This window comes from Brevundimonas sp. (assembly GCF_013912005.1).
Lineage (GTDB): Bacteria > Pseudomonadota > Alphaproteobacteria > Caulobacterales > Caulobacteraceae > Brevundimonas.
The window spans coordinates 111,213-167,499 of the sequence record NZ_JACESB010000003.1 but is presented as its reverse complement, the minus strand read 5'-3'; the positions used below and the strand labels follow the sequence as shown (position 1 = coordinate 167,499).

The 56,287-nt window shown below is 71.1% G+C and carries 51 protein-coding genes (2 of these 51 only partly in view); 28 read left to right on the top strand and 23 right to left on the bottom strand.

Annotated elements, in window-relative coordinates; all coding sequences use genetic code 11:
• Positions 1-511, bottom strand: partial view of a M13-type metalloendopeptidase gene (locus H2038_RS03905; RefSeq protein WP_292109355.1) — the 5' portion only. Its footprint begins 1,616 nt before the window's first position; only the first 511 of its 2,127 coding nucleotides appear in the window; its start codon is at positions 509-511; the stop codon falls past the left edge of the window.
• Positions 512-686: 175 nt separating this feature from the next.
• On the opposite strand from H2038_RS03905, the gene H2038_RS03900 reads away from it, so the two are divergent.
• Positions 687-2,513, top strand: coding sequence for a cation:proton antiporter (locus tag H2038_RS03900; RefSeq protein ID WP_292109353.1), 1,827 nt, complete (start codon positions 687-689; stop codon positions 2,511-2,513).
• 255 nt (positions 2,514-2,768) lie between these two features.
• Positions 2,769-3,401: a TetR/AcrR family transcriptional regulator gene (locus H2038_RS03895; RefSeq protein ID WP_292109351.1), complete on the top strand. Its 633-nt coding sequence runs from the start codon at positions 2,769-2,771 to the stop codon at positions 3,399-3,401.
• Between the two features lie 48 nt (positions 3,402-3,449).
• On the opposite strand, the gene H2038_RS03890 is transcribed toward H2038_RS03895, so the two are convergent.
• Positions 3,450-4,565 carry an aromatic ring-hydroxylating dioxygenase subunit alpha gene (locus H2038_RS03890; protein WP_292109349.1) on the bottom strand — a complete coding sequence of 372 codons (1,116 nt, stop codon included), beginning with the start codon at positions 4,563-4,565 and terminating at the stop codon, positions 3,450-3,452.
• Positions 4,566-4,688: 123 nt separating this feature from the next.
• Here H2038_RS03890 and H2038_RS03885 point away from each other — a divergent pair, with 123 nt between their 5' ends.
• Positions 4,689-5,633, top strand: coding sequence for an alpha/beta hydrolase (locus H2038_RS03885; RefSeq protein ID WP_292109347.1), 945 nt, complete (start codon positions 4,689-4,691; stop codon positions 5,631-5,633).
• Positions 5,634-5,751: 118 nt separating this feature from the next.
• On the top strand, positions 5,752-7,863 hold the full coding sequence (locus H2038_RS03880) for a transglycosylase domain-containing protein (protein WP_292109345.1): 2,112 nt from the start codon (positions 5,752-5,754) through the stop codon (positions 7,861-7,863).
• Here H2038_RS03880 and H2038_RS03875 read toward each other — a convergent pair.
• The 3 genes from H2038_RS03875 to H2038_RS03865 form a co-directional block, all read right to left on the bottom strand.
• Positions 7,860-8,573 carry a SprT family zinc-dependent metalloprotease gene (locus tag H2038_RS03875; protein ID WP_292109343.1) on the bottom strand — a complete coding sequence of 238 codons (714 nt, stop codon included), beginning with the start codon at positions 8,571-8,573 and terminating at the stop codon, positions 7,860-7,862. The genes H2038_RS03880 and H2038_RS03875 overlap by 4 nt on opposite strands.
• Positions 8,542-9,819 (bottom strand): polyhydroxyalkanoate depolymerase, encoded by a 1,278-nt coding sequence (gene phaZ / locus H2038_RS03870; protein WP_292109341.1) that lies wholly within the window; start codon positions 9,817-9,819, stop codon positions 8,542-8,544. The genes H2038_RS03875 and phaZ overlap by 32 nt, the downstream gene beginning before the upstream one ends.
• A gap of 94 nt (positions 9,820-9,913) precedes the next feature.
• Entirely contained in the window at positions 9,914-10,549 is a 636-nt protein-coding gene (locus tag H2038_RS03865; RefSeq protein WP_292109339.1) for an SCO family protein, read from the bottom strand.
• A gap of 53 nt (positions 10,550-10,602) precedes the next feature.
• Between H2038_RS03865 and H2038_RS03860 the strand changes: the two genes are divergently transcribed.
• The 4 genes from H2038_RS03860 to H2038_RS03845 all read left to right on the top strand — a co-directional run bounded on the left by H2038_RS03860 (position 10,603) and on the right by H2038_RS03845 (position 14,754).
• Positions 10,603-12,102: an ActS/PrrB/RegB family redox-sensitive histidine kinase gene (locus tag H2038_RS03860; protein WP_292109337.1), complete on the top strand. Its 1,500-nt coding sequence runs from the start codon at positions 10,603-10,605 to the stop codon at positions 12,100-12,102.
• A 43-nt stretch (positions 12,103-12,145) separates the two neighbouring features.
• Positions 12,146-12,700 (top strand): ActR/PrrA/RegA family redox response regulator transcription factor, encoded by a 555-nt coding sequence (locus tag H2038_RS03855; RefSeq protein WP_292109335.1) that lies wholly within the window; start codon positions 12,146-12,148, stop codon positions 12,698-12,700.
• A 153-nt stretch (positions 12,701-12,853) separates the two neighbouring features.
• A complete protein-coding gene (locus H2038_RS03850; RefSeq protein WP_292109333.1) occupies positions 12,854-13,276 on the top strand; it encodes a DUF2141 domain-containing protein in 423 nt (140 codons plus the stop codon).
• Between the two features lie 11 nt (positions 13,277-13,287).
• A complete protein-coding gene (locus H2038_RS03845; RefSeq protein WP_292109331.1) occupies positions 13,288-14,754 on the top strand; it encodes a carotenoid oxygenase family protein in 1,467 nt (488 codons plus the stop codon).
• Here the strand turns inward: H2038_RS03845 and H2038_RS03840 are convergent.
• Both H2038_RS03840 and H2038_RS03835 read right to left on the bottom strand, forming a co-directional pair.
• Positions 14,751-15,530 (bottom strand): LytTR family DNA-binding domain-containing protein, encoded by a 780-nt coding sequence (locus H2038_RS03840; RefSeq protein ID WP_292109329.1) that lies wholly within the window; start codon positions 15,528-15,530, stop codon positions 14,751-14,753. The two genes, H2038_RS03845 and H2038_RS03840, sit on opposite strands and share 4 nt — an antisense overlap.
• On the bottom strand, positions 15,527-16,261 hold the full coding sequence (locus tag H2038_RS03835) for a TetR/AcrR family transcriptional regulator (protein ID WP_292109327.1): 735 nt from the start codon (positions 16,259-16,261) through the stop codon (positions 15,527-15,529). The genes H2038_RS03840 and H2038_RS03835 overlap by 4 nt, the downstream gene beginning before the upstream one ends.
• Positions 16,262-16,434: 173 nt before the next feature.
• Between H2038_RS03835 and H2038_RS03830 the strand changes: the two genes are divergently transcribed.
• From H2038_RS03830 to H2038_RS03795, 7 genes are all read left to right on the top strand, one after another.
• Positions 16,435-18,666: a TonB-dependent receptor gene (locus H2038_RS03830; RefSeq protein ID WP_292109325.1), complete on the top strand. Its 2,232-nt coding sequence runs from the start codon at positions 16,435-16,437 to the stop codon at positions 18,664-18,666.
• Positions 18,667-18,785: 119 nt separating this feature from the next.
• The gene (locus H2038_RS03825) at positions 18,786-20,291 is read left to right on the top strand and encodes an MFS transporter (RefSeq protein WP_292109323.1); all 1,506 of its coding nucleotides are present in this window, start codon (positions 18,786-18,788) and stop codon (positions 20,289-20,291) included.
• Positions 20,292-20,364: 73 nt separating this feature from the next.
• Positions 20,365-21,555, top strand: coding sequence for an ADP-forming succinate--CoA ligase subunit beta (gene sucC / locus H2038_RS03820; RefSeq protein WP_292109321.1), 1,191 nt, complete (start codon positions 20,365-20,367; stop codon positions 21,553-21,555).
• A 53-nt stretch (positions 21,556-21,608) separates the two neighbouring features.
• Entirely contained in the window at positions 21,609-22,511 is a 903-nt protein-coding gene (gene sucD, locus H2038_RS03815) for a succinate--CoA ligase subunit alpha (protein WP_292109319.1), read from the top strand.
• A 220-nt stretch (positions 22,512-22,731) separates the two neighbouring features.
• Positions 22,732-25,719: a 2-oxoglutarate dehydrogenase E1 component gene (locus H2038_RS03810; protein WP_292109317.1), complete on the top strand. Its 2,988-nt coding sequence runs from the start codon at positions 22,732-22,734 to the stop codon at positions 25,717-25,719.
• Positions 25,720-25,757: 38 nt separating this feature from the next.
• On the top strand, positions 25,758-27,251 hold the full coding sequence (gene odhB / locus H2038_RS03800) for a 2-oxoglutarate dehydrogenase complex dihydrolipoyllysine-residue succinyltransferase (RefSeq protein ID WP_366926481.1): 1,494 nt from the start codon (positions 25,758-25,760) through the stop codon (positions 27,249-27,251).
• Between the two features lie 12 nt (positions 27,252-27,263).
• Positions 27,264-27,695 carry a DUF2007 domain-containing protein gene (locus H2038_RS03795; protein WP_292109316.1) on the top strand — a complete coding sequence of 144 codons (432 nt, stop codon included), beginning with the start codon at positions 27,264-27,266 and terminating at the stop codon, positions 27,693-27,695.
• Here H2038_RS03795 and H2038_RS03790 read toward each other — a convergent pair.
• Together H2038_RS03790 and H2038_RS03785 are read right to left on the bottom strand one after the other, a co-directional pair.
• A complete protein-coding gene (locus H2038_RS03790) occupies positions 27,679-28,866 on the bottom strand; it encodes a CaiB/BaiF CoA-transferase family protein (RefSeq protein ID WP_292109315.1) in 1,188 nt (395 codons plus the stop codon). The two genes, H2038_RS03795 and H2038_RS03790, sit on opposite strands and share 17 nt — an antisense overlap.
• A gap of 37 nt (positions 28,867-28,903) precedes the next feature.
• Entirely contained in the window at positions 28,904-29,170 is a 267-nt protein-coding gene (locus H2038_RS03785) for a DUF6356 family protein (RefSeq protein ID WP_292109314.1), read from the bottom strand.
• Between the two features lie 143 nt (positions 29,171-29,313).
• Here H2038_RS03785 and H2038_RS03780 point away from each other — a divergent pair, with 143 nt between their 5' ends.
• Entirely contained in the window at positions 29,314-30,504 is a 1,191-nt protein-coding gene (locus H2038_RS03780) for an acyl-CoA dehydrogenase (protein ID WP_292109313.1), read from the top strand.
• 1 nt (position 30,505) lies between these two features.
• Here H2038_RS03780 and H2038_RS03775 read toward each other — a convergent pair whose 3' ends face one another.
• On the bottom strand, positions 30,506-31,288 hold the full coding sequence (locus H2038_RS03775; protein ID WP_292109312.1) for a DUF3313 family protein: 783 nt from the start codon (positions 31,286-31,288) through the stop codon (positions 30,506-30,508).
• Between the two features lie 122 nt (positions 31,289-31,410).
• Between H2038_RS03775 and H2038_RS03770 the strand changes: the two genes are divergently transcribed.
• The 4 genes from H2038_RS03770 (at position 31,411) to H2038_RS03755 (ending at position 35,672) form a co-directional block, all read left to right on the top strand.
• A complete protein-coding gene (locus H2038_RS03770) occupies positions 31,411-32,226 on the top strand; it encodes a response regulator transcription factor (protein ID WP_292109310.1) in 816 nt (271 codons plus the stop codon).
• 3 nt (positions 32,227-32,229) lie between these two features.
• Positions 32,230-33,666, top strand: coding sequence for a HAMP domain-containing sensor histidine kinase (locus H2038_RS03765; RefSeq protein WP_292109308.1), 1,437 nt, complete (start codon positions 32,230-32,232; stop codon positions 33,664-33,666).
• 10 nt (positions 33,667-33,676) lie between these two features.
• On the top strand, positions 33,677-35,029 hold the full coding sequence (locus H2038_RS03760) for a trypsin-like peptidase domain-containing protein (RefSeq protein ID WP_292109307.1): 1,353 nt from the start codon (positions 33,677-33,679) through the stop codon (positions 35,027-35,029).
• Between the two features lie 310 nt (positions 35,030-35,339).
• A complete protein-coding gene (locus H2038_RS03755; RefSeq protein WP_292109305.1) occupies positions 35,340-35,672 on the top strand; it encodes a DUF2794 domain-containing protein in 333 nt (110 codons plus the stop codon).
• Positions 35,673-35,722: 50 nt separating this feature from the next.
• On the opposite strand, the gene H2038_RS03750 is transcribed toward H2038_RS03755, so the two are convergent.
• On the bottom strand, positions 35,723-36,463 hold the full coding sequence (locus H2038_RS03750; protein WP_292109303.1) for a Bax inhibitor-1/YccA family protein: 741 nt from the start codon (positions 36,461-36,463) through the stop codon (positions 35,723-35,725).
• A 127-nt stretch (positions 36,464-36,590) separates the two neighbouring features.
• On the opposite strand from H2038_RS03750, the gene thpR reads away from it, so the two are divergent.
• From thpR to H2038_RS03730, 4 genes are all read left to right on the top strand, one after another.
• A complete protein-coding gene (thpR, locus tag H2038_RS03745; RefSeq protein WP_292109301.1) occupies positions 36,591-37,130 on the top strand; it encodes an RNA 2',3'-cyclic phosphodiesterase in 540 nt (179 codons plus the stop codon).
• Positions 37,127-37,675 carry a GNAT family N-acetyltransferase gene (locus H2038_RS03740; protein WP_292109299.1) on the top strand — a complete coding sequence of 183 codons (549 nt, stop codon included), beginning with the start codon at positions 37,127-37,129 and terminating at the stop codon, positions 37,673-37,675. Before thpR ends, H2038_RS03740 begins: the two co-directional genes overlap by 4 nt.
• Positions 37,676-37,739: 64 nt before the next feature.
• A complete protein-coding gene (locus tag H2038_RS03735) occupies positions 37,740-38,975 on the top strand; it encodes an NAD-dependent epimerase/dehydratase family protein (RefSeq protein ID WP_292109297.1) in 1,236 nt (411 codons plus the stop codon).
• 6 nt (positions 38,976-38,981) lie between these two features.
• Positions 38,982-39,881: an NAD-dependent epimerase/dehydratase family protein gene (locus H2038_RS03730; RefSeq protein ID WP_292109295.1), complete on the top strand. Its 900-nt coding sequence runs from the start codon at positions 38,982-38,984 to the stop codon at positions 39,879-39,881.
• A gap of 187 nt (positions 39,882-40,068) precedes the next feature.
• Here H2038_RS03730 and H2038_RS03725 read toward each other — a convergent pair whose 3' ends face one another.
• From H2038_RS03725 to H2038_RS03685, 9 genes are all read right to left on the bottom strand, one after another.
• Positions 40,069-40,680, bottom strand: a complete 612-nt coding sequence (locus H2038_RS03725; protein WP_292109292.1) for a DUF1134 domain-containing protein — start codon at positions 40,678-40,680, stop codon at positions 40,069-40,071.
• Between the two features lie 122 nt (positions 40,681-40,802).
• On the bottom strand, positions 40,803-43,226 hold the full coding sequence (gene pheT / locus H2038_RS03720) for a phenylalanine--tRNA ligase subunit beta (protein WP_292109290.1): 2,424 nt from the start codon (positions 43,224-43,226) through the stop codon (positions 40,803-40,805).
• Positions 43,223-43,615, bottom strand: a complete 393-nt coding sequence (locus tag H2038_RS03715; protein ID WP_292109288.1) for a hypothetical protein — start codon at positions 43,613-43,615, stop codon at positions 43,223-43,225. Before H2038_RS03715 ends, pheT begins: the two co-directional genes overlap by 4 nt.
• A gap of 2 nt (positions 43,616-43,617) precedes the next feature.
• Positions 43,618-44,694 carry a phenylalanine--tRNA ligase subunit alpha gene (pheS, locus tag H2038_RS03710; protein ID WP_292109286.1) on the bottom strand — a complete coding sequence of 359 codons (1,077 nt, stop codon included), beginning with the start codon at positions 44,692-44,694 and terminating at the stop codon, positions 43,618-43,620.
• 89 nt (positions 44,695-44,783) lie between these two features.
• Positions 44,784-45,137 (bottom strand): 50S ribosomal protein L20, encoded by a 354-nt coding sequence (rplT, locus tag H2038_RS03705; protein WP_092306375.1) that lies wholly within the window; start codon positions 45,135-45,137, stop codon positions 44,784-44,786.
• Positions 45,138-45,183: 46 nt separating this feature from the next.
• Entirely contained in the window at positions 45,184-45,381 is a 198-nt protein-coding gene (gene rpmI / locus H2038_RS03700) for a 50S ribosomal protein L35 (RefSeq protein WP_092306373.1), read from the bottom strand.
• 124 nt (positions 45,382-45,505) lie between these two features.
• A complete protein-coding gene (locus H2038_RS03695) occupies positions 45,506-46,807 on the bottom strand; it encodes an MFS transporter (RefSeq protein ID WP_292109281.1) in 1,302 nt (433 codons plus the stop codon).
• Between the two features lie 93 nt (positions 46,808-46,900).
• Positions 46,901-47,422, bottom strand: coding sequence for a translation initiation factor IF-3 (infC, locus tag H2038_RS03690; RefSeq protein WP_292109279.1), 522 nt, complete (start codon positions 47,420-47,422; stop codon positions 46,901-46,903).
• 121 nt (positions 47,423-47,543) lie between these two features.
• Positions 47,544-48,509: a glycosyltransferase family 9 protein gene (locus H2038_RS03685; protein ID WP_292109277.1), complete on the bottom strand. Its 966-nt coding sequence runs from the start codon at positions 48,507-48,509 to the stop codon at positions 47,544-47,546.
• Positions 48,510-48,579: 70 nt separating this feature from the next.
• Between H2038_RS03685 and H2038_RS03680 the strand changes: the two genes are divergently transcribed.
• Together H2038_RS03680 and H2038_RS03675 are read left to right on the top strand one after the other, a co-directional pair.
• A complete protein-coding gene (locus H2038_RS03680) occupies positions 48,580-49,365 on the top strand; it encodes an alpha/beta hydrolase (RefSeq protein ID WP_292109275.1) in 786 nt (261 codons plus the stop codon).
• A complete protein-coding gene (locus H2038_RS03675) occupies positions 49,358-49,591 on the top strand; it encodes a hypothetical protein (protein ID WP_292109273.1) in 234 nt (77 codons plus the stop codon). Before H2038_RS03680 ends, H2038_RS03675 begins: the two co-directional genes overlap by 8 nt.
• Positions 49,592-49,867: 276 nt before the next feature.
• Here the strand turns inward: H2038_RS03675 and galU are convergent, their stop codons facing one another.
• Together galU and glmS are read right to left on the bottom strand one after the other, a co-directional pair.
• Positions 49,868-50,746: a UTP--glucose-1-phosphate uridylyltransferase GalU gene (galU, locus tag H2038_RS03670; RefSeq protein ID WP_292109272.1), complete on the bottom strand. Its 879-nt coding sequence runs from the start codon at positions 50,744-50,746 to the stop codon at positions 49,868-49,870.
• A 56-nt stretch (positions 50,747-50,802) separates the two neighbouring features.
• Positions 50,803-52,617 carry a glutamine--fructose-6-phosphate transaminase (isomerizing) gene (gene glmS, locus H2038_RS03665; protein ID WP_292109270.1) on the bottom strand — a complete coding sequence of 605 codons (1,815 nt, stop codon included), beginning with the start codon at positions 52,615-52,617 and terminating at the stop codon, positions 50,803-50,805.
• Between the two features lie 159 nt (positions 52,618-52,776).
• Here glmS and glmM point away from each other — a divergent pair, with 159 nt between their 5' ends.
• Both glmM and H2038_RS03655 read left to right on the top strand, forming a co-directional pair.
• Positions 52,777-54,126, top strand: a complete 1,350-nt coding sequence (gene glmM / locus H2038_RS03660; protein WP_292109268.1) for a phosphoglucosamine mutase — start codon at positions 52,777-52,779, stop codon at positions 54,124-54,126.
• A 41-nt stretch (positions 54,127-54,167) separates the two neighbouring features.
• Positions 54,168-55,241: a putative sulfate exporter family transporter gene (locus H2038_RS03655; protein ID WP_292109266.1), complete on the top strand. Its 1,074-nt coding sequence runs from the start codon at positions 54,168-54,170 to the stop codon at positions 55,239-55,241.
• Positions 55,242-55,247: 6 nt separating this feature from the next.
• Here H2038_RS03655 and H2038_RS03650 read toward each other — a convergent pair whose 3' ends face one another.
• Positions 55,248-56,287: the 3' portion of a phosphomannomutase/phosphoglucomutase gene (locus tag H2038_RS03650; RefSeq protein WP_292109265.1), read on the bottom strand. 460 nt of this gene lie beyond the right edge of the window; the window shows 1,040 of its 1,500 coding nt (coding positions 461-1,500); its start codon lies off the right edge, out of view; the stop codon is at positions 55,248-55,250.

Sequence of the window (56,287 nt, the reverse complement as noted above, 5' to 3'; positions counted from 1 at the left end):
GCGTATCGGCCGCGCGGATGGCGGCGAGGTAGGGCTGCAGCGGCTGCGCGTCGAGCGCCTCGATGCGCGCCTCGTCCATGTAGGAGCGATAGGCGTCGGCGATCTTCTGCTCGTCCGAGCCGGGGGCGAGGTCGGTGCGGGCCACGAGCGCCTCGATCATCGCCTTCAGGCGGTTGTCGGACAGCTCGCGCAGCAGGGCGAAGGAGCCGTAGGAGGTGCGGTCCGACGGAATCTCCAGCCGGTCCAGGGCGGCGCCGTTGGCGTGGCGGAAGAAGCTGTCGCCCGGCGCGACCGACATGTCGCGCCCGGCGAGGTCGAAGCCCCAGGTTCCGTAGCGGGGAGCCTCGACGCCCTGCCAGCCGGTGACGGCGGCGCCCGGTTCGCTGCTCTGGAAGAGCTCGAAGACGGTGCAGGCCTCGTCGATGCAGGCGTGGTCGTGATCCTGGGCCAGGGCGCCCGAGGCGGGCAGCAGGAGCGCGCCGACCGCGGCGCCGATGAGCAATTTCTTCATGGGGTTCCTCGACTTCGCGCCCCTCTCGGGAGAGCTTCGGCCCGGACCCTACGCCCGGGCCGTCCCCTGTCGTCTGAATTTTTTGTCATGAACCGGAGAAGTCCGCCTCCGACCCGGATCAGGCCTTGGCGCGGCGGCCGGCGGACGGGATAGTGGCCGCGAAGCAGGGGAACGCATGAACGGGCACGGCGGCGGCGACTACAGCGATCTGGTGGTCTTCCTGGCCGCGGCCGGGGTCATGGTGCCGTTGTTCAGCCGCTTCCGCATCAGCCCGGTGCTCGGCTTCCTCGCGGCTGGCGTCCTGCTGGGGCCGGACGGTCTGGCGCGCTTCTCGGACGTGGTCCCGTGGCTCGCGTGGATCACCATTTCGGACGCCGCACAGCTGCGGGCGCTGTCCGAGCTCGGCGTCGCCTTTCTGCTGTTCATGATCGGGCTGGAGCTCTCCTGGGAGCGCCTCAAGGCCATGCGCCGGCTGGTCTTCGGCCTCGGCGTCACCCAGGTGGCGGTGTGCGCCGGCGGACTGGCCGCCGTGTTCATGCTGATGGGGCAGCCGCTGGTGTCCGCCGCGGTGCTGGGCATGGGGCTGGCGTTGTCGTCGACGGCGGTGGTCATGCCGGTCATGGCCGAGCGCGGCCGGCTCACGGCTCCCGCCGGCCGCACGACCTTCGCCGTGCTGCTCGCCCAGGACCTGGCGGTGGCGCCGATCCTCATCACCGTGACGGTCCTCGCCGCCCTGGCGCGGGCCATGGCCGGCGGGGGCGACTTCGACCCGTCGGTGCTTCGCCCGGCCCTTCTGACCCTGATCCCGGCCGCGGTGGGGCTGGCGCTGCTGGTGGTGCTCGGCCGGCTCGTGCTCCGACCGATGTTCCGCTCGGTCGCCCGCTCCCGGAGCCGGGGCCAGGGCGCCGAGCTGTTCGTGGCCGCCAGCCTGCTGGTGGTGGTCGGGGCCGGCGTCGCGGCCCAGGCCGCCGGTCTGTCGATGGGGCTGGGCGCGCTGGTCGCCGGCCTGCTGCTGGCCGAGACCGAGTTCCGCCGCGAGGTCGAGCTGGCCATCGACCCGTTCAAGGGCCTCCTGCTCGGCGTCTTCTTCGTCGGCGTCGGCCTGGGCCTCGACCTGGATGCGGTCGCCGCGGATCCGGCGGCGGTGTTCGGTCTGGCGGCCCTGCTGACCCTGCTCAAGGCGGTGCTGATCTTCGGGGCGGCGCGACTGTGGGGCCTGAAGAACCGGACCGCGCTCGAGACGGCCCTGATGCTGGGACCGGCGGGGGAGTTCGCCTTCGTCATCCTGGGGGCCGGTCTGGTCGAGGGCATCGCCTCGCCCGCCTTCACCCGCACGGTCATGCTCGCCGCGACGATCAGCATCTTCACTATCCCGCTCATGGCGGTCATCGCGCGGCGTCTGGTGCAGGAGCCGGCGGCGGCGCCCGACCTGCCGGCCGAAGCCCTGAGCCCGACCGCGGCCCCGGGACAGGTCCTCATCGTCGGATTCGGGCGCGTCGGCCGTCTCGTGGGGGAGATGCTGGCGGAGCACGGCCAGGCCTTCACGGCCGTCGATTCCAACGCCGCCACCGTGGCCAAGGGTCGCCGGGAGGGCGCCAACGTATTCTACGGAGACGCGGGGCGACCCGAGTTTCTCGCCCTGTGCGGGATCGACGCCGCGCGGGTGCTGGTGGTCACCATGGATGCGCCGGCCAAGGTGGACGAGGTGGTCGCGACGGCGCGCTCGCTGAGGCCGGACCTCATCATCATCGCCCGGGCCCGCGACTCCCGCCACGCCCAGCGACTGTACCAGCTGGGCGTCACCGACGCGGTTCCCGAGACCACCGAGGCCAGCCTTCAGCTGGCGGAGAACACCCTCGTCGATCTCGGCGTGCCGATGGGACTGGTCCTGGCGTCGATCCACGAACGCCGCGACCGGTTCCGCAAGATGTTCCAGGACGCGATGCCCAAGAGCGACGCGCCGCGCGCGCCGCGAGCGCTTCGCGCCACCCTGCGACGCTGAGCCGCGCCGGCGTCCTTCAGGCCTCGGGCCGTTAACCCCGGAAGGTCGGGAGGCGTTAACCCGGGGACCCCATTTTGGTCATCGTTGCGTGATGAGTGCCGGGCTTCGCCGGGCCGTCGGCGCCGTCTGACGGCGCTTCCCGGAAACATCCAGCCCCTTATCAGTTCTTCCGGCGTTTCCTCCCTGCCGGCGGCGCCGGCCGCCTAGTCGAGTACCCTTTTCATGCGAGACATCGCCCAAAGCTCCCCCCCAGAGTTGTCCGACGCCGAGGTGGAAGCGCCGCGGCTGAACCGCCGCCAGGCCGCCAAGGTCCGCACCCGCCAGAAGGTGCTGGACGCCGCCCGCGCCCTGTTCGCGGAGCGTGGCTACGAGCCCGCCACCATCCGCGACATCGCCCGGGGCGCCGGCATGTCGACGGGCGCCGTGTTCGCCAACTTCCAGGACAAGGCCGAGCTGTTCGAGGCGGTCCTGACCGAGGATCTGGCCAGGCTCGCCGAGTCGCTGCGCTCGGCTTCCGCGGCCGAGACGACCGCTCGCGGCCGGGTCGTGGCCGCCCTGACCGCCGCCTACCACGGCTCGCTCGACCAGCTGCCGCTGGTGCAGGCGGTGGTCGCCCGCTCGTGGTTCCAGCCGGTGGCCGCCGAGATGCGCACCCGGGAGGCCGTCAAGCCGGTGGTCTCGGTCGTCACCGACGCGCTGCAGGGGGGCGTCCGCGGGGGCGAACTGCGCCAGGACGCCGACGTGCACCTGCTGTCGGAGCTGATCTACGGGGCCTTCCTGTCGAACTACCGCCGCGCCGCCTATGACGGCTGGAGCATGGAGCAGATGGTCGAGCAGCTCGGCCGACAGGTCGATGTGATCCTCGCCGGAGCCCTCGCCCGCCAGTAGGCGCGACGCCTTCAGGAACCTGCGAGGGCCGCGGCGATGCCGCGGCCCTCAGCTTTTCCAGCGCAGCACCGCCGGCTGCACCGGGTTGGCGAAGGGACGCCCCTCGCCGCGGCTTCGCTCCCATTCGCGCTTGAGCTGCTGGTACCACTTGGCCTGCCGGTCGGCGTCGTCGATCCAGATCAGCGCCGGATCGTAACGCAGCCCTTCGTTCTGCAGGTTCACCATGCCGCCGTCCTGCTTCAGGAAGGCGACCACGCCCAGCCGCAGGAAGGGCCTGGCCAGGGCGAACACCCAGTGATCGGACCAGAAGATCTGGGTGATGCGGGTCTTCGTTTCGGTGATCGGCGTGAGGCAGGTCAGGGCCAGCACCTGCCGTTCCCCGACCTGGATGTGCTCCCAGCGATAGCCGGGCAGGCGGAAGGTGATTTCCGTCGCCGGCGCCCCGCCGAGAATCCGGTACAGCCGGCTGTTGGACGAGGGGGCGTGGCGGACCATGGCGAAGCCGTGCTCGCGCGGCTCGAAGGCCTTGGCCTTCTCGTGCATCGAATGCTCCGAGCGCCACCACCACTGTTGATGCACGAACGGACCGTGGGCCGGATCCATCAGACCGATCACGGCGTGATCGATATGGCTGTCGAACTCCATCCACTCGACCAGCTTCGCGCCCCCGCCGACCACGCCGGGAAACTGCGGCGGCTCGTGGTCGGGCTCGCCGTCTCCGCGAGGGTCCGAGCCCATCCAGACGAAGACCAGTCCCTGGCTCTCCTGAACCGGATAGCGGCGGACGCGGATCCGGTCTGTCTCGAAGGCCTGGGACTCGACGAGCGACGGGATGGCGGCGCAGCCGCCGTCGGTGCGGAAGCGCCAGCCGTGATAGGGGCACTCGACCGTTTCGCCCTCGCCCTTGTCCACGATGCGTCCGGCGGACAGGGGGGCCGCCCGGTGCGGACAGATGTCGCGCAGGGCGAAGACCTCGCCGGCCCGGGTGCGGCCGAGCAGCACCGGTTCGCCCAGCAGCTCCTGACGCCGCAGGGAACCGGGCGCGACGTCGCGCGCCAGGGCGACGAAGTACCAGGCGTCGCGGAGGAAGCCCTTGCCGAAGGCGGCGGGCGGGGTGCGCGGCTCGCGGGGGGTGGCTACGGAGGCTGTGGCTGGCGGCGTCATGACTGCTATTCTACGCTCGCTCTCCGCGCCGCGACCAGCCGCCGGCTACGCTTGCGCGGAAAGAACTTTGTGATACAAAGTGCAGATCGCGCCGGCGACCGGCGCTCTACGGAGACCGTCCCGATGAACCTCCCCCTGCCGGCCGTTCTCGCCGCCGCCGTCCTCGCCGTCGCCGCGCCCGCGGCCGCCCAGGACCATGGCGCGCACGGCTCCGCCGCGACGCCCGCGGATCACGGCCACGCCCACGCCGCTTTCCGGTCCGGCCGCTTCCACGTCCGCGTCGACGGGCCGGAGCACCCGGTCGGCGACGTCATCCTGGTGCCCGGACTGACCTCCTCGCCGGAGATCTGGCAGGCCCTGACCGACACGCTGAAGGACCGGTACCGGGTCCACCGGGTGCATGTGCAGGGCTTCGCCGGCGCGCCGGCCATGGACAACGCCAGCGGCCCGGTCTCCGCGCCCGTCGCCGAGGACCTCGCCCGCTACATCGCCGAACAGGGACTGGAGAAGCCGGCCGTGATCGGCCACTCGATGGGCGGCACCATCGCCATGATGCTGGCGGCGCGCCACCCCGACAGCGTCGGCAAGCTGATGGTCGTCGACATGGTCCCCTTCATGGGCGCGATGTTCGGCGCGCCGGGCGCGACGGCGGAGAGCGTCACCCCGGTGGCGGACCAGATCTACGCCGGCATGTCGGGCGGCTCGCGCGAGGCCTACAACGCCCAGGCGACCGCCTCGATCAACAGCATGATCAACACCGAGAGCCTGCGGGCCGGGCCGATCCGCGACATGGAGGCCAGCGACCAGCAGGTGGCGGCCTCGGCCTTCCGCGAGCTGATCGTCACCGACCTCCGTCCGGAGCTGGCGCGCATCACCGCCCCGACCACCGTGCTGTACGTGAAGTTCAACGACCCCCGGATGACGCCGGAGATCACCGACGGCGTCTACCGCGCCTCCTTCGCGACCCTCCCGGGCGCCGAACTGAAGCGCATCGACGACAGCGCCCACTTCATCATGCTGGACCAGCCGGCCGTCTTCGCCGCCGAGGTGAACGCGTTTTTAGAATAGCGCCGCTTCGGGCCATCGTTTCGGCGGAAACGTCGCTCACGCTCCCGTGAGAGACGCGGGGGCGTTTCCGTCCGCAGCTTGACCGGCTAAGACCGCCGGACGGCTTGAAGAGGTTTCGATGGCGGGTTCCGGCTTCAACTTCGGTCGCGGCGCGGGCGGCGACGGGAAGGCGGCGCGCACGCCGCTCCAGCGCGTGCTCTACTGGGGCGCCGTGCTGGCGGTGTGGGGCCTGATCTTCCTCGTCGTCTTCTTTGCGGTGTTCGCGCGCGACCTGCCCGACACCTCGACCCTCTACAACGTCGACCGACAGCCCTCGATCACCTACCTGGACCGCAACGGGGCCCTGATCGCCGTGCGCGGCTCGCAGCAGGCCCCGCCGGCGGATCTCGAGGCGCTGCCCGACTATGTGCCGGCGGCCTTCATCGCCATCGAGGACCGGCGCTTCTACTACCATCCGGGCTTCGATCCGATCGGGATGAGCCGGGCCATCGCCGCCAACATGCGGGCGGGGCGGGTGGTGCAGGGCGGCTCGACCCTGACCCAGCAGCTGGCCAAGAACCTGTTCCTCAGCCCGGACCAGAACCTGAAGCGCAAGGTCCAGGAGCTGATGCTGGCCGTGTGGCTGGAGATGAAATTCTCCAAGGAGGAGATCCTCGCCCTCTATCTGAACCGGGTCTATTTCGGCGCCGGCGCCTACGGCATCGAGGCGGCGTCGCAGCGCTATTTCGACAAGGGCGCCAAGGACCTGACGGTGGGGGAGGCGGCCCTGCTGGCCGGCCTGCTCAAGGCGCCGTCCCGCTATTCCCCGGTGTCGGAGAGCGAGCGGGCCGCGGCCCGCGCCACCGTGGTGCTGGACGAAATGGTCGAGGCCGGGGTCATCACCCCGGAGCAGCGCGCCGAGGCGGTGACCGCGCCCGTGCGCGTCTCCCGCACCCTCGCCACCCAGCACGCCCAGTACTTCGTCGACTGGCTGGACAAGCAGATCCGCGAACTGGTCGGCGAGCCGACCGAGGACATGATCGTCGAGACGACGCTGGACCTCACCCTGCAGACCCAGGCCGAGCGGGCGGTGCGCCGCATCCTCGATCGCGACGAGTCGCGCGGGGTGCAGCAGGCGGCGCTGGTGGCGCTGGACGGCGAGGGCCGGGTGCGGGCGATGATCGGCGGCGCCTCCTATGCGGACAGCCAGTTCAACCGGGCGGTCGACGCCCGCCGGCAGGCCGGCTCGGCGTTCAAGCCGTTCGTCTACCTGACCGCCCTGGAGAGCGGCTACACGCCCGAGACGCGGGTCAACGACGCCCCGATCCGGATCGGCAACTGGTCGCCGCGCAACTACACCAACGACTTCCGCGGCGAGATGCCCCTGTCCCAGGCGGTGGCGCAGTCGATCAACACCGTCGCCGCCGGGCTGGCGGACCAGGTGGGACGCGACAACGTCGCCCGCACCGCGCGGCGGCTGGGCGTCACCAGTCGCATCGGCCTCGAGCCGGCCATGGCGCTGGGGGCGGTGGAGGTCTCTCCGCTGGAGATGGCGCAGGCCTATGACGCCTTCGCCAACGGCGGGAAGCGGGTGCAGGCGCACGGCATCACCCGCATCCGCACGCCCCAGGGGCGGGTGATCTACCAGCGCTCCAGCCGCGCCGGCTCCCCCGTGCAGGCGATCACCAACCCCTTCCTGTACTACCAGAACCAGATGCTGCGCGGCGTGATGACCTCGGGCACCGGCCGGTCTGCGGCCATCGCCGGGCGCGATCTCGCGGGCAAGACCGGCACCACCTCCGACTACAAGGACGCCTGGTTCGTCGGCTACACGGGCGGCTTCGTGACGGCGGTCTGGGTCGGCAAGGACGACAATACGCCGATGCGGGGCGTCACCGGCGGCTCGTCGCCGGCGGCGATCTGGAAGGCCTTCATGCAGGCCGCCCTGCCTCGCCTCGACGCGCCCGACATCCCGGCCGGCCCGCCGATGCCCGAGGGCTGGCGGCCGCCCGACCCGGTCGAGAACCTGCTCGGCCAGATCGGCGACCTGTTCGGCGACAGCCCGCCGGCCGAAGACGACTTCCCGCCGGCTGCGGGCGAGGCCCCCGATCGCGAGCCGGCGCCGCGGCGCGACGACACGCCGGTCGTGCGCCCCACCCAGCCGCAGCCGGAACAGCCGCGGCGCGACGAGCCCGGGCCTCGGCCGGAGCCGGCGCCGCCGGAAAGGAAGCCGGAGCCGCTGTTCTTCTAGCGGCCGACGGCGTGCAGGGCCGCGCCGTGCTCGCGCAGCCACTTCCGGAACGGCCGGTGGTCGCCGACGAGACCCTGCACCACCGACCAGTAGGCGGGGCTGTGGTCGGCATGGACGAGATGGGCGACCTCGTGCGCGGCCAGGTAGTCGGCCACCGCGGGCGGGGCCATGATCACCCGCCAGCTGTAGCGGATGGTGCGGTTGTGCGGGCTGCACGAGCCCCAGCGCGACCGGGCGTCGGTGATCGAGACCCGCACCGGCCGCTGGCCGAGGGCGCGCAGGTGGTGCTCCGTCCGCTCGACCAGCACCTGCCGCGCCAGCCGCTTCAGCAGGTTCTCGACACGCCGGGCGAAGGCCTCGCCCTCGCCGCCGGACAGGATCGCCGGTCCGTCCGCCGCCTCGACCAGCCGCGCCGCCCCCGCGCCGCCGGTGGCTTCAAGGCGTGTGCGGCGCCCGAACAGCAGCAGTTCGCCGCCGGGGGCGAGCGGGGTCCCGTCGGGCCGCGCCGCGAGCCGGTCGCGCATCCAGCCGGTCTTGCCGCGGGCGAAGGCCACGACCTCGCCCAGCTTGCGTTCGCTGGGGGCCACCAGCACGGCTTCTCCCGCCCGGCCGTCGATGCGGATCGACAGCCGCCGGGCGCGGGGATTGACCGACAGCCGGGCCGGGACGCCCAGCGTCTCAGGCGGCAGCCGCTGGCCGTTCCGGTACACTGAGCGCCTCGTTGCGGGCGATGAAGTCGCGGGTCCGCGGATAGATCTCGTCCCGGAAGCGGCGGCCGTTGAACACCCCGTAGTGGCCGACGTCGGGCTGGACCCAGAGGACCCGGCGATCGTCGGGGATGTTCGGGCACAGGGCGTGCGCCGCCTGGGTCTGGCCGACGCCGGAGATGTCGTCCTTCTCGCCCTCGACCGTCATCAGCCCGATGTCGGTGACCTTCGTCAGGTCCACCCTGCGGCCGCGGTGCTCCAGCAGGCCGCGCGGCAGCAGGTGCTGCTGGAACACGATGTCGATGGTCTGGAGGTAGAATTCCTCGGTCAGGTCCAGCACCGAAAGGTACTCGTTGTAGAAGGCCTCGTGCTTCTCGACCCCGTCGCCGTCGCCGTTGACGAGGTGCTGGAAGTACTCGCGGTGCGCGTCGACGTGGCGCTCCTCGTTCATCGACATGAAGCTGTAGAGCTGCACGAAGCCCGGGTAGACCCGCCGGCCGAAGCCCGGATAGGGCCAGGGCACGGTGTGGATCATGTTCGACCGGAACCAGGTGAACGGCTTCTCCTCGGCCAGGCCGTTGATCTCCGTCGGCGACAGGCAGGCGTCGATCGGCGAGCCCATGAAGGTCATCGAGGCGGGGCGGTTCGGGTCGCCGTCCTCGGCCATCAGGGCGCAGGCGGCCAGCACCGGCGGCCCCGGCTGGCAGACCCCGACGACGTGGGCGCGCGGCCCGATCTGGGCCAGCATCGTGCGCACGTGGTCGATGTAGTCGAAGAAGTCGAAGCGGCCCTCCAGCATGGGCACCTGCCGGGCGTTGGCCCAGTCGGTGACGTACACGTCGTGGTCCTGCAGGAAGGTCTCGACCGTGCCGCGCAGCAGGGTGGCGTAGTGGCCCGACAGCGGCGCGACGATCAGCACCGCCGGGGCCACGGTCGGCTTGCCCGCCCGCTTCAGGTCGCCGAGGTGGCGGGCGAAACGCACCAGACGGCACCAGGGCGAGGACCAGATGACCTGTTCGCTGGTGCGCACCTTGCGGCCGTCGATCTCCACCGTCTCAAGCCCCCACGCCGGCTTGCCGTAGCGGCGGGTGACGCTCTCGAACAGCTCGGCCGAGGCGAAGGCGGTGCGGCCCAGCGCGGTCTCGGCGGCCGGATTGAACGGATGGGTCCAGAAGTCGCGGGCCCACTGGGCCCCGATCCGGAAGGGAGCCGCCGAGGCGTAGGCGAGCTCGTGAAGGGTATAAAGCATGCGTGTCCTGGAACGGCCCCCGCCGTATGCGGCAGGGCAGCATACAACGCGCCGCGCTGCAAAAAGATTATCAGCGCGGGCGGACCGCGGCGGGTCAGCCGCGCGCCATCACCCGCTCGATCACCTGCGCCGCCCGCTCAGGCCCGAGATCATGGGCCAGCGGCGTCCGGAACTCGCCGTCGGGCCCCATCAGGTAGATCGTCAGCCCGTGGTTCATCGTATAGTTCTCGCCCTCGCCGACCTTGCGGTAGGGCGCCTTGTAGCGGCGGGCGACGTCGGCGATCTGCTGCGGCGTGCCGGTCAGGCCGATCACGCCCTCCGGAAAGCCCTCCGAGGACAGGTAGTCCTTCAGCGCCTGCGGCGAGTCCCGCTCCGGATCCACGGTGATGAAGACGATCTGCACGTCGTCGGCGCGGTCGCCCAGCCGCTGCAGGGTGGCGTCGAGCATGGTCAGGGTGGTGGGGCAGTAGTCCGGGCAGTAGGTGAAGCCGAAGAAGACCAGCGACCACCGGCCCTCGAGCAGGGACTGGTCGACGGTCCGGCCGTCCTGGTCGACGAGCCGGAACGGCCCGCCGACCTGCGGTTGGCCCGTAGCCGCGACGTCGCGGCTGGCGCCCAGGGGGTCGGGGGCGGGCCCGGCGCGCTGAACGACCACGATGGTGACGATGGCCAGCGCCGCCGCGATGGCGATGCAGGCGCCGGCGAACAGCAGGATGGAGCGACGCGGCATCATGAACCTCTGGCAGGAGTCCCCCGGCGGACGAAGCCGTCTATAGAAGAGCCGTGAACCCTGCTGAAGATCATCCGTCGCCGCAGGCCGCAGGCGCCTCCGAAGCCGGGCGTTTCGCCGGTTGGCGGAATCTGCCGCGCCGCAGCCGCGGCCTCTCTCTGCGGACCCTGGTCATCCTGCGCTGGATGGCGATCGTCGGGCAGAGCGCCACCGTTCTGGTCGCCACGGCCTTGTTCCACTTCGACCTGCCGCTGTGGGGCTGCCTCGCCGTCATCGCCGCCAGCGTGGCGATGAACCTGAACGCCACCGCGCGGCTGCGGCGCACGGAGGGGGCCAACGCCGACGGCACGCTCACCGCCGCCCACCTCGGCTTTGACATCCTGCAGCTGTCGATGCTGCTGGCCCTCACGGGCGGTCTGCAGAACCCGTTCTGCCTGCTGCTCGTGGCGCCCGTCACCGTGGCGGCGGCCTCGCTGCCGGCCCGGCAGGCGGTGCTGATGGGGCTGATGGTCCTGGCGGCCACCGTGTGCCTGTTCTTCTTCGCCCTGCCCCTGCCCTGGCAGGCGGGCACCGAGATCGACCTGCCGCCGCTGTACCGGTTCGGCGTCGGACTGGCGCTGACCACCGGGGTGGTCTTCACCGCCGCCTACGCCTGGCGGGTCGCCGCCGACGCCGAAAAGCTGGAGCTGGCGCTCGCCACGACCCAGGACGTGCTGCAGCGCGAGCAGAGGATGGCGGCGCTGGGCGGCCTCGCGGCGGCGGCGGCGCACGAACTGGGCACGCCCCTGGCCACGATCCAGGTGGTGGCCCGCGAACTGCTGCGCGAGTCCGCCGGCAACGCGGCGGCGGCCGAGGACGCCGGCCTGATCCTGCAGCAGGCCGAACGCTGCCGCGACATCCTCAAGCGGCTGTCGCAGCGGCCGGATGAAGGCGGGATCGCCTTCGCCGAGGTGGGACTGAAGGCCCTGCTGGAGGAGGTCGTCGAGCCGCATCGCGGCTTCGACCTGTCATTCGAGGTGTCGGTCCGCACCGCCTCCGGCGAGCCGGAGCCGCGCGTGCGCCGCCTGCCCGAGGTGATCCACGGCCTCTCCACCCTGGTGGAGAACGCCGCCGACTTCGCCACCAGCCGGGTGCGCGTGCGCGGGCTGGTCGACGCCGGCTTCATCGACGTGGAGGTGGTCGACGACGGGCCGGGGTTCCCCGCCGACATCCTGCCGCGGCTGGGCGAGCCCTATGTGACCAGCCGGCCGCAGGGGAAGGCGCGACGGGCGCTGGCGGCCCAGATCGCCGCCTCCGTCGCCGCGGCGGCTCCGGGGCGCAAGGGCCGCAAGCCGCCGGCCCCCGAGCCCGAGGCGATCGCCCCCAGCCAGGGCGGCATGGGGCTCGGCTTCTTCATCGCCCGCACGCTTCTGGAGCGGACCGGCGGCCGCGTCAGCGTCGGGTCCGGCGAGGGCCGGCGCGGCCAGCCGAAGGGCGCGAAGGTCTCGGTGCGGTGGGCCCGGCCGGCGCTGGAGGCCCCGGCCGCGACGCCGGACCGCACGGCCGAGGCTTGACGCCGGCGGGCGGGACCCCGACTTGAGCGAACGGAGGAACGTGATGACCGATACCGAAGCCCAGATCGCCGCGCTCGAGGACAGGTCCCTGTTGTTGCTCGACGACGACAACGCCCTGCGCACCCGCATGGGACGCGCGCTGGAGAGTCGCGGGTTCCAGGTCACCACCGCCGCCTCTGTGGCGGAGGCGAACGAGGCCCTCAGGACCTCGGCCCCCGCCTTCGCCGTTCTGGACATGCGTCTGGAGGACGGCAACGGCCTCAAGGTCGTCGAGGCGATCCGCGACCGCCGCGAGGACGCCCGCATCGTCATGCTCACCGGCTACGGCGCCATCGCCACGGCGGTGGCCGCGGTGAAGGCCGGGGCCGTGGACTACCTGCAGAAGCCGGCCGACGCCGACGACGTGGTCAAGGCCCTGCTGGCCACGGGCGAGGCCCCCGAGCCGCCCGCCAATCCGATGAGCGCCGACCGGGTGCGCTGGGAGCACATCCAGCGGGTCTACGAGCTGTGCGACCACAACGTCTCCGAGACGGCGCGCCGCCTGGGCATGCACCGCCGGACCCTGCAGCGCATCCTCGCCAAGCGCGCGCCGCGCTGACGCTCGCGCTCGTTCGCGAAGCGCGAACGGACAGGGCGCTCCGTTCGCGCACGCGGCGCGTCGGTTCCTGAAAGCCGGGTGGCGGCGCCGCGCCGGGCTCGCCAGCGTCCGGTCGTCGGAGGCCCGCGGTCGGGCCTCGCCGGAGGAACCGAGATGATCCGCATCGTCTGCGCCGCCGCGGCGGCCCTGACCCTTTTCGCCCCGCCCGCCGTCGCCCGGAACGGCGGACATGCCGCCACCCTGACCTTCGAGACCGGCGCTTCGAGCGGGCGGGTGCTGGTCGCCCTTTACGACTCCGAGGCGGCCTGGCGGGCCGGGCGGCCGGTCGCCCGCGCGGCGCTCGACGCCACCGCGCCGGTCGTGGCCGTGTTTCGCGATCTGCCGGCCGGCGACTATGCGGTGAAGGCCTTCCACGACATCGACGGCGACGGGGAGATGGACGTCAACCCGTTCGGCATGCCGGTCGAGCCGTACGCCTTCTCCAACAATGCGGTGGGGAATATGGGCCCCGCGGGCTGGGACCAGGCCCGCTTCGCCGTCTCGGGCGACGTCGCCCAGACCATCCGCATCCGCTGAGGGAGGGGACGATGCAGGCCTCCCGCCGCGCCTTCCTGACCGGCGCCGCCGCCCTCTCGGCCGCGGTGCTGACTCCCGAGACCGTCCGGGCCATGGCCGCCATGCAGGCCGCTGCCGACTGGTCGCTCGCCACCGCCGACCTCGAGGCCGACGCGCCGCGGCGGGCGATGCGCCTCGTCCACGGCCGGGCGCCGGTCGGGTTCGAGGGGACGCTGTTCCGCAACGGGCCGGGCAAGTTCCGGCGTCCGGGCGGAAGCGCCACCCACTGGTTCGATGGCGACGGACTGATGCGCGCCTTCCGCGTCCGCGACGGCGCCGCGACCCTTGAGGCCCGGTTCGCCGACACGCCGAAGCGTCGTCTCGAGACAGAGCTCGACGCGGTGGTCACGCCCGGCTTCGGCACGCCGGGCGACCCCCGCGCCCGGATCGGTTCGAACGACGACGCCAGTTCGGCCAACACCGCCGTGATGGTCGCCGGCGACGCGGTCTGGGCGCTGTGGGAGGGCGGGTCGCCGCTCGCCATGGACGCCGCCGACCTGTCGACCCGCGGCTTCGTCGCCCTGCGCGCCGACCTGAAGGGCATGCCGTTCCAGGCCCACCCCCGCTTCGATCCGGACGGCGCGATCTGGAACATCGGCCTGTGGGGAGACCGGATGGTCGTCTGGCGGCTGAACCCGGATCGCAGCCTGCACACGGCGGAGGTCGTCGGGCTGCCGCGGGCCAGCTACATGCACGACTTCACCGCCACCGCGCGCCATCTGGTGATCGTGCTGCAGCCGTGGGTGTTCGAGCGCCGCACCCTGCCGTTCGCGGCGCAGTTCGGGTGGAAACCCGAGCTGGGCACGCAGGTGCTGGTTCTCGACAAGACGGACCTGTCGCGGACCCGCCTCTTCGAGCTGCCGGCGTTCAGCTACTTCCACCTCGGCGACGCCTGGGAGGAGGCGGACGGGACGATCCGCTTCGACGTGGCGGCCGGTCGGGACGTCGCCTTCGCAGTCGAGGGGGCCAGGGTGCTGGTGGAGGGCCGCGGCAGCGTGCCGGGCGAGCCGCAGCAGCTGAGTCTCGTCACCCTGCACGCCGACGGCCGCGCCGACATGATCTCGTCCGGGGTCACGGGAGAATTCCCGAAGAGCGATCCGCGTCGGGCGGGCGTGCGGCGCCGCTACACCTCCCATGTCGCGGGCGAAACGGGCGGGCGCCCCCTGCCCTCCGGACTGGCCGTGCACGACTGGGAGACGGGACGGTCGAGCGGCTTCGACTTCGGCGAGGCCATGATCGTCGAGGAGCCGGTGTGGGTTCCCCGGCCCGGCCGCAGCGGCGAGGCGGAGGCCTGGCTGGTGGCGCCTTCGATCAACCTCGCGCGCGGGGTGACCGAGCTGCACGTCTTCGATGTCGGCGACGTCGCGAGCGGGCCGCTGTGCAGCTGGCGGGCGGACTTCGCCCTTCCGGCGGGATTCCACGGAGCCTGGGCCGGCTAGTACCAGCCGGCCGCGCGGAGGGCGCGGGCGTAGCGGCGGCTGACCGGCGCTTCCAGCCCGCCCTCAAGCGTGAGGGTCGCCCGGCCTTCGCGCCGGCGCACGTCGCGAACGGCGTCACGGGCGACCCACCAGCTGCGGTGGGTCTGCGCCCCTTCCAGACCTTCGAGCTCGGCCAGGGCGTCGGACAGCCGCATCAGGATCAGGTCCGAGCCGCGATCCGTGTGGATGCGCAGGTAGTGGTCCTCCGACTGGACGGCGCGGATCGCGGCGCCGCGCAGACGCGGGGGCAGGCGGTCGGGGAACCGCGACGGAGCGGCTCCCGCCGGGGCGGCGTGGGTCTGCACGGGCGCCCGACCCAGGAAGATGTTGAGGGTGGAGAGCACCCCTGTGACCAGCGTCACCGGCCCCAGGAAGTCCGGCAGGCGCGACCAGTCGAGCGCACGATCATCGTCGAAGAAGCGGCCGGTCGCCGCCCAGACCATGACCGACAGCGGACCGGAGATGACCGCCGTCAGCGCCAGGGCCGACAGCCACGGTCGCCGGTCGAAGTCCACGAAGCGTTCCACCAGGCGGGAGCAGGCGTGCCCCCAGAGGGCGCCGATCGCCATCATCGAGGCCCAGTAGGTCAGGCGGACGCCGAGCGGGACCTCGTCCATGCCGAAGGCGCCCGTCAGCGCCAGCACCGCCCCTCCCGCCAGCGAGATCATCAGACCGCGGGCATGGGCGCGGTCCACGGTCAGCCGGATGGGCTCTGCCCGGGTCGCCGCCTCGCTCATCCGGCCGCCGGCTCCGTCGCGCCGCCGCATACGGCGCGGAAGCCCGCCGAGGCGAACCGCACCATGTAGTCGCAGGCGCTTTCGAGATCGCCCGAGCGGCACAGGCCGCCGGAGAGGCGGTCCAGCCGTCCGGTCTCGCCCAGCGTCAGGGTGAGCGCGCCTGAAAGATTGTGCCAGGCCCAGTAGAGGTCGACCTCCCGCGCCTCCGGCAGGATCTGCCGGATCAGCTCGATCAGCCTCCGGATCGCCGGGTCGAAATACCGGGCCATGGTTTCGCCGCCGAACGCCGGGTTGGCGTTGGTCTGGGCGACCAGGGCGGCGTAGTGCTTCCAGCCCGGCCCGCCCTTCAGCGACCATTGGAACGGCGGCCGCAGGAAGGCCTCCAGCAGCCCCTCCAGGGTCATGCCGCCCGGGCCCGCCTCGCGGGCGTAGCGGTTGATGGCCTCCACCCGTTCGTTGTTCCAGACCTCCGCCCGCCGCAGGAAGACGGCGTCGAACAGGTCGCGCTTGGCCCCGAAGTAGTAGTGCACCAGGGCCGTATCGACGCCGGCCTCCCGGGCGACCTCGCGGATCGTCACGCCGTAGAAGCCGTGCTTGGAGAACAGGTCCTCGGCGGCGTCGAGGATCGACTCGCGGGTGTCCGAGGCCCCCGCCGCGGCGGCCTTCGGCGGTCGGCCGCGGCGGGCGGACCGCGGGGCGAGGGGGGAAGGCGGCGCGTCCAGTCGGGTCATGGGCGAACGCTAGGCCGGTCCGCCCCGCCTGTGCAACGGCGCCACAGATCGCCGCTCGACGTGAAGCCCGCAAGCGCGGCCGTTTGACAGCCGCCCGAAAACGATTACCGTCGGCGAAAATCATTGAACGCTGAATAAAAGCGTCTCACGGAAACATCAGGATTGGGGCTGCAATGAACCGTATCGTGAAATCCGCCTTGCTCGCCGGCGCCGCCTGGGGCGCGCTGTCCAGCTACGCCGTCGCGCAGGACGCCGGGGCCTCGCCGGGCCAGACGGACCCGCAGGCCAGCCAGCTGGGCGAGATCGTCGTCACCGCCCGCCGCCGCGAGGAAGCGCTGCAGGACGTGCCGATCGCCGTGACCGCCGTCTCGGGCGAAGCCCTCGAGAGCCGGGGCGCGGTGGACATCACCGAGCTGGCGCGCTCCACCCCCAGCCTGACGCTGAACTCGGCGCGGGGGTCCAACTCCACCCTGATCTCGTTCATCCGCGGCGTCGGTCAGCAGGATCCGCTCTGGGGCTTCGACCCGGGCGTGGGCCTCTATATCGACGACGTCTACGTCGCCCGTCCGCAGGCGGCTGTGCTGGACATCTTCGACGTCGAGCGGATCGAGGTGCTGCGCGGGCCGCAGGGCACCCTGTACGGCCGCAACACCATCGGCGGGGCGATCAAGTACGTCACGCGCCGGATCGGGGACGAGCCGGAGCTGGAGCTGCGTTCGGCCTACGGCAGCTACAACCAGTTCGACGCCATGGCCAGCCTCTCGGTGCCGGTCAACGACCGTTTCGGGGTCTCCGCCGCCGCGGCGCGCTATCTGCGCGACGGCTTCGGCGAGAACCTCAACACCGGCACCCAGCACTACAACAAGGACGTTTCCGCCGCTCGCCTGAGCGCCGAATGGACGCCGACCGACAGCCTCTTCTTCCGCCTCGCCGGGGACTGGGTGCAGGACAATTCGAACGCCCGCCACGGCCACCGCGAGGCGGCGCCGGTGCTCGAGGACGAGTACGACACCCGCGCCGGGGCGGGCGACCGCAACCGGGTGGAGACGCGCGGTCTGTCGCTGACCGGCGAATGGACGGTCAACGACTGGCTCACCCTGAAGTCGATCACCGCCTATCGTGACGGCTCGACGCGCGGCAACATCGACTTCGACAACCTCCCGGGGCCGATCCTCGACATCCCGGCGCAGTACGACGACGACCAGTTCAGTCAGGAGTTCCAGGCGCTGTTCGAGGGCGACCGCTGGTCGGGCGTCGCCGGGCTGTTCTATCTCGACGCCACGGCCTCGGGCGCGTTCGACACGGTCGTGGGCAACTTCAACCTGACCACCCTGACCTCGGGCAGCGTCGACACCAAGAGCTGGTCGGCGTTCGCGGACGTCACCTACGACCTCACCGACGCCCTGTCCGTGTCGGCCGGCGGCCGCTTCACGCACGACGAGAAGACCGGCACGGTGTTCCGCCAGCAGTACCTCGGCATCCGCAGCCCGCTCTTCGGCAACCCTTCGGCCGTTCCCCTCGGCGCGCCGCGGACCAACTACACCGACACCCGTGAGTTCGAGGAATTCACGCCCCGCGTCAGCGTCTCCTACGAGCTGAGCCCCGACTTCACGACCTATGCTTCGTGGAGCCGCGGCTTCAAGTCGGGCGGCTTCGACATGCGCGGCGATGCGGTGCTCTATCCCGACACCGTGCTGGGCTACGATCCGGAGACGGTCGAGACGATCGAGATCGGGCTGAAGGGAACGGTGTTCGACCGCCTGAACTTCGCCACGGCGATCTTCGACTCCTCCTATGAGGACCAGCAGATCACCACCCAGTACCCCGCCGGCGCGACGGTGGCCTCGGTGGTCGACAACGTCGGCTCCTCGTCGATCCGCGGCTGGGAGTTCGAGGGTTCGCTGCGGGTCAGCGACAATCTCGTGATCAACGGGATGCTGAGCTACATCGACGCCCAGTTCGACGAATTCCTCGCCTACATCCCGACCGGGCCGCTGAACACGACCTGCCCGACCCTGCCGGGCTGCTTCGTCGACGTGTCCGACCAGCGCGACTTCCAGAACACGCCGGAGTGGACGGGCGCGATCAGCGCCACCTGGACCCACTGGTTCGCCAACGGCTCCCAGATCGCCTTCACCCCGTCGGCCGCCTACCGCGGCGACTACCAGCAGTTCGAAACGCCGGCGCCGCTGCTCGACCAGGAGGCCTACTGGCTCTACGACGCGAGCCTGGTCTGGACCTCGGCCAACGATCGCTGGACCCTCGGCCTGCACGGCAAGAACCTGTCGGACGAGCGCTACAAGACCGGCGGCTACAACTTCCCGGGCGCGGCGACCGGCGACTCCGTGTCGGCGTTCTACGGCGCTCCCCGGACCCTGACGGCCCGCGTCGGCCTCAAGTTCTGATCTCCTGAAGCCTGATCGCTTCTGATCCGGGCGGCGGTTCTGACGAGCCGCCGCCCATTTTTTCTTCTGGCGCGCCGGTGCGGCGCCGCTAGGGTTCGAACCTTGTCGGAGGGAAAGCCATGACCACGGACGCCGTCGCCCCGGCCCGCCCGGGATACCGCTTCTACGTGCTGGCGGTGCTGATCCTCGTCTACATGCTGAACTTCCTGGACCGGCAGATCATCGGCATCCTCGCGGCGCCGCTGAAGGCCGAGTTCGGGCTCTCCGACAGCCAGTTCGGCCTGCTGGGCGGCATCGCCTTCGCCTCGGTCTATTCGACGCTGGCCATTCCCCTGGCCTGGCTGGCGGACCGGTTCAGCCGGGTGTGGATCATGACCGGCGCGCTGGCGGTGTGGTCCGGCTTCACCGCCCTGTGCGGGGTGGCCGGGTCCTTCGGGCAGCTGTTCCTGTTCCGGATGGGCGTCGGCGTCGGCGAAGCCGGCGGCGTGGCTCCGGCCTACTCCCTGATCTCGGACTATTTCCCGCCGCACCAGCGCGCGCGGGCGCTGGCGGGCTTCGCCTTCGGCATTCCGCTGGGGACGGCGGCCGGCACCCTCGTCGGCGGCCTGCTCGCCGCCGAGTACGGGTGGCGCACCGCGTTCATCGTCGTCGGCCTGATCGGCCTGGTGCTCGCGCCGCTGCTGCGCCTGACGGTGCGCGATCCGCAGCGGGGCGGGACGGACGCCGCCCGCACGGAGGCGCAGATCGCCGCCGCCGCGGCCCCGCCGGTCGCCGGCGCAGACCGGATCGGCCGCACGGCCGCCCTCGTCATGCTGGGGCTGGGCGCCGGCGCCCTCGCGCTCGCCGCCCTGGGGCGGTTCGCCGGTCTCGAGCTGGGCAACCCGCTGGTCTGGGCCTTCGGCGGCCTGCTCGCGGGCGTGATCGGGGTCTCGCTGATGATCGCCCGCCGCACCGCCTCGGCGGTGATCCCCAAGCCGAGCTTCTGGCTGCTGGCGCTCGGGGCGGCCTCCTCCTCGGTCTGCGGCTATGGCGTCGCCGGCTGGCTGCCGCTGTTCTTCATGCGCAGCTTCGACCTGACCCTGAAGCAGGTCAGCTGGTACTACGCCGGCATCGCCCTGATCGGCGGCCTGCTCGGCATCTGGCTGGGCGGCGCGATCGCCGACCGGCTGTCCCGCCGGGGGAAGGGCGCCTATCCGCTGACCCCGGCGATCGCCTTCCTGATCTCGGCGCCCCTGTTCATCGCGGCGATGAACGCGCCCTGGATCATCGGACTGGTGCTGCCGGGCGGCGGCACCAACGCGCAGCAGCTGATCCTCGCCTTCCTGATCTTCCTGATCCCGACCGGGCTGAATCTGGCCTGGCTGGGACCGGTGACCGCGGCGGTCCAGCACCTCGTGCCGGCGCCGATGCGCTCCACCGCCTCGGCCCTGTTCCTGCTGATCAACAACCTGCTCGGCATCGCGGTCGGCTTCTACTACTTCGGCTGGATGAGCGACCTGCTGGCCCCGCGCTTCGGCGACGAGAGCCTGCGCTGGGCCATCTACACGGGCATGGGCTTCTATGTGCTGGCCTCCGTCCTGCTGATCGGCGCCTCGCGCACCCTGAAGCGGGACTGGGTCGACTGAGGGGGCGGTTGCGCCTGCGAAGCCGCACCCCCTATAAGGCCGCCCAACTCCTCCCAGCGTTCGGCGGCTTTCCATGAACATCCACGAGTACCAGGCCAAGCAGGTCCTGAAGGGCTTCGGCGCTCCGGTCGCGGCCGGCGTCGCCATCACCTCGGCGGACGAGGCCGAGGCCGCGGCGAAGTCGCTGCCCGGCCCGCTCTATGTGGTGAAGTCGCAGATCCACGCCGGCGGCCGCGGCAAGGGCAAGTTCAAGGAGCTCGGCCCCGACGCCAAGGGCGGCGTGCGCCTGGCGAAGTCGGTCGAGGAGGCCGTCGCCCACGCCCGCGAGATGCTGGGCAACACCCTGGTGACCGCCCAGACCGGCCCGGCCGGCAAGCAGGTCAACCGGCTGTACATCGAGGACGGCGCCGACATCGCCCGCGAGCTGTACTGCTCGCTGCTGGTCGACCGCGCCACCGGCCGCGTCTCCTTCTTGGTCTCGACCGAGGGCGGCATGGATATCGAGGCGGTCGCCCACGACACGCCCGAGAAGATCGTCACCGTGGCCATCGACCCGGAGGCCGGCGTCACCGCCGCCGACGTGGCGAAGATCAACGCGGCGCTGAAGCTGGACGGTCCGGCCGCCCAGGACGGCGAGACCCTGTTCCCGACGCTGTACCGGGCCTTCGTCGAGAAGGACATGAGCCTGCTCGAGGTCAATCCGCTGATCGTCATGGAGAACGGCCGTCTGCGCGTGCTGGACGCCAAGGTCAGCTTCGACGGCAACGCCCTGTTCCGCCACCCGGACATGCTGGCGCTGCGGGACGAGACCGAGGAGGATCCGAAGGAGATCGAGGCCTCGAAGTGGGACCTCGCCTACGTCGCCCTGGACGGCAACATCGGCTGCATGGTCAACGGCGCCGGCCTGGCCATGGCGACGATGGACATCATCAAGCTGTACGGCAAGGAGCCGGCCAACTTCTGCGACGTCGGCGGCGGCGCCTCCAAGGAGAAGGTGGCGGCGGCCTTCAAGATCATCACCGCCGACCCGGCCGTGCAGGGCATCCTGGTCAACATCTTCGGCGGCATCATGCGCTGCGACGTCATCGCCGAGGGCGTGGTCGCCGCGGTGAAGGAAGTCGGTCTGAAGGTGCCGCTGGTGGTCCGCCTCGAAGGCACCAACGTCGACGAGGGCAAGCGCATCCTCAATGAGTCGGGCCTGGCCATCACCGCCGCGGACGACCTCGACGACGCCGCCCAGAAGATCGTCGCGGCGGTCGGCTGAGCCTGCGGGCCCGCCACCGACCGTCCCGCTGACCGAATAATCAGAGCAGATCCATGTCCATCCTCGTCGACAAGAACACCAAGGTCATCGTCCAGGGCCTGACCGGCAAGACCGGGACCTTCCACACCGAACAGGCGCTTCGCTACTACGGGACGAAGATGGTCGGCGGCGTGCACCCGAAGAAGGGCGGCGAGCTGTGGCACGGGTCGGAGGGCGAGACCCTGCCGATCTTCGCCAGCGTGGCGGAAGCGAAGGAAGCGACCGGCGCCGACGCCTCGGTCATCTATGTGCCGCCGGCGGGCGCCGCGGACGCCATCATCGAGGCCATCGACGCCGAGATCCCCTTCATCACCTGCATCACCGAGGGCATTCCGGTGCTGGACATGGTGCGGGTCAAGGCGCGGCTGGAGAAGTCGAAGTCGCGGCTGCTGGGCCCGAACTGCCCGGGCATCCTGACCCCGGAAGAGTGCAAGATCGGCATCATGCCGGGCTCGATCTTCAAGAAGGGCTCGGTCGGCGTGGTGTCGCGCTCGGGCACCCTGACCTATGAGGCGGTGTTCCAGACCACCAACGAGGGGCTCGGCCAGACCACCGCGGTCGGCATCGGCGGCGACCCGGTCAAGGGCACCGAGTTCATCGACGTGCTGGAGCTGTTCCTCGCCGACCCGGCCACCGAGTCGATCATCATGATCGGCGAGATCGGCGGCGCGGCCGAGGAGGAGGCCGCCCAGTTCCTGATCGACGAGGCGAAGAAGGGCCGCAGCAAGCCGATGGCCGGCTTCATCGCCGGCCGGACCGCGCCGAAGGGGCGGACCATGGGTCACGCCGGGGCCGTGGTCTCGGGCGGCAAGGGCGACGCGGAGTCCAAGATCGCCGCCATGGAGGCCGCCGGCATCCGCGTCTCGCCGTCGCCGGCCCGGCTGGGGGCGACACTGGTGGAAGTGCTGAAGGGCTGATCGACCGCCGCCCGACGCCGCGAAGCCCCCGGACCGCCGGGGGCTTTGTCGTTTCCGGAGGTCGCCGTATGTCCCGCTTGTGGGGCAAAATCGTGCGAATTTCGCCGGGAATCGGCGTTTTCGCCGCTATTCGGTCATGACCGGTAAGGAAACAGCGCCTATATGAGCCGTCGCCTCCGCGCGGACGTGCGCGCGCGACTCCAGGGACGTGACGAGAACCATGGCGGACGATGCCGGTCGGCTGAACCAGGTCTTTGCCGAGACCAGCTTCCTGTACGGGTCGAACGCCGCCTTCATTGAGGACCTTCACGAGAAGTGGGCCAACGATCCCGCTTCCGTCTCCGCCGAGTGGCGCGCCTTCTTCGACCAGCTGCGCGACAACGTCGAGCAGGTGAAGGCGTCGGCCGCGGCCGGCTCCTGGGGTCGTCCGGTCGTCACCGAGCCGAGCGAGGCCACCGGCGTGTTCGACGGTCGCTGGCCGGCGCCGAAGCCCGATCCGAAGAAGGCGGCAGCGGCCAAGCCCGCCGCGGCGGCCGCCTCGGCGGACGACATCCGCGCCGCCGCCCACGACTCGATCCGCGCCCTGATGCTGATCCGCAGCTACCGGGTGCGCGGTCATCTGCAGGCCACGCTGGACCCGCTGGGGATCGAGCAGCCGACCGAGAATCCGGAGCTGACGCCGGCCTTCTACGGCTTCTCCGAGGCGGACCTCGACCGCCCCATCTTCCTCGACGGCGTGCTGGGTCTGGAGACCGGCACCATCCGCGAGGTGCTGGCGATCCTGAAGCGCACCTACTGCGGCCACATCGGCATCCAGTTCATGCACATCGCCGAGCCGGAGGAGAAATCCTGGCTGCAGGCGCGGTTCGAGGGCGCCGACAAGTTCGAGCAGAACGCCTTCACCAAGGAGGGCAAGCTCGCCATCCTCAACAAGCTGATCGAGGCCGAGGGTTTCGAGCGCTTCCTGCACAAGCGCTTCCCGGGCACCAAGCGCTTCGGCCTCGACGGCGGCGAGGCGATGGTTCCGGCCCTCGAGCAGGTGATCAAGCGCGGCGGCGCTCTGGGCGTCGACGAGATCGTGCTGGGCATGGCCCACCGCGGCCGTCTGAACGTGCTGGCGGCGGTGATGGGCAAGCCCTACCGCGCCATCTTCCACGAGTTCCAGGGCGGGTCGACCGTGCCGTCGGACATCGAGGGTTCGGGCGACGTCAAATACCACATGGGCGCCAGCTCGGACCGGGAGTTCGACGGCAACCGGGTCCACCTGTCGCTGACCGCCAACCCGTCCCACCTCGAGATCGTCAATCCGGTGGTGCTGGGCAAGGCGCGCGCGAAGCAGGCCTTCGACATCCGCGAGGCCAACGCCGGCCAGCCGGAGGAGCAGTGGGCGCTCGACCGGTCCAAGGTCGTGCCGCTGCTGATCCACGGCGACGCCGCCTTCGCCGGCCAGGGCGTGGTGGCCGAGTGCTTCGCCCTGATGGGCCTGAAGGGCTACCGCACCGGCGGCACCCTGCACTTCGTCGTCAACAACCAGATCGGCTTCACCACCAGCCCGCGGAACAGCCGCTCGTCGCCGTATCCGTCGGACGTGGCCCTGATGGTCCAGGCCCCGATCTTCCACGTGAACGGGGACGATCCCGAGGCCGTGGTCTTCGCCGCCAAGGTGGCCACCGAGTTCCGCCAGAAGTTCCACAAGGACGTGGTGGTGGACATGTTCTGCTACCGCCGCTTCGGCCACAACGAGGGCGACGACCCGACCTTCACCCAGCCGCTGATGTATTCGAAGATCCGCGCCCAGCCGTCGACGCGCGAGATCTACACGGAGCGCCTGATCCGCGAGGGCGTCATCACCCAGGCCGAGGTCGACGCCGAGATCGCCCGCTTCGAGGCCTTCCTCGACGCCGAGTTCGAGGCCGGCAAGACGTTCGAGGCGAAGAAGGCCGACTGGCTGGACGGCCAGTGGACCGGCATCGGCCTGCCGGAGGGCGAGGACCGCCGCGGCGAGACGGCCGTGCCGGCCGCCACCCTGGCCGATCTGGGGCATCGCCTGACCACCATCCCGAACGCGGTCGATGTCCACAAGACGCTGAAGCGGGTCATCGACGGCCGTCGCGAGATGATCACGACTGGCCAGAACATCGACTGGGCGACCGCCGAGAGCCTGGCCTTCGCCAGCCTGCTCGAGGAGGGCTTCCCCGTTCGCCTGTCGGGCCAGGACTCGGTGCGCGGCACCTTCAGCCAGCGCCACTCGGGCGTGGTCGACCAGACCACCGAGCGCCGCTACGTGCCGCTCAACAACCTGTCGGAACGGCAGGCGCAGTTCGAGGTCATCGACTCCGCCCTGTCGGAAGAGGCGGTGCTGGGCTTCGAGTACGGCTACGCGCTCAGCGACCCCAACACCCTGGTGATGTGGGAGGCCCAGTTCGGCGACTTCGTGAACGGCGCCCAGGTGGTCATCGACCAGTTCATCTCCTCGGGCGAGCGCAAGTGGCTGCGCATGTGCGGCCTCGTGATGCTGCTGCCGCACGGCTACGAGGGGCAGGGACCGGAGCACTCCTCGGCCCGCCTCGAGCGCTTCCTGCAGCTCTGCGCCGAGGACAACATGCAGGTGGCCAACTGCACCACCCCGGCCAACTACTTCCACATCCTGCGTCGCCAGATGCACCGGCCGTTCCGCAAGCCGCTGATCATCATGACGCCCAAGTCGCTGCTGCGGCACAAGAAGGCGGTCTCGACCCTGGCCGACATGGCCGAGGGCAGCTCGTTCCACCGCGTCCTGCACGACGACGCCCAGACCCGGCCCGAGGTCGCCGGGGGGTCGATCAAGGCGGACAAGGACATCCGCCGCGTCGTGCTGTGCTCGGGCAAGGTCTACTATGACCTGCTGGAGCGGCGGGAGCGGGACGGCGTCGACGACGTTTACCTGCTGCGCCTCGAGCAGTTCTATCCGTGGCCGATGAAGTCGCTGATGACCGAGCTGGCCCGCTTCCCGGACGCCGAGCTGGTCTGGTGCCAGGAGGAGCCCAAGAACATGGGCGGCTGGACTTTCGTCGACCCGTGGCTGGAGCTGACGCTGGAGAAGCTGGACGTGAAGGCGAAGCGCGCCCGCTACGTCGGCCGCCCGGCCTCGGCCTCGACCGCCGCCGGCCTGATGAGCCGCCACCTGAAGGAACTGGACGCCTTCCTGACCGAAGCCTTCGCCCGCTAACCCGCTGACACCGACCTGAACGAGACCTGGACCGCACCATGGCCGACATCCTGACCCCCGCCCTCGGCGAATCCGTCACCGAGGCCACCATCGGCAAGTGGACGAAGAAGGCCGGCGATCCGGTGAAGAAGGACGAGGTCCTGGTCGAGCTGGAGACCGACAAGGTGTCGCTCGAGGTCGTCGCCCCGGCCGACGGCGTGCTGTCCGAAATCCGCGCCGCCGACGGCGAGACCGTGACTCCGGGCGCCGTGCTCGGCGTGGTCAGCGAGGGCGCCACGGCCGCGGCCGCTCCCAAGGCGGAGGCGCCGAAGGCCGAAGCCGCCGCGCCGGCGGCCGCGCCGTCGGGCGAAGCCGTGGCGATCAGCGTCCCGACCATGGGCGAGAGCGTCGCCGAAGGGACCATGGGGGCCTGGCTGAAGGCGTCCGGCGACACCGTGGCCAAGGACGAGCTGCTGGTCGAGATCGAGACCGACAAGGTCGCCGTCGAGGTGTCGGCCCCCGCCGCCGGCGTGCTGACCATCTCGGCCGACGCCGGCGCCACCGTGACCCCGGGCCAGCAGATCGGCTCGATCGCCGCCTCTGGCGCCGCCGCGCCGGCCGCCGCGCCGTCCGCCGCCGCTCCGGCCGCGGCCCCGGCGAAGTCCGACGCCCCGCACCTCTCCCCGGCGGTGCAGCGGGTGGTGGCCGAGAACAACCTCGACCCGAAGGCCATTCCGGCCACCGGCCCGAAGGGCAACATCACCAAGGCCGACGCCCTGGCCGCCATCGGCTCGGCTGCGCCGAAGGCCGCTCCGGCCCCCGCGGCCGCCCCGGCCGCGCCGCGCGCCGACCAGCCGCGCGAGGAGCGGGTGAAGATGACGCGCCTGCGTCAGACCATCGCCCGCCGCCTGAAGGAATCCCAGAACACCGCCGCCCAGCTGACCACCTTCAACGAGGTGGACATGACCGAGGTCATGGCCCTGCGCAGCCAGTACAAGGAGGTGTTCGAGAAGCGCCACGGGGTGAAGCTGGGCTTCATGAGCTTCTTCACCCGGGCCGTGGTGCAGGCCCTGCACGAGATTCCGGCGGTCAACGCCGAGATCGACGGCACAGACATCATCTACAAGAACCACTACGACATCGGCATCGCCGTCGGCACCGAGAAGGGTCTGGTCGTGCCGGTGCTGCGCGACGCCGACCAGCTGACCCTGGCGGGCATCGAGAAGGGCATCGCCGCGCTTGGCAAGGCGGCCCGCGACGGCGAGCTGACCCTCGACCAGCTGCAGGGCGGCACCTTCACCATCACCAACGGCGGCACCTACGGCTCGCTGATGTCGACGCCGATCCTCAACTCGCCGCAGTCGGGCATCCTCGGCATGCACAACATCGTGCAGCGCCCGATGGCGGTGAACGGCGAGGTGAAGATCCGCCCGATGATGTACCTGGCCCTGAGCTACGATCACCGCATCGTCGACGGCAAGGAGGCGGTGACTTTCCTCGTCCGCGTCAAGGAACTGCTGGAAGATCCGGCCCGGGCGCTGCTGGACCTGTAGGGCGAACGGGCGATGATCGAGATCGCCCGCTTCGATGACGTCTACGAGGCCGAACTGGCGGTGGCCTTCCTCGCCGCACACGGCGTCGCGGCGCAGGTGGCGGATCGCGGTCTCGCCACCATCGATCCGCTGCTGCAGAGGGCGGTCGGTGGACTGCGGGTCATGGCCGAGGCCCGCGACGGACCGCGGGCGCGCGATCTGCTGGCGCGGGCGCGGGCCGGGGAGTTCATCGAGGCGGACGCCGACGGCATTCCGGAACAGGAATCGGCAGGCAGCACCGGCGTGGCCGTGCTCAGCGCGCTCGCCGGCGGTTTCTCTGGGACGCGCCGCCTGCGCCGGCTGCGGCCGGTGCACTGGATCGGGCTGGGACTGGTGATCGTGCTGTTCGTCCTGCCCGGGCTCCTGCACTGGAGCGCCCGGCTGGGCCTCACTCCCGCCGGCTGAGCTCTCCCAGCACCGCCTCCGTGTCCGCCCCCAGCGAGGGCGGCGGCCGGTCGTAGGCGACCGGCGTCCGCGACATGCGGATGGGGGAGGCGACCGTGCGAACCGGCGCCGCCAGATCGGCCCGGGCCTGCTCCACTTCCAGCCCGCGATGCCGGGCCTGGGGCTCGGCGAACACCTGGTCGATCGTGTTGACCGGTCCGCACGGCACCCCGGCCGCCTCGAGCAGGGTCATCAGGCCATGCATCGTCCGACCCGCCGTCAGCGCCGACAGCTCGGCCGTCAGCACGGCGCGGTGCTCGATGCGCAGGGCGTTGGTCAGGAAACGGGGATCGGCGCCCAGCCCCGGCGCGCCCAGCGCCTGCGCCAGGGCGCGGAACTGGCCGTCGTTGCCGACGGCGATGACGACCATGCCGTCCGTGCACGGAAAGGGCTGATAGGGGGCCAGGTTGGGGTGGGCGTTGCCCATGCGGGTCGGCGCCCGGCCGGAGACGAAGAAGTTGGTCGCCTGGTTGGCCAGCATGGCCGCCTGGACGTCGAACAGGGCGATGTCGATGTGCTGGCCCTCGCCGGTCGCCCGAGCGTGCAGCAGTGCGGCGAGGATGGCGTTGGAGGCGTAGAGGCCGGTGAACAGGTCGACCACGGCGACCCCGACCTTCATCGGCTCGGCCCCCGGCGCGCCGTCCGGCTGGCCGGTAATCGACATCAGCCCGCCCATGGCCTGGATCATGTAGTCGTAGCCGGCCCGGTGCGCGTCCGGCCCGTCCTGGCCGAAACCGGTGATCGAGCAACAGACCAGGCGCGGATTGATCGCCAGAAGCGAGTCGTGGTCCAGGCCGTACTTCCGCAGGCCGGCGGTCTTGAAGTTCTCCACCACCACGTCGCAGGTCTTCGCCAGCTCGCGCACGGCGGCGGCGCCCTCGGGCGAGGCGATGTCCAGCTCGACGGACTTCTTGCCCCGGTTGGCGCACAGGAAGTAGGCGGCGTCGCCCCTTGAGCCGTCGGCCCGCGTGGTGAAGGGCGGCCCCCAGTGACGGGTGTCGTCGCCCGCCCCGGGCCGCTCGATCTTGATCACCTCGGCGCCCAGGTCGGCGAGCGTCTGGGTGGCCCAGGGGCCGGCCAGGACGCGGCTGAGGTCGAGGACGCGCACGCCGGAGAGGGGGCCTTGGGTCATTCCGCGTGCTTAGCCCCTGTGGCCGGGCGGGTGAAGCTTACAGCCCCACGTCCCACACGCCCGCATCGCGCATCCGGCATTCGCGGGCCTCGCGCGCCCGCCCGCCCAGCTCGTCGGCCATGCAGCAGATCGAGCTCGACACCGTCGCCTTGTGCAGCCCGGGCACCACGGCATGGACGAAGGCGCAGCCGGCCAGCTTCAACAGCCGCACGCCGAACCGCGACGAGGCGGCCATGTGCTCGAAATAGCTCTCCTCGACTTCCCGGGGGTGGTCGACGAACAGGCGGTTGAAGGTCTGGATCATGATGGCGGTCCGGCGTGTCGCGGGCGCTCCCTCTACCCGCGGCGGCCATTCTGGCCTAAACCGCGCCGCAGAACAGGGGGCGTCCGTCACCGTAACGTGACGAGGGCGTAGGCGCCCCGGAAATCGCTCAGGAAGACAATCCGATGGCCGACGGCTCCGCTTCTCCCGCCAAGACCTTCCGCTGGGACGACCCGCTGGACCTCGATGGCCGGCTGACCGACGACGAGCGGATGATTCGCGACGCCGCCCGGTCGTACGCGCGCGAACAGCTGCTGCCGCGGGTCGTCGCCGCCTTCCGCGACGAGACCTTCGACCGGTCGATCATGACCGAGATGGGCGAGATGGGCTTCCTCGGCGCCATGCTGCCGGAACAGTACGGCGGCTCGTCAGCGTCACACGTGGCCTACGGCCTGATCGCCCGCGAGATCGAGGCGGTCGACAGCGGCTACCGCTCGGCCATGTCGGTGCAGTCGTCGCTGGCCATGTACCCGATCTACGCCTTCGGCTCGGAGGAGCAGAAGATGCGCTTCCTGCCGAAGATGGCCGCCGGCGAGCTGATCGGCTGCTTCGGTCTGACCGAGGCCGACGGCGGTTCGGACCCGGCGTCGATGAAGACGAAGGCGGAGAAGGTCGAGGGCGGCTACCGCCTGAACGGCGCCAAATACTGGATCACCAATTCGCCGATCAGCGACCTGGCGGTGGTCTGGGCCAAGCTGGACGACGTGATCCGCGGCTTCATCGTCGAGCGCGGCATGGACGGCTTCACCACCGACAAGATCGGCGACAAGCTCAGCCTTCGCGCCTCGATCACCGGCGACATCGGCCTCAACGACGTCTTCGTGCCGGAAGAAAACCTGCTGCCCGGCGTGAAGGGCCTGCGCGGGCCGTTCTCCTGCCTCAACAAGGCGCGCTACGGCATCGCCTGGGGCGCCATGGGCGCCGCCGAGTTCTGCTTCCACGCCACCCGCGACTACGTCGCCGAACGCATGCTGTTCGGCCGGCCGCTGTCGTCGCGCCAGCTGGTCCAGAAGAAGCTGGCCGACATGCAGACCGAGATCTTCCTCGGCCTCGAGGGCGCGCTGGCGCTGGGCCGGCTGCTCGACCAGGGGGCCTGGGTCCCGGAGGCCATCTCGATGATGAAGCGGAACAACTGCGGCAAGGCCCTGGCCATCGCCCGCGAGGCCCGCGACATGCACGGCGGCGCCGGCATCACCGGCGAGATGCACGTCATGCGCCACGCCATGAACCTCGAGACGGTCAACACCTACGAGGGCGCCCACGACGTCCACGCCCTGATCCTCGGCCGGGCGATCACCGGCGAGAGCGCCTTCTGATCTACTCCGCCGGAGCCTCGGCCTCCCGCGCGCCGGTGTTGACCTCGGGGACGTAGAGGCCGGTGACCAGCCGTGTCACGAAGCCGGCCGGCTGGGTCCGCGGGCCGAAGCGGGCGCAGGGGTCCGGGTCCGGGATCGGCCGCACCGCCCGGTCGGGCGGGGCGAAGGCGTCGCCCACTGCATCGCCGAACGGCTCGGCCAGCTGCAGGGCGTCGCCGACCCGCGACAGCGACGGCGTATCGGTTCCCACGACCGTGGCGTTCCGCGCCCAGGCGAGGGCGGCGATCTGCCGCCCGCCGGCGAGCAGCTCCGCCTCGGCGGCGAGACCTCCGGTCGTCCCCGGCACGCGCAGCGTCCCGGGCCCCGGGATAAGGGCGTTGGCCACCGCCGCCACGCCCGAGCCGGCCGCGCCGGTGGGACGGATGTCGATCACGCCGGTGCGGACCCGCGCCACGCCCTCCGGCGTCGGGGACAGGGTGAACCGCTCGCTCATCTCGTAGCAGACCTGCCGGTCCACCTCGCGCAGCACCATCCGGCCCTCCGCCTCGGTCAGCCCCGCGGCGGCGTCGCCGATCAGCACCGCGGGCTCCAGCCAGACCCGGTCGATCGCCGCGGCCGTCGGCTCGTCCCGGTGTTCCCGGATGGATGCGCGGACAGTGTCGCTGCGCGTCTGCAGGCGGCTGTAGTCGCTCAGGAAGCCGCCATTCGCCGCCGGAGCGGTCTGGCAGGCGGCGAGGCCGGCGGCGGCGGCCATGGCGGCCGCGGGCGAAAGTCGTCTGATCATGGGGCGCTCCTCGCGACCACTACGCGCGAGGGGGCCATCCGGATGCGATCAGGAAGCGTCAGGCGCCAGGCGTTGCCATTCGCCGGGGCGGCCCTATCGTGGCGGGGCGGGAGGAGGACCCTGTGAGCATCGCCATCCCCAGCGACCCGGCCGAGGCCGATCCCTTCGCCCAGCTGCGCGAGGCCTTCGCCGGTCGGACCGCCTTGCTGCTGGAGGACGACCCGGCGCTGGCGGATCATGTGGCCGGGCGGCTGGTCGCCGCCGGCTTCGCCGGGGTCGACCGTTTCGACGCCGGGGAGGGGGCGATCGAGGCCGCCGGCGCGCGCGCCTACGACGTGCTGATCCTCGACCGGCTGACGCGGGGACTGGACGGGCTGGAGACGCTGCGGCGGCTGCGGGCGGGCGGCGGCCCCTCGGCCGAGGCGCCGGCGCTGATGCTGACCGCCCTGGGCGCCGAACGGCAGAAGGTCGAGGGCCTGCTGGGCGGGGCGGACGACTACCTCGCCAAGCCGGTGGGCGACGAGGAGCTGCTGGCGCGGATCGCCGCCCAGCTGCGCCGGTCGCCCCGCACCCGCGCCGCCGGCGGCGACATCGTCAACGGGCCGTTCCGGCTGTCGTCGGGGGCGCGCACCCTCAGGTTCGAGAGCGGGGGCGCGGCGCGGGTCATCGACCTGTCGCCCCTCGAATTCGCCATCGTCTGCGAGCTGATGAGCGCCCGCGGCCAGCCGGTGACCAAGGCCATGCTCTGGGACCGCTGCTGGGTGGAATGGCGGTTCCTCCCGGACAACTACGTCAACATCATTGACGCGCGGATCAGCGCCCTCCGCCGCCGGCTGAAGGAGCAGACCCCGGAGCTGGGCGAGGCGCTGCACCCGCTGATCGTCTCGGCCCGCAGCCAGAGCCTGGTGTTCCGCGACCTGTCGCACGCGCAGGCCTGAATCATGGCGTCGCCGGCCCCGAGCGGCGGACGCGGCTGGCTGGGCCGCCTGACGACCACCCAGCTGGCCGCCGGCATCGCCGTCCTGTCGGCCGCGGCCCTGACCGCATCCCTGCTGGTGACCGGAGCCGCGGTTCGCCACGAGCAGCGCCAGACCGCGGCGCTGGCGGCGCTCGACGACTACAGCGCCATGGTCGCCAAGCTGAACCTCGATTCCGGCATGACCCGCGAGTCGATCACCCCCGCGGACGCCATCTACCTGTCCAACTGGCTCGCCGCCTTCCAGGACGGGCCGGCCCGGCAGGGCGAGGCGCAGTCGCTGGAGGAGGCCTGCCGCACCGGCCGCGGCGGCGCCGGCGTGCGCTTCATCCGTCCGCCGGTCGGCGAGCCCGCCGGCCTGGCGGTGCTCGGCGGCGAGATGGGCGAGCGCGCGCCGCGGCTGGGAGCGGACGTCTGGGTGGTGCGCCTCAAGGCGGGCCAGCTGTGCCGCGCGCGGCCGGTGGAGGTGGTGGTGGTCCGCCGGGCGGTCGGCGCCCTCGACATCGCCGTGGGACGGGTGGTGGACCGCTCCGGCGCCGCCTGGGCGCGCGCCGTCGCCATTGTCCTGGGGCTCGGCGTCCTGCTGCTCGTGCTGGGTCTGGCGGTCGCCGCCTTCGCCCGCCGCCGGTTCACCAGCGCGGTGCGCGAGGTCAGCCGGGCCCTCGACCGCGCGGCCGTCGGCGACTTCTCGCTGCGGGCGCCGGCGACCGGCGTGGCGCCGGAGCTGACCGAGCTGTCCGGGCACGTCAACCGCACCCTCGACCGGCTGGAGGAGCTGCTCGCCTGGCTGAGGGATTCCGCGGACCAGCTGGCGCACGACTTCCGCACGCCGCTGGCGCGCGCCTCCGCCCGGCTGGACCAGCTCGCGGCGGCGGCGTCCGACCCCGCGACCCGCCGCCTCGCCGCCGAGGCGCGCGCCGACCTCGACGCCCTGATCCGCGCCATGAACGAGGCGATGGCGCTGCGCGACGGAGAGGCCTGGCGATTCGAGACGGTGCGCCTCGACCGGCTCGCCGCCCAGGCGGCCGAGCTGTACCAGCCGCTGGCCGAGGAGCGCGGCGTCTCGATCCGGCTCGCGATCGGGCCGACCGAGGTGCTGGGGGTGGCGTCGCTGCTGCAGCGGGCCGTGGCCAACCTCGTCGACAACGCCGTCAAGTTCTCGCCGGAGGGCGGCGAGGTCGTCCTCGCGGCGGGCCGGGACGACGCGGGCCCGTGGCTGTCGGTGGCGGACGAGGGACCCGGCTTCGCCGCCGAGGGCCCCGCGCCGCCGACGGATCCGGAGCGCGAAAGCCACGGCATGGGGCTGGCCTTCGTCCGCGCCATCCTGCGCCGCCACGGCGCCGCCATGACGATTGATGACGGCCGTCCGGGGGCTGTCGTCACGATGCGTTTCTCGCGCTAGGCTGACGGTGATGACAGGGGGCTCCAGCATGCGGCGCAACTTCTTCCGGACCGGCGGGGCCTCCCTCCTTGCCCTGACCGCGGCGGCGCCCCTGCTGCTGGCCGGTCCTGCGCTGGCCCAGGCCGGACCGGCGTCGCCCATCCCCTATGATGCGCAGCGCGGCGTCTTCACCTTCGCCAGCGGCCTGGAGCGCGCCCTTCCGGCGGTGGTGCAGGTGACCACCCTGGCGCAGTCCGCGGGCCCCAGCTCCGGCGACAACGAGCCCCGGCCGATCTCCGCCGGCTCCGGCGCCATCATCGACGCGCGGGAGGGCATCCTCGTCACCAACAACCACGTGGTCGAGGGCGGGCGGAAGTTCACCGTCGACCTGACCGACGGCCGCATCTTCGACGCGGTGCTGGTGGGGGCCGACAAGGCCACCGACCTGGCGGTGCTGCGCATCGAGAGCGGCGGCGAGAACCTCGGCCTGTCCCAGATCGAGGTGGCGAATTCCGACGCCCTGCGCACCGGCGACCTGTCGTTCGCGGTCGGCTACCCGCTGGGCCTCGACCAGACCCTGACCATGGGCGTGATCTCGGGGCTCGGCCGCTCGGGCATGGGCGACCGGATCGAGGACTACATCCAGACCGACGCGGCGGTGAACTCGGGCAACTCCGGCGGGCCGCTGCTGGACAGCCGGGGCCGGCTGATCGGCGTCAACACCTCGATCCTCTCCGGGGGCGGGGGCGGCAACGACGGCATCGCCTTCGCCGTGCCCAGCCGCATCATGATGTTCGTGGTGCAGCAGCTGCGCACGACCGGCGAGGTCCGCCGCGGCCAGACCGGGGCCATCCTCGGATCGCTCAATCCCGAGCGCGCCCGCGATCTCGAGCTCGGCATCGTGCGCGGGGCGGTGGTCGAGGACGTGGCGCCCGGATCGTCCGCCGAGGCGGCCGGGCTGCGCCGCGGCGACATCATCACCCGCATCCAGAACCGGCCGGTGTCGAACGCCGGCACCGTGGCGGCGACGATCGGCATCGCCGAGCCGGGCTCGACCGTGCCCGTGGTCTATCTGCGGGACGGGCGCGAGGGGCGGACGACCCTCGGCGTCGAGGCGTCCGCGGCGGACGGGCTGAGGATCGGGGCGGAGGCGGCGATGGCGCGGGGCGCCACTGTCCGCACCGCGGCCGAGGGGCTGCAGGTGGCGGCGGTGGAGGGCGGCTCCGCCGCGGCGCAGGCCGGGCTGCAGGCCGGGGATCTGCTGGTGAGCATCGACGGGGCGGCCGTGGCTGCGCCGGGGGACATCCGGGCTCTGGCGGGCGAGGGCGGCCATCGCCTGTCGGTGCGCCGCAACGGCGAGACGGTCGAACTCGACCTGCCCTGACTCCGGACAGCAAAACGCCCGCCGGGCCGGAGGGGGGGAGGAAGGCCTGGCGGGCGTCTCGCTTGGAGGAAGCGTCGACCCGCCGAAGCCCTTGATGGAACGATCCAGGGGGGCTGGGGGGGCTGTTCAGGATCCGGAACCGCTCCGAACTCCAGCGAGCCGACAGAACCCGTGTCGCCCCCCAAGGGGGCGGGCGATGGACCGAACGGAGGCGTTTTCGTGTTCGGAGCGATTTCTTCGCATTGCGGCGTTCGCGACACGGCCGCCGAACGGCACTGGCGCCGGCCGTTCCGTCCCCTAGATTGAACAGATGAGCGACGCCGCCGACGCCCAGCCCCAGGCCGGCCCGGTCTTCTTCGACCGGCGCGAGCTGGACCAGATCCTTCGCGTCTACGGCCGGATGGTCGCCTCGGGGGAATGGCGCGACTACGGCGTCGCCAGCCATCGCGAGCTCGCCGAGTTCGCCGTCTACCGCCGCTCCGGCGACGCGCCCGCCTACCGCATCGAGAAGCGACCCGCCCTGCGCCTGAAGCAGGGCCAGTGGGCGGTGATCGGCGAGGGCGGCGTGGTGCTGCGCCGGGGACGGGACCTGGCCCAGGTGCTGCGCGTCTTCGACAGCCGGCGCTTCTCCGTCGTCGAATAGAAAAAGGGCCCGGATCGCTCCGGGCCCCGCGGGTCGTGTCTCGACCGATCCTAGTTCCGGTTGCCGCCGAAGATGCGCAGCAGGAACAGGAACAGGTTGATGAAGTCGATGAACAGGCTCAGCGCGCCGTAGCTGGTGGCCACGCCGAGCGCGTTCCGGTCGCCGCCGATGGCGTAGTAGGTCATCTTCAGGCGCTGGGTGTCGTAGGCGATCAGGCCCGAGAAGATCAGCACGCCGGCGAAGGTGGTGATCCAGTACAGGGTGCTGGACGCCATGAACATGTTGACGATCGAGGCGATGATCAGGCCGATCACGCCCATGATCAGGAAGGTGCCGATCGGCCCCAGGTCGCGCTTGGTGGTGTAGCCGTACAGGCTCAGCCCGCCGAACGCCGCCGCGGTGATCAGGAAGGTCGAGACGACGCTGCCCTGGGTGTAGAGCAGGAAGATCCAGCCCAGCGAGGCGCCCATCGAGGCGACCACCGCCCAGTACAGCAGGCTCGTGCCGGCCGCGGTCGGGTTCTTCATGAAGAACATGGAGCCGAAGATCAGCACCAGCGGCAGGAACTGCACCACCATCCCGAGGATGGTCATGCTGATGCCGTCCGCGGTCTGGACGTACAGCAGTTGCTGCACCGCCGGCACGTTGCCGACGATCCAGGCCAGGGCGGCGGCGACCACCAGGCCGATGGCCAGCTTGTTGTAGACGCCGAGCATGAAGCTCCGCAGACCCGCGTCGACCGCCATGTCGGCGGTCTGCGGGATGGAATAGCCGTTTCTGAAATCGCTCATCGCGGTTTCGATTCCTCCGTTCGGCCGGGGCATCCCGGCCTTTGGACGCAAATATTGGTCGCGGGCGCGACCTCTGCAAGGAAAACCGGACTTGGGTCGGGACGTTGCGCCCGCTACCAAGGGTCGCATGATCCGGCTGTTCACCGCCCTGTCGATCCCCGAGGACGTGGCCGGGACTCTGGCGCGCCGCCAGAGCGGCCTCCCGGGGGCGCAATGGCGCACGGCGGAGCAGCTGCACGTCACCCTCGCCTTCTACGGGGAGGTGGACGAACGCCGCGCCGAGGACCTGGCGGCCGAGCTCAGCCGCGCGGCGGCGGGCGGGCCTTTCGAGATCGTGCTGTCCGGCGTCGGCGCCTTCGGCGACGGCCACCGCACCCACGCCATCTGGGCCGGTCTCGAGGCCAATGAACGTCTGTCGGTTCTCGCCGGCCGCTGCCGTTCCGCCGGCGAACGCGCGGGCGTGGTCATGGAGCGGCGCGACTACCGCCCGCACGTCACCCTCGCCTATCTCAAGCCGCAGACCAATCCGGACCGGGTGGGCGCCTGGATCACGGGCCACAACCTGCTTCGATCGCCGCCGATCCGCATCGACCGCTTCGGCCTGTTCTCCAGCGAACTGACCCCGGGCGGCAGCCACTATCAGCTTGAAAGGGAGTATCTGCTGTGACCGGACCTGTGCTCCAGACCGAACGCCTGATCCTGCGCCCGATCGCGCTGGAGGACTTCCCGCGCTGGGCGGAGATGATGGCCGATCCCGAGGCGGCGCGCTTCCTCGGCGGCGCGCAGCCGGCGGCGACGGCCTGGCGCGGATTCATGACCATGGCCGGAGCCTGGAGCCTGACCGGCGTCTCGATGTTCTCGGTGATCGAGCGCGACAGCGGCCTCTGGCTGGGCCGGATCGGGCCGTGGCGGCCGCATGACTGGCCCGGGACGGAAGTCGGCTGGGGCCTGCACCCCGAGGCGCAGGGCAAGGGCTACGGCGTCGAGGCGGCCACCGCGGCGATCGACTACGCCTTCGACGTGCTGGGCTGGACCGAGGTCATCCACTGCATCGACCCGGACAACCGGCCCTCCATCCGCCTGGCCGAGCGGGTCGGCTCGCGCAACCAGGGCCCGACCCGGCTGCCGCCGCCGTTCGAACAGCTGCCCATCGATCGCTGGGGCCAGACGCGGGAGGAGTGGCGCGCCCGCCGTGCGGCGGGCCGCCCTTAAGGCGACGCTTTGACCGGCCCCCCCGATCCGCTAGGCAGGACGGGAGGAAACAAAGAGGACGGACATGCGCGTACTGGTTCTGGGCGGCGACGGATTCTGCGGCTGGCCCACGGCGTTGCACCTGTCCGCGCGCGGCTGGGATGTGCTGGTCGTCGACAACCTCAGCCGCCGCAACATCGACAACGAACTCGAGGTCCAGTCGCTGACCCCGATCCGCACCATGGGCGAGCGCCTCGCCGCCTGGCGCGAGATCTCGGGCCGGACCATCGAATTCGTCAACATGACCGTCGGCAAGGAGTTCGACCGGCTGGTCGCCCTGATCCGCGACTGGAAGCCGGACAGCGTGGTGCACTTCGCCGAACAGCGCGCCGCGCCCTATTCGATGAAGTCCGCGCGGCACAAGCTGTACACGGTCGACAACAACCTCAACGCCACCAACCACCTGCTGGCCGCGATCGTCGAGAGCGGGCGCGACGTGCACCTCGCCCACCTCGGCACCATGGGCGTCTACGGCTACACCACCGCCGGACTGCGGATTCCGGAAGGCTATCTGAAGGTCACCGTCGACACGGACCACGGCCCGACCGAGCAGGAGATCCTGTTCCCGCCGAACCCGGGCTCGATCTACCACATGACCAAGACCCAGGACGCCCTGCTGTTCCAGTTCTACGCCCGGAACGACGGCCTCCGGATCACCGACCTGCACCAGGGCATCGTCTGGGGGACCCAGACGGAGGAGACCCGCCAGGACGAGCGGCTGATCAACCGCTTCGACTACGACGGCGACTACGGCACGGTGCTGAACCGGTTCCTGATGCAGGCGGCGGTCGGCTATCCGCTGACGGTCCACGGCACCGGCGGCCAGACCCGCGCCTTCATCCACATCCAGGACACGGTGCGCTGCGTCGAGCTGGCGCTGAAGAACCCGCCGAAGTCCGGCGAGCGGGTCAAGATTCTCAACCAGATGACCGAGAGCCGCCGCGTCCGCGATCTCGCCGGCCTGATCTCGGAGATGACCGGGGTCGAGGTGCACAATGTGCCGAACCCGCGCCAGGAAGCCGACGAGAACGAGCTGGTGGTGGCCAACGACCAGTTCCGCGACCTCGGGCTGAAGCCGATCACCCTGCAGCAGGGCCTGCTGGACGAGGTCACCGAGATCGCCCGCCGCTATGCGGATCGCGCCGACCTGTCCAAGGTGCCGTGCGTCTCCAGCTGGAACAGCAAGCGCGCCGAGGCCCTGAAGACCGAGCCGGCGGCGATCGCATCGGTGACCGCGGCGGCCCATGTGCGCTCGGCCTGAGGCGCGATGACCGGATCCTCCGCGACTGTGTCCCTGCTGGTCTTCGGCGGCGGCTGGCTGGGCCGCGCCGCCGCCCGCGAGGCGATCCGGCGCGGCGGGCGGGCGACGCTGACCAGCCGCGACCCCCTCCGGCGCGAGGCGCTGACGGCCGAGGGGCTTGCGGCCGTCGACCCCGACGACGAGGGGGCGCTGGACCGGGCCGTCGCGGACGCCGCGGCCATCCTCGTCACGGCGCCTCCGGGGCCGGCGGGCTGTCCGGGGCTCCAGCGTCTGGCTCCCGCGATCACCCGGACCGGGGCCTGGACGGACTGGATCGGCTATGTCTCCTCGACCGCCGTCTACGGCGACCGCGCCGGCGGCTGGGCCTTCGAGGACGATCCGCTGAACGCCGCCTCCCTGGAGGGCGCCCGCCGCGTGCGGGCCGAGCGGGACTGGCTCGACGCCGGCCGGGGCATGGGCCTGACGGTGCAGATCTTCCGCCTGCCGGCCCTGTACGGCCCCGGCCGTTCGCCGCTCGACCGGCTGCGCGACGGCACGGCGCGGATCGTGCGCAAGCCCGGCCAGGTCTTCAACCGCATCCACGCCGAGGACGCGGTCGCCGGCTTCTTCGCCTCCATGGCCCGGCCACATCCGGGCCGCGCCTACACCCTGTGCGACGACGAGCCGGCCCCGGCCGATGTGGTCATCGAGGGCGCCGCCCGGCGGCTGGGCCTGCCGAATCCGCCGGAGGTCTCGCTGGACGACCCCTCGGTCAGCGACGCCATGCGCCGCTTCTACCGCGACTCCAAGCGCCTCTCGAACGCCCGGGCCAAGGCCGAACTGGGCTGGCGACCGCGCTATCCGAGCTGGCGCGAGGGGCTGGAGGCGATGCTGGCTGGTGAGCGGGAGTTAGTGAATAGTGAGTAGTGAATAGTGAATAGTGAATAGTGAATAGTGAATAGTGAATAGTGAGTAGAAGGGGGTGGGAAGTTTCAATCCCAAGCGGCCGACAACATGGTCGGCGCCTTTCGGAACCAACTGCTACTCACTACTCACTATTCACTACTCACTATTCACTACTCACCATTCACTACCCGCCACCCCGCCCGCCAGCTCAGAACGGCAGGATGTTCCGCTGGCGGCTGTAGGCCATGGTGCCGACGTTGGCGCCGAGGCGCAGGCCCACGCCGGTGCGGATCGGGGCCAGGACGATGCCGTCGGCGCGCTGGTAGTTCACGCCGAGGCCGCCGACCAGATAGGCCGAGCCCTCCACGCCGGGGTAGCGGCGATAGATCATGTCGGGGTGGTAGAGGCCGTAGACCAGGGTGAAGACCCGGCTGCCGTTGCCGCCGACGTCCCAGCCGATGGAGATGCCCTGCCAGAACACCTCCTGCGAGGCGGACAGGTCCTTCATGTGCAGGGCCCCGCGGCCGTAGCGCAGGCCGACGCCGACCGCGCCTGCGGCCTCCTCGCCGGCGATGTAGGCGGTCGGCCGGTCGCCCTGGTCGGCGAAGATGCGTTCGATGGCCCCGCCGATGGCCTCGGCGGCGATGCCCAGCTCGCGCGAGCCGGCGGCGATCAGTTCGTCTGCGGTGTAGGCCGGGGCGGTCTGGTCGGAGCGGATCGGATAGTTGGGATCGGCCGGTCCGTTCGAGGCGCAGGCGGACAGGCCCGACACGCCGGCGCTGGCGGCGAGGCCCGAAAGGATCATCTGGCGGCGGTGCATGCTCTGGCTCCGAAGGCGGCGCGGCCGACTCGCGCGGCCGCTGCCGTCAGACTCGCGGTTCTTTGAGTCAGCCTTGCGGCGGCAAGGTTAACCCGATCTTACCGGCGGCAAGCCCGCCGGTCCTAACGCCGAAGGCTTGCGCCGAGCTTGCCGGCGGCCGCGACGATGCGCCCGGACAGCGCCTCGATCTCGGCCTCGGTCAGGGTGGCCTCGCGCGGCTGCACGACCACCTCCAGCGCCACCGACTTCCTGCCTTCGGGCACCCCGGCGCCGCGGTAGACGTCGAACACCCGGACCTCGGCGATCAGGGCCTTGTCGGCTCCGGCCACGGCGCGGACGAGGTCGCCCGCCGGCTTGCCGTCCTCGATCACGAAGGCGAAGTCGCGGGTCAGCGGCATCAGCGTCGGCAGCTGGGCCGCGCCGCGCGTCTTGCCCGCCTTGCCGCGGGGCTCCGGCACGGCGTCGAGCACGATCTCGAAAGCCAGCATCGGGCCGTCGGCGTCCAGCGCCTTCAGCGCCCGCGGGTGCAGGGCGCCGAACTCGGCCATCACGTTCTTCGGCCCCAGCTGCAGCCGGGCGGAGCGGCCCGGGTGCCACCAGTCGCGGTTCTGGCCCTGGACCAGCTGCAGCGAGGCGACGGGCGCGCCCAGCTCCTCCAGCAGCGCCATCAGGTCGCCCTTCAGCGCGAACAGGGCGTCCTCCGCGGACCCGCCCCAGTGCCGGGGTCCCCGCGGGGCGACGAGGGCGGAGATCGTCGTCCGTTGGCCGGCGGGGCTGTCGTCGAGATAGATCGGGCCGATCTCGAACAGGGCCACGTCGGGATGGCCGCGAGCGGCGTTGCGCGCCGCCGCCTCGATGAGGTTGGGCAGGGCCGAGGGCCGCATGCAGTCGAGGTCGGCGGCGATCGGGTTCTCGAGCGCCAGGCGCTCGCTTCCGCCGCCGAACAGCGCCGCCGTCGACCGTTTCGTGAACGACCAGGTCACCGCCTCCGCATAGCCCAGCGCGGCCAGGGCGCGGCGGGCGGTCCGCACCCGCGCCTGCCGCGGATTGAGCACGCCCTTCGCCGGGGCGCCGAGGTCGGGCAGGGGCGTCGACGGCAGTTCGCCGTAGCCCTCGATGCGGGCGATCTCCTCGACGAGATCGGCCGGGCCCTCCACGTCGCGCCGCCACGAGGGCGGGGTCACCGTCCACGGGGTTCCCCGCACGACCTCGAAGCCGAGCCGGGCGAGGATCCCGGCGACGCGGTCGTCACTCAGCGACAGGCCGGTCAGGGCGCCGACGCGGCCCGGGTCGAAGGCGACGGCGGCCGGGTCGGCGGGCGCCTCGCCCGCCACCACGATCTCCGACGGCTCGCCGCCGCACAGGTCGAGGATCAGCCGGGTGGCCAGCTCGAGCCCCGGAACGACCGAGGCGGGATCGACTCCCCGCGCGAAACGGTACTGGGCGTCGGAATTGATCGTCAGGACCCGCCCGGTCTGGGCGGTGACCAGCGGGTCGAACCAGGCGCTCTCGATGAAGACGTCGACGGTCTCGTCCGAGCAGCCGGTGGACTCGCCGCCCATCACGCCGCCCAGCCCGATCGGCCGTTCGCCGCCCGCATCGGCGATGACGCACATCGAGGGGTCGAGGGCGTAGGTCCTGCCGTCGAGCGCGATCAGGTTCTCGGGCGTGCCGGCCGCGATGTGCTCGGCGCCCTCCGACACCTGACCGCCGCGGACGACGATTTCGGATCCGACCAGCTTCGCCATGTCGTAGACGTGGAGCGGGCGCGCCCGGTCCCAGGAGATCAGGTTGGTCACGTCGACCAGGCGGTTGATCGGCCTGAGGCCGATCGCCGTCAGCCGGTGCTGCAGCCAGGCCGGGGAGGGGCCGTTCCGGACGCCGCGGATCAGCCGGCCGGCGAACACCGGGCACATTTCCGGCGCCTCGAGGCGCACCGAAACCGGGCAGGGGAAGGTTCCGGCCACCGGCTCGATGGCCGGCGTCTTCAGCGTTCCCACGCCCGCCGCCGCGAGGTCCCGCGCGATGCCGGCGACGCCCAGCCAGTCGGCCCGGTTGGGGGTGACCTCGAAGTCGATGACCGGCTCGGCCCCGAACACGCCCGCCGCCGGCTGGCCGACCTGCAGGTCGTCAGACAGTTCGAGGATGCCGTCGCTCTCCGCGGACAGCTGCAGCTCGGCGGCCGAGCAGAGCATGCCGTGCGAGACGACCCCGCGCACCGGCTTTTCGACCAGGGTGACGCCGAGCCCCGGCACGAAGGCGCCGATGGGCGCATAGATCGTCGTCAGGCCCGCGCGCGCGTTCGGCGCGCCGCAGACGATTTCCTTCAGGCCGTCCACCGTTTCGACCTGGCAGACCTGCAGCCGGTCGGCGTTTGGATGGCGCGCGGCCGAGACGATCCTCGCCACCGTGAACGGCGCCAGCGCCGCCACCGGGTCGTGGACCTCCTCGACCTCGAGCCCGGCCATGGTCATGGCGTCGGCCACGGCGGCGGCTTCCGCCGTCGTGTCGAGATGTTCCTTCAGCCAGGAGAGGGTGAACTTCACGCGCGCGGCTCCCCGACCACCTGGTGGAACTGCTTGAGAAAGGCCTCGGCCCCCGTGAAGCCCACCATGTAGAAGGCGCAGTTCCGGAACACGCAGTTCTCCACCGGGATCGCGCCCACCACCTTGCGGGGGCCGACCGGGGCGAGCAGCAGGTTGCGCACGTCTCCGCCGGCCTCTCCCATGTTGCAGGCCGAGAAGGTGTTGCCGTTGAGGGCGAGCAGCACCGCCGGGCCCTCGAACCGGCACCCTTCGAACGTCTTGCCGACGATCTTCGGCGCCCCCCGCCGCATGTGTTCGGCGAACAACTGGGGCAGCCAGATGTGGCGGTCGGCGTACACGGGGCCGTCGCCCAGCGGCTCGAGCGGAGGGAGGGGAGAAAGCTCGGTCATGATCAGCTCAGGCCGCTGGCGGAGTTGGGAGCGGCGAAGGCGGAGAAGCCGTAGTGGGCCAGCCACCGGGTGTCGGCCTCGAACATCGGGCGCAGGTCGGGGATGCCGTACTTCAGCATGGCCAGGCGATCCACGCCCATGCCGAAGGCGAAGCCCTGGTACTCGTCCGGATCGAGGCCGCAGTTGCGGAGCACTTTCGGATGCACCATCCCGCAGCCGAGGATCTCCATCCAGCTGTCGCCCTGGTTCAGCTTCAGCTCGCCGCCGGAGCGGTCGCAGCGGATGTCCATCTCGGCCGACGGCTCGGTGAACGGGAAGTGGTGCGGCCGGAAGCGGGCGTCGACGTCGTCGACCTCGAAGAAGCGGGCGACGAAGGTCTCCAGCGTCCACTTCAGGTGGCCCATGTGGACGCCCCGGTCGATCACCAGCCCCTCGACCTGGTGGAACATCGGGGTGTGGGTGGCGTCGGAGTCCTTCCGGAAGGTCCGGCCCGGCGCGATGATCCGGATCGGCGGCGTCTGCGACATCATGGTGCGCACCTGCACCGGGCTGGTGTGGGTGCGCAGCACCTTGCGCTCGCCGGTCTCCGGATCGGGCCGCAGGAAGAAGGTGTCGTGCATCTCCCGCGCCGGGTGCTTGGGCGGGAAGTTCAGGGCGGTGAAGTTGTGGAAGTCGTCCTCGATGTCCGGGCCTTCCGCCACCGCGAAGCCCATGTCGGCGAAGATGGCGATCATCTCGTCCATCACCTGCATGGTCGGGTGCACGCCGCCCTTGCGGCGCGGCCGCGCCGGCAGGCTCAGGTCGACGTGTTCGGCCTTCAGCCGCGCGTCCAGCTCGGCGGCCTCCAGCTCGGCCTTTCTCGCCGCCAGCGCCGCCGAGACCCGGTCGCGCAGGCCGTTGATCATCGGGCCCCGCTCGCGCCGCTCCTCGGGGCTCATCGCGCCCATGCCCTTGAGCAGGCCGGAGATCGAGCCCTGCTTGCCGAGCGCCGCGACGCGCAGTTCCTCGACGGCGGCGGCGGTCTCCGCCGCCCCTATGGCGTTGATCAGGTCGAGTTCGAGCTGGGCGAGGTCGGTCATGTCGGCTGTCGTCTAGCGGCTGCGGCGGAAAGCAAAAAGCCCCCCGGCGCGCGCCGGGGGGCTTTTGCGTCTTCCGTCGCCGGAAAAGCTTACGCCAGGGCGGCGCGGACCTTGTCGGCGACCGCCTTGAAGGCGGCCTCGTCGGCGGCCATGGCGGCGAGCACCTTGCGGTCCAGCTCGATGCCGGCCTTGCCCAGGCCGTGGATGAACTGGCTGTAGGTGAAGCCTTCCAGGCGGGCGGCGGCGTTGATGCGCTGGATCCACAGGGCGCGGAAGTTGCGCTTCTTGGTGCGGCGGTCGCGGTAGGCGTATTGCCCGGCGCGGTCCACCGCGGCCTTGGCGGCGCGGATGGTGTTCTTGCGACGGCCGTAGAAGCCCTTCGCCTGCTTCAGGACCTTCTTGTGCTTGGCGTGGGAGGTCACGCCGCGGGTCACACGAGCCATATCTCTATTCCTTCAAACTGGATGATCTGTCCGGAGCGCGCGCCGATCAGGCGTACGGCATGTAGGACTTGATCTTCTTGGCGTCGGCGTCCGACATCACCGCGGTGCCGCGGTTCTGGCGGATGTACTTCGAGTTGTGGCTGATCAGCCGGTGGCGCTTGCCCGCCACGCCGGCCTTGACCTTGCCGCTCGCCGTCAGTTTGAAGCGCTTCTTGGCGCCCGACTTCGTCTTCAGTTTCGGCATTTCATCTCCTTTGCCGGGTGCTGGACCCGGAGTTCAAAGACCGCCCAGGCATGCCTGTTCGCCCGGCGGTCCGGTACGCGAAGGCGCGGCTTCTAGTCGAAGCGGGGCGCAAAGGCAAGCCGGATCAGGCCGGAGAGGCCTCGGCCGCCTCGTCGGCCTGGCGCTTGCGGAAGGCCCGGCCCGCGTTGATCGCCAGCACCGCCGCCGGCACGGTCAGGGCGGCCCCGACCAGGAAGGGCCAGTCGTGGCCGAGGACGGAATACAGGGTTCCCGCCGCGATCGGGCCGAAGATGCGGGCGATCGACCCTGAGGCCATGTTGAGCCCCAGCATCGCCCCCTGCCGGTCGGCCGGCGTCGAGCGGCTGATCAGGGCCGAAACATTGGGCATGGCCAGCGACATGCCGGCCGCGCCCACGGCCATGACGATCGGGACGATCCAGCCCTGCACCACCGGCACGGTCCAGAGGCCGACATCCAGCGACGCGGCCGGAAACCACGCCACCGGCGCCAGCACCTGGGCCACGAGCGAACTCCCGAACAGCAGCATGCCGAAGGCCAGCACCGGCGCCTCGCCGAAGCGTCGCGCCAGCCGGCCGGCGAAGAAGCCCTGGTTCAGCGTCGAGACGATGCCGACGATCATGAAGGCCAGCCCCACCTCCCGGGCGTCCCAGCCGTAACGGTCGCCGGCCCAGAGGCCGAACACGCTCTCCATGGCCGAGAAGCCGGCCATGTAGACGAGGGTGACCAGCAGCACCCGCGACACCACCGGGTTGGCGCGGGCGTCGTGCAGACCCGCGAGGAAGCGCGTGCGCGGGGCGGCCGGGTCGGCCTTCGCCCGGCTCTCGCGCAGGAAGATGATCACCCCGACCGCGGCCAGCGCGGCCAGGCCCGCCGCGGTGAAGATGGGCAGCTGATAGCCCAGCCGGCCCAGCTGGGGCTGGGTCAGCAGTCCTCCGAGCCCGGGACCGACGATGAAACCGAGGCCGAAGGCGGCGCCGATCAGCCCCATCCGGCCGGCCCGCTTCTCGGGCGGGGTCACGTCGGCGACATAGCCCTGCACCGTCGAGATGTTTCCGGCGCCCAGGCCGGTGAACAGCCGCACGGCGATGGCCAGCCAGATGTTCGGCGCGAAGGCCAGGGCCAGATAGCCGACCGCGTTGGCGGCCAGGGTGATGAGCAGCACCGGCTTCCGGCCGACGCGGTCCGAGAGGCGGCCCCAGAAGGGCTCGGCGAAGAACTGGCCCAACGAATAGGCCGAGAACATCAGGGTGATCTGCCAGGCCGCCGCGTCGAGGCTCCGGGCGAAGAAGGGCAGCAGCGGCACCACGAGGCCGAAGCCCACCAGATTGATGAACACCACCGAGAACAGCACGGCCAGCGCCGGCGCCTGGGGCTTGGACGGGGACGGCGCGGCGGGGGGGAGCATGAGGCCAGCTTAGCCGCGAACGACGACGCCGGAAACGAAAACGCCCCGGTCGTGTCCGACCGGGGCGTTGTCTTCACGGGATCGATCCGCCGCCTACCTGGGCGCCAGGATCATGATCATCTGCCGGCCTTCCATGCGCGGCGCGTACTCGACCTTGGCCACTTCGTCGAAGTCGGCCTGGACCTTGTTGAGCAGCTTCATGCCCAGTTCGGGGTGGGCCATCTCGCGGCCGCGGAAGCGCAGGGTGACCTTGACCTTGTCGCCTTCCTCGAAGAAGCGCGTCATCGCCCGGGCCTTCACGTCGTAGTCGTGCTGGTCGATGTTCGGCCGGAGCTTGATCTCCTTCAGTTCGACGACCTTCTGCCGCTTGCGGGCCTCGGCCTTCTTTTTCTGCTCCTGGAAACGGAACTTGCCGTAGTCGAGGATCTTGGCCACCGGCGGATCGGCCGTGGCCACGATCTCCACCAGGTCCAGCCCGGCCTCCTCGGCGGCCTCGAGGGCGGCGGAGGTGGGCATGACCCCCTGCTTCTCGCCGTGCTGGTCGATGAGCAGCACGCGGGGGGCGCGGATTTCCTGGTTCATACGCGGCCCGTCCTTCACGGGCGGCGCTTGCATGGGACGGCGAATGGGCGTCGTTTCCTTATGTGGTCGGGACTGGCGTGTTCTGACGAGGCGAAGCGCGCGACGGATCGCGGCGTTCCCCTCGGCCGCTATATGACCGCGAAAGGCCCGTTCTTCAAGGCTGCGCGGGGTCGCGGGCCCCGATGAAGCCGTCGTGGAGGTCGATGACGGCGGAAAAGACACGCTCGACGGTGAGGTCCTCGATGGGGGCGAACTGGCCGCGCGTTCCGTTCGAGGCGACCGTGCGGGTCCGCGGGCCCCAGGGACCGTACAGCCACCACTCCGTCGGCCCGAACAGGCCGAGCGTCGGCCGTCCCAGCGCCGCGGCGACGTGCATCAGTCCGGAATCGTTGCCGACGAACAGCGCCGCCCGGTCGATCGCGGCGGCCGAGGCGAGGATGTCGCCCTTGCCGACGAAGTCGATGGCCCGGGGGCCGGCGGTTTCCAGCGCCGGGGTCGCCGGCGGGCGGTCGCCCGGTCCGCCGACCGGCATGAAGCGCCAGCCGGCGAAACGCGGCTCGGCCATCAGCCGTTCGACCAGTTCGCCCCAGCGGTCAGCCGGCCAGCTCTTGCCCGGCTGGTGCGCGATGGGCGCGAGGGCGAGAATCGGACCCGGACCTGCGCCCTCGCCCAGTTGCGGGTCGATCACCGCCGCCGCCTCGGCCCGGGCGCGGTCGTCGAGGAAAATCTCCGGCTCCAGCGGGGTTTCCGACCCCATCAGGCGCGAGACCATCTCCACCTTGCGCAGGCCGGTCTCCCACGAGCGATTGTAGACGACCCGTCGACGGGCCGGGACGAGATAGCTGAGCGCCGAGCCGCGGATGTCGACGACCATCTCCCAGCGGGTTCCGACCGCCTGCTTCCACAGGTCGAGCCAGTGTCCGGCCAGCTTCTTCTTGTCGAGGATGATGACCCGCTCCACGCCCGGCGCCGAGCGGAAGAAGGGCGCCGGCGGCCGTCCGCAGGCGACCGTGATCCGCGCGCCCGGAACCTGCCGTGAAATCTCGCGGATCACTCCCGAGGAGATCACGCAGTCGCCGATGCGGTTGGAGGTGACGAACAGGACCTTCTTGTCGGACACGCGGATCGGCCTTCGCTTCCCAGGAGCGGGTTGGCTATCAGTCCCGGAGCGATTTCGCGAGAGGAACGGCATGGAAGAGATCGAACGCCTGACCCGGCCTGACGGCGAAACCCTGGCCTTGAGGCGGGTCCAGGGAGGCGGTCCCACGGTGCTCTGGATCGGCGGCTTTCGCTCGGACATGGAAGGAACCAAGGCGCTGGCGCTGGACGCGGCGGCCCGCGAACGGGGCTGGAGTTATGTCCGCTACGACCATTTCGCCCACGGCGCGTCCTCGGGCGAATGGCGGCGGGCGACCATCGGGCGCTGGCGCGAGGACGCGATCGCCCTCGTCGACAGTCTTGAGGGGCCCGTCGTTCCCGTCGGCTCCTCGATGGGCGGCTGGATCGCCCTGCTGCTCGCCCTCGCGCGACCGCAGAGGATCGCCGGGCTGGTGCTGGTCAACCCGGCCCCGGACTTCACGGAGCGGCTGATGTGGCCGGGCCTGCCCGACCATCAGCGACAGGCCATCCTCCGCGACGGCGAGGCGCTGATGCACGAGGAGGGGCTCGGCGAATACGTGTTGACCCGGCGGATGTTCGAGGAGGCCCGGGACTGGCTGGTGCTCGACGCCCCCGTTACGCTCGGCGCGCCGACCCACATCCTGCAGGGACGGGCGGACGCGGTCGTGCCCTGGCGCCACGCCGCCCTGCTGGCGGAGCGGCTGACGGGGGGAGATGTGCGGCTGGACCTGATCGAGGGCGGCGATCATCGTCTGTCCGCCCCCGCCCAGTTGGCCCGCCTCGTCGCGGCGGTTGAAAGCGTCCGCCGTTGGGCGTCTACTGGCGCGGGGGGAGCAGAAGGAGATTTCGATGCGTAGTCTTGTCCTGTGCGCCCCGGTCGCCCTGGCGCTCGCCGTTTCGGCGTGCGCCACCGCCCCCGGAACCTCGCCGACCTACGGCGAGCGTCTGCAGGCCCTCGCCGATTCCTGCCGCGAGCGGGGCGGCATTCTCGTGAGCCGGCCCGACGGGCGGATGACGGGGCAGCCCGAGACCGACCACGTCTGCAACATCAGCGGCGGCGGCACACGCATCCCGCGCGACTGATATTCAGGGTTGCATGTCGGACGCCGTTGAGCCCATGCTCCTTCAGGAGGAGCCCAGCCATGCGCGTCACTGTCTTCACTGTCGCCGTCCTGTGCCTTTGTCTCACCGCCTGCGCCACCGCCGTCCCCACGGCGGGGACGTCTGATCGGTTCGAAGCCGAGGCGAGAGACTGCAGCCGACGAGGCGGCGCCATGGTGCCCGTGTTCGAGGGCTATGGGGCCAGGCAAGGCTATATCTGCAACGGCGCGGGGGGCCTGGGCTACCCGTCGCTTCCGCTCAGAGAAGCGCGCTGATCGCAGCCCGCGCCGCCTCGCCGAGGTCCGGTCGCTTGAGCGCCAGCGCCACGTTGGCGCGAAGCAGGCCGATCTTGTCGCCGCAGTCGTGGGTCACGCCCTCGTACTCGACGGCGGTGAACATCTGATCCTGCATCAGCCGCGCCATCCCGTCGGTCAGCTGGATCTCGCCGCCGGCGCCGCGCTCGGTCTTCTCGAGGATGCCGAAGATCTCCGGCTGCAGGATGTAGCGGCCCGAGATTGACAGGTTGGACGGCGCCTCGCCGCGCGGCGGCTTCTCGACCATGCCCTTCATCCGGATACGGTTTCCGTCCCGGGCTTCCGGATCGACGATGCCGTACTTGTGGGTCAGGTCGTGCGGCACCTGCTCCACGCCGATGACGTTGCCGCCCACCTCGGCGTAGACGTCCGCCAGCTGCTTCAGCGCGCCCGGCTGGGCGTCGACGATGACGTCCGGCAGGATCACGGCGAACGGCTCGTCGCCGATGATGTCGCGGGCGCACCAGACGGCGTGACCCAGCCCCTTGGGCTGCATCTGGCGGGTGAAGCTCATCTCGCCGGCCTGGGCCAGCTCGCCGTTCATCATCTCGAGGATGTCGGTCTTGCCCTTGGCCTCCAGCTGGGCCTCCAGCTCGACCTGGTGGTCGAAATAGTCCTCGATGGCCTGCTTGGCCCGGCCGGTGACGAAGACGATGTGCTCGATGCCCGCCTCCCGGGCCTCCTCGACGATGTAGCTGAGGATCGGCCGGTCGACGACGTTGAGCAGCTCCTTGGGCGTGGTCTTGGTGCCGGGCAGCACCCGGGTGCCGAGGCCGGCGACGGGCAACACGGCCTTGCGGAGGCGACGGTTGAAAGCGGTCATGCAGGTTCCTGGACGGCGAAGCTCGGCGACCCTAACGCATCCCGGACCGGAAGCGATCACTCCACCGTGACGGATTTCGCCAGATTCCGCGGCTGGTCCACGTCGGTGCCCTTCTCGACCGCAGTGTAGTAGGCCAGCAGCTGCACCGGAATGGCGTAGACCAGCGGCGCGATCAGCGGGTGGCAGTCCGGCGCGTCGACCCGCCGAATCCCGGCGCCGTGCGGATCGGGCGCATCCTTCGGGGCGATCATGATCACCGGACCGCCGCGGGCGGCGACCTCCTGGAGGTTGGACGCGGTCTTTTCGTAGACCTCGTCCAGGGGCGCCAGGGCGATGATCGGCGTCAGCTCGTCGACGAGGGCGATGGGGCCGTGCTTGAGCTCGCCCGCGGCGTAGCCCTCGGCGTGGATGTAGCTGATCTCCTTCAGCTTCAGCGCCCCCTCCATGGCCAGGGGGAACATCGCCCCGCGACCCAGGAAGAGCACGTCCCGGGCCTTGGAGAGGTCGTGCGCGATCTGCCGGATGGCTCCGTCCATCTGCACGGCCTCGGCGATCAGGCGCGGAGCCTCGAACAGGGCCTTGACCAGTTCGCCCTCGGTCACCGGGTCGATGCGGCCCCGCTGCACGCCGGCGGCGACCGCCAGGGCGAGCAGGGCGGCGACCTGGGCCGTGAAGGCCTTGGTCGAGGCTACCCCGATCTCGGGGCCGGCGTGCGTCGGCCAGACCACCGAGGCTTCCCGCGCCATCGAGGACGAGTGCACGTTGACCAGGGCGGCGGTCTTCAGCCCGCGCGCCTTGCACCAGCTCAGGCTGGCGAGGGTGTCGGCGGTCTCGCCCGACTGGCTGACGGCGACGGCCAGGGCGCCGGGGACGACGGCCGGGTTGCGGTAGCGGAACTCCGAGGCGATCTCGACGTCGCACGGCAGACCGGCCAGCCGCTCGAAGGCGTAGCGCCCGATCTGGCCGGCATAGAAGGCGGTGCCGCATGCCACGATCTGCAGCCGCTCGACCTCCGCGAAATCGATCTCACCGGGCTTCACCCGGCCGTTCACGAAGTCGAGGTAGTGGGACAGGGTGTGCTGGACGCTGTCCGGCTGCTCGTGGATCTCCTTCTCCATGAAGTGCCGGTACTCGCCCTTCTCGACGAGGGCCGACGAGGCCGAGACCTGCACGATCGGGCGCTCCACGGCCGCGCCGTCGGCGTCGAACATGCGGGCGCCCGCGCGATCGACGGCGACGAAATCGCCTTCCTCGAGGTAGCTGATCTTCTGGGTGAACGGCCCGACCGCCAGGGCGTCGGAGCCGAGATACATTTCGCCATCGCCCCAGCCGACCACCAGGGGGCTGCCGCGCCGCGCGCCCATGATCAACCCGTCCTCGCCCTCGATCAGCACGGCCAGCGCATAGGCGCCGGTCAGCCGGTCGAGCACGGTCTTGAAGGCCGCGACGGGATCGTTGCCGCCGTCCAGCGCCCGGTCGAGCAGGTGGGCGACCACCTCGGTGTCGGTCTGGCTCTCGAAAACCCGCCCCTCGACGGCCAGTTCGGCCTTCAGCTCGGCGAAGTTCTCGATGATGCCGTTGTGCACCAGCGTCACGCGGCCCGCCCGGTGCGGGTGGGCGTTCTCGGTGGTCGGCGCGCCATGGGTGGCCCAGCGGGTGTGGCCGATGCCGATCGTCGACTCCAGCGGGTCGGCCGCCAGCACCGCTTCCAGTTCGCGGATCTTGCCCTTGGCGCGGCGGCGCTCGGTGCGCCCGTTGACCAGCGCGGCGACGCCGGCGGAGTCATAGCCCCGATACTCGAGCCGTTTCAGGCTGTCGATCAGCCGGGGAACCGCAGGGCCGGTCCCGGTGACGCCGATGATGCCGCACATGTGTTCTTCCTCAGTCCGGACGGACTGGCGCCGGGCGCCCGCTCCCGCGAGTGTTCCGGCGCCGCGTCCCCTCCCGCGGGGTTTAGGTGATTGACGCGCGGATTGGCATCTGAAAAGCCGTTTCGCAAGGTTACGCTTGCAGCGACAGGGACTTACAACGTGGGCGAGAGACGTTATTTCGGCACCGACGGCATCCGCGGGCGGGCCAACGCCCACCCGATGACGGCCGAGGTCGCCCTGCGCGTGGGCCTGGCCGCCGGCCGGATGTTCATGTCCTCGGACGACCGCCGCCACCTCGTGGTGATCGGCAAGGACACCCGCCTGTCCGGCTATATGATCGAGCCCGCCCTGGTCGCCGGCTTCTCCGCCGCCGGCATGGACGTGCGCACCTTCGGGCCGCTTCCGACCCCGGGGGTGGCGATGATGACGCGGTCCATGCGCGCCGACATCGGGGTGATGATCTCGGCCTCGCACAACTCCTACCTCGACAACGGCATCAAGCTGTTCGGGCCGGACGGCTACAAGCTCTCGGACGCGGTCGAACTGAAGATCGAGTCGATGATGGACCAGGCGCTCGACGCGGACCTGGCGCCGCCGGACGCGCTGGGCCGGGTCAAGCGCATCGACGACGCCCAGGCGCGGTATGTGGAGATCGCCAAGGCCAGCTTCCCCAAGGGGCTCAGCCTGCAGGGCCTGCGGATCGCCGTCGATTGCGCCAATGGCGCCGGCTACAAGGTCGCCCCGACCACCCTCTACGAACTGGGCGCCGAGGTGTGCGCCGTCGGCGTCGACCCCAATGGCCTGAACATCAACGCGGAGTGCGGCTCCACCCATCCGGACGCCCTGGCCGAGGCCGTCCGCATGTACCGGGCGGACATCGGCATCGCGCTGGACGGGGACGCTGACCGGGTGATCATCTGCGACGAGAAGGGCCAGATCGTCGACGGCGACCAGATCATGGCCATGGTCGCGCTCGACTGGGCCCGGCGCGGAATGCTCAAGGGCGGCGGCCTCGTCGCGACGGTGATGTCCAACCTCGGGCTGGAGCGCCGGCTGCAGGCCGAGGGCCTGACGCTGGAGCGGACGAAGGTCGGCGACCGCTACGTCATGGAGCGCATGCGCGAGAAGGGCTTCAACCTCGGCGGCGAACAGTCGGGCCACATCATCCTGCACGACTACGCCACCACCGGAGACGGGCTGATGTCGGCCCTGCAGGTGCTGGCGGTTCTGGTCGAGAGCGGCCGCCCGATGAGCGAGCTGGCCAGACAGTTCGACAAGGTGCCGCAGCGGCTGGAGAACGTCCGCTACAGCGCCGGCAAGCCGCTGGAGAACGAGGCGGTGAAGGCCGCCATCGCCGAGGCCGAGGCCCGCCTCGCCGGCGTCGGCCGCCTGCTGGTCCGCCCCTCCGGCACCGAGCGGCTGATCCGCGTCATGGCCGAGGGCGACGACGAGGCGCTGGTGAAGGCGGTGGTGGACGACGTCGCGGCGGCGGTGAAGGCGGCGGGGTAGGGCGGCTCGACCCGGCCGCCGTCGGGGCGCAGGCTGTGCGGATGATTCCCGCTCCCGCTCCGGCCGACCGGCGGTCCCGCGCGGCCTCCGCCCGGGCCCTGCTGCCGGGACTGCTGCTGTGCGCGGCGGTCACCGGCGCCGCGCTGGCCGTCGAGGCCCTGGAGCTGCGGTGGCTCGGCCGCGGGTGGCTCGACGCCGTGGTGCTGGCCATCGTCATCGGCGCGGTGATCCGCAGCCTCTGGACCCCGCCTGCCGCGCTCCGTCCCGGCATCGCCTTCAGCGCCCGCACCCTGCTGGAGATCGCCGTCGTCCTGCTCGGCGCCTCGATCAGCGCCGCGACCATCCTCGCCATCGGCCCGGGGCTGCTCCTCGGGACGATCGCCGTCGTCGCCGTCGCCATTATGGCGTCGTACGGCCTCGGACGGCTGCTGCGCCTGCCGCGCCGGATGGCGATGCTGGTGGCCTGCGGCAACGGAATCTGCGGCAACTCGGCCATCGTCGCCGTCGCGCCCGTGATCGACGCCGAACCCGAGGAGGTGACCGCCGCTATCGCCTTCACCGCGGTCCTCGGCGTCGCGGTGGTGCTGCTGCTGCCGCTGCTGGCGGTCGCGCTGGAGATGTCGGAGCTGCCCTACGGCGTCGTCGCCGGCCTGACCGTCTACGCCGTCCCCCAGGTGCTGGCCGCGACGATGCCGATCGGAACGCTGGCCACCCAGACCGGAACCCTGATCAAGCTCGTGCGCGTGCTGATGCTGGGGCCGGTGGTGCTGGCGCTGTCCCTGGCCGTCGCGGCGCGGGCGGGGCAGGGCGGCCCGGGCGGCGCCCTCCGGCGTCTGCGCGCCGTGCCCCTCGGCCGCCTTGTCCCGTGGTTCATCATCGGCTTCCTGCTGATGATGGCGGCCCGCTCGTTCGGTCTGATCCCCGCCGCCGCCCTGCCGCCGATGGGGCAGGCCGCCACCGCCCTGACGGTGGTTTCCATGGCCGCCCTCGGGCTGAGCACCGACGCCCGCGCGGTGGCGCGATCCGGCCCGCGCATCGCCGTGGCGGTCACCCTGTCGCTGCTCGTCCTGCTGGGCCTGGCGCTCGGCCTGGTCTCGCTGCTCGGCGTCGGCTGACGCGCCTCAGATCTCCTGGTTGTAGGCGCCGATCTCGGGATAGTTCGCCAGCCGGGGCTTCACCTCGTCGCGGAAAAGGGCGCGCATGTCGTCTTCCGACCGCATGCTCTCCACGACGACCACCAGCTCCGGCTTGTTGGACGAGGCGCGCACCAGCACCCACGAGCCGTCCTCGAGATGCACCCGCACCCCGTTCACGGTGATCGCCTCGACGATCTTCCGGCCGAGGATCTCGCCGCCCGAGGCCGCGAGGTCCTCGTACTCCTTCACGATCCGCTCCAGCACCTCGTACTTGAGCTCGTCGTCGCAGTGCGGGCTCATGGTCAGGCTGGTCCAGGCGTCCGGCAGGGCCGCCTTCAGCTCGCTCAGCTTCTTGCCCGGGTTGCGGTCCAGCATGGCCAGCACCGCGCCGGCGGCGACGATGCCGTCGTCGTAGCCATGGCCCAGCGGCCCGGCCATGAAGAAGTGCCCCGACTTCTCGAACCCGGCCAGGGCTCCGACCTCGGCGGTCTTGCGCTTGATGTACGAGTGCCCGGTCTTCCAGTAGACCGTCTCGGCCCCGTTCGCCTTCAGCACCTCGTCCGTCTTGTAGAGCCCGGTCGACTTCACATCGACGACAAAGGTCGAGTTCGGGTGCAGCTTCGACAGGTCGCGGGCCAGCATCAGGCCGATCTTGTCGGCGAAGATCTCCTCGCCGGTGTCGTCGACCACGCCGCAGCGGTCGCCGTCGCCGTCGAAGCCCAGCGCCAGGTCGGCGCCGGTCTCGCGCACCTTCGCCGCCATCTGGACCAGCATGGCGTGGTCCTCGGGGTTCGGGTTGTACTTCGGGAAGGTGTAGTCGAGCTCGGCGTCCATCTCGATCACCTCGGCGCCCATCCGGCGCAGGGCCTCGGGCGCGAAGGCTCCGGCCGTGCCGTTGCCGCAGGCGGCCACCACCCGGATCGGCCGGCCCAGCTTCACCCCCTTGCTGACCTCCTCGAGGTAGCGTTCCCGGAAGTCCTCGACCCGGGTCAGGGTCCCGCCGCCGCGGGCCACGCCCTCGCCGC

Bases quoted from the DNA above. Each gene is read 5' to 3' on its own strand.
- H2038_RS03900 (WP_292109353.1), top strand. From the start codon at position 687: ATGAACGGGCACGGCGGCGGCGACTACAGCGATCTGGTGGTCTTCCTG.
- H2038_RS03890 (WP_292109349.1), bottom strand. From the start codon at position 4,565: ATGACGCCGCCAGCCACAGCCTCCGTAGCCACCCCCCGCGAGCCGCGC.
- H2038_RS03885 (WP_292109347.1), top strand. From the start codon at position 4,689: ATGAACCTCCCCCTGCCGGCCGTTCTCGCCGCCGCCGTCCTCGCCGTC.
- H2038_RS03880 (WP_292109345.1), top strand. From the start codon at position 5,752: ATGGCGGGTTCCGGCTTCAACTTCGGTCGCGGCGCGGGCGGCGACGGG.
- phaZ (WP_292109341.1), bottom strand. From the start codon at position 9,819: ATGCTTTATACCCTTCACGAGCTCGCCTACGCCTCGGCGGCTCCCTTC.
- H2038_RS03865 (WP_292109339.1), bottom strand. From the start codon at position 10,549: ATGCCGCGTCGCTCCATCCTGCTGTTCGCCGGCGCCTGCATCGCCATC.
- H2038_RS03855 (WP_292109335.1), top strand. From the start codon at position 12,146: ATGACCGATACCGAAGCCCAGATCGCCGCGCTCGAGGACAGGTCCCTG.
- H2038_RS03850 (WP_292109333.1), top strand. From the start codon at position 12,854: ATGATCCGCATCGTCTGCGCCGCCGCGGCGGCCCTGACCCTTTTCGCC.
- H2038_RS03845 (WP_292109331.1), top strand. From the start codon at position 13,288: ATGCAGGCCTCCCGCCGCGCCTTCCTGACCGGCGCCGCCGCCCTCTCG.
- H2038_RS03840 (WP_292109329.1), bottom strand. From the start codon at position 15,530: ATGAGCGAGGCGGCGACCCGGGCAGAGCCCATCCGGCTGACCGTGGAC.
- H2038_RS03835 (WP_292109327.1), bottom strand. From the start codon at position 16,261: ATGACCCGACTGGACGCGCCGCCTTCCCCCCTCGCCCCGCGGTCCGCC.
- H2038_RS03830 (WP_292109325.1), top strand. From the start codon at position 16,435: ATGAACCGTATCGTGAAATCCGCCTTGCTCGCCGGCGCCGCCTGGGGC.
- H2038_RS03825 (WP_292109323.1), top strand. From the start codon at position 18,786: ATGACCACGGACGCCGTCGCCCCGGCCCGCCCGGGATACCGCTTCTAC.
- sucC (WP_292109321.1), top strand. From the start codon at position 20,365: ATGAACATCCACGAGTACCAGGCCAAGCAGGTCCTGAAGGGCTTCGGC.
- sucD (WP_292109319.1), top strand. From the start codon at position 21,609: ATGTCCATCCTCGTCGACAAGAACACCAAGGTCATCGTCCAGGGCCTG.
- H2038_RS03810 (WP_292109317.1), top strand. From the start codon at position 22,732: ATGGCGGACGATGCCGGTCGGCTGAACCAGGTCTTTGCCGAGACCAGC.
- odhB (WP_366926481.1), top strand. From the start codon at position 25,758: ATGGCCGACATCCTGACCCCCGCCCTCGGCGAATCCGTCACCGAGGCC.
- H2038_RS03795 (WP_292109316.1), top strand. From the start codon at position 27,264: ATGATCGAGATCGCCCGCTTCGATGACGTCTACGAGGCCGAACTGGCG.
- H2038_RS03790 (WP_292109315.1), bottom strand. From the start codon at position 28,866: ATGACCCAAGGCCCCCTCTCCGGCGTGCGCGTCCTCGACCTCAGCCGC.
- H2038_RS03785 (WP_292109314.1), bottom strand. From the start codon at position 29,170: ATGATCCAGACCTTCAACCGCCTGTTCGTCGACCACCCCCGGGAAGTC.
- H2038_RS03780 (WP_292109313.1), top strand. From the start codon at position 29,314: ATGGCCGACGGCTCCGCTTCTCCCGCCAAGACCTTCCGCTGGGACGAC.
- H2038_RS03775 (WP_292109312.1), bottom strand. From the start codon at position 31,288: ATGATCAGACGACTTTCGCCCGCGGCCGCCATGGCCGCCGCCGCCGGC.
- H2038_RS03765 (WP_292109308.1), top strand. From the start codon at position 32,230: ATGGCGTCGCCGGCCCCGAGCGGCGGACGCGGCTGGCTGGGCCGCCTG.
- H2038_RS03760 (WP_292109307.1), top strand. From the start codon at position 33,677: ATGACAGGGGGCTCCAGCATGCGGCGCAACTTCTTCCGGACCGGCGGG.
- H2038_RS03755 (WP_292109305.1), top strand. From the start codon at position 35,340: ATGAGCGACGCCGCCGACGCCCAGCCCCAGGCCGGCCCGGTCTTCTTC.
- H2038_RS03750 (WP_292109303.1), bottom strand. From the start codon at position 36,463: ATGAGCGATTTCAGAAACGGCTATTCCATCCCGCAGACCGCCGACATG.
- thpR (WP_292109301.1), top strand. From the start codon at position 36,591: ATGATCCGGCTGTTCACCGCCCTGTCGATCCCCGAGGACGTGGCCGGG.
- H2038_RS03735 (WP_292109297.1), top strand. From the start codon at position 37,740: ATGCGCGTACTGGTTCTGGGCGGCGACGGATTCTGCGGCTGGCCCACG.
- H2038_RS03730 (WP_292109295.1), top strand. From the start codon at position 38,982: ATGACCGGATCCTCCGCGACTGTGTCCCTGCTGGTCTTCGGCGGCGGC.
- H2038_RS03725 (WP_292109292.1), bottom strand. From the start codon at position 40,680: ATGCACCGCCGCCAGATGATCCTTTCGGGCCTCGCCGCCAGCGCCGGC.
- H2038_RS03715 (WP_292109288.1), bottom strand. From the start codon at position 43,615: ATGACCGAGCTTTCTCCCCTCCCTCCGCTCGAGCCGCTGGGCGACGGC.
- pheS (WP_292109286.1), bottom strand. From the start codon at position 44,694: ATGACCGACCTCGCCCAGCTCGAACTCGACCTGATCAACGCCATAGGG.
- rplT (WP_092306375.1), bottom strand. From the start codon at position 45,137: ATGGCTCGTGTGACCCGCGGCGTGACCTCCCACGCCAAGCACAAGAAG.
- rpmI (WP_092306373.1), bottom strand. From the start codon at position 45,381: ATGCCGAAACTGAAGACGAAGTCGGGCGCCAAGAAGCGCTTCAAACTG.
- H2038_RS03695 (WP_292109281.1), bottom strand. From the start codon at position 46,807: ATGCTCCCCCCCGCCGCGCCGTCCCCGTCCAAGCCCCAGGCGCCGGCG.
- infC (WP_292109279.1), bottom strand. From the start codon at position 47,422: ATGCAAGCGCCGCCCGTGAAGGACGGGCCGCGTATGAACCAGGAAATC.
- H2038_RS03680 (WP_292109275.1), top strand. From the start codon at position 48,580: ATGGAAGAGATCGAACGCCTGACCCGGCCTGACGGCGAAACCCTGGCC.
- H2038_RS03675 (WP_292109273.1), top strand. From the start codon at position 49,358: ATGCGTAGTCTTGTCCTGTGCGCCCCGGTCGCCCTGGCGCTCGCCGTT.
- galU (WP_292109272.1), bottom strand. From the start codon at position 50,746: ATGACCGCTTTCAACCGTCGCCTCCGCAAGGCCGTGTTGCCCGTCGCC.
- glmS (WP_292109270.1), bottom strand. From the start codon at position 52,617: ATGTGCGGCATCATCGGCGTCACCGGGACCGGCCCTGCGGTTCCCCGG.
- H2038_RS03655 (WP_292109266.1), top strand. From the start codon at position 54,168: ATGATTCCCGCTCCCGCTCCGGCCGACCGGCGGTCCCGCGCGGCCTCC.